Source organism: Rothia sp. 27098_8_27, assembly GCF_041432805.1.
Classification (GTDB): domain Bacteria; phylum Actinomycetota; class Actinomycetes; order Actinomycetales; family Micrococcaceae; genus Rothia; species Rothia mucilaginosa.
This window is the reverse complement of sequence record NZ_JAPWAJ010000001.1, coordinates 346,029-403,699: the sequence shown is the minus strand read 5'-3', so window position 1 is coordinate 403,699 and position 57,671 is coordinate 346,029. Positions and strand designations below refer to the sequence as shown.

The following is a 57,671-nucleotide window of genomic DNA, read 5'->3' as shown; positions in this document are numbered from 1 at the left end:
GTACTGCCCATCAGGAGGCGGTCGCCCGCGCCCGCGAAGCGCTCGCCGAACTGGCGCGCACCGACCCGGAGGTGCGGCTCACCGCCCTGGATGAGCCGTGGATTCCGTCGCTCGCCATGAACCGACCGTATGCGGCTCTGCGCGCGCAATCGCCCGAACCGCTGGCGCCTTGTGATTCTGGTCTGGAGAGCGGGGCGGCTGGTTTCTTCTGCACGGGTGCGGCGGGTCAGTTTTTGAGCGCCCACACCGGCGATGCTGACGCGGCGTTCCTGGTGAATACTGCCGCGTGGCGGAACGTGCTGGTGGAGCCTGCGCAGGAGTTCACGCGGGTGAGGGTGCAGGGTTCTCTGTTCTAAGCGGGTTCGCTGTTCTGATACCCCCGGCGCTCCGCCCTAGCCGGAGCCCTGCATCAAACCCCCGCACCCCCTGCGCCAAAACCCCAGTAACCCCGCCCCGTCCGGCATGAGCGAACGAGCCCGGCGGACCATTCAGCCGCTGGCGTGCGTGTACTAAAATGGTAAGCATGTCCAAACCCCTCATTCGTCTTCTCGGCCAGGGCGTACGCGCCGCGACTAAGCTTCGCGGCGGCGGTTCCGCCTTCCCCGGCCTTGTCATGGAAAAATTGCACCCCGACTTCGTCGCTGAAGAGCTCGCGAAGCTGCCCTACGGCGTGGTTGTTGTCTCCGGCACGAACGGTAAGACCACCACCACGAAGATGGCTGTGCAGCTGCTTGAAGCTCAGGGTCTGAAGGTTTTCACTAACCGCACCGGTTCGAACTTTGTGCGCGGTGTCGCTGCGGCACTGCTGGGCGAGATGACCCTCGGCGGCAAGCTTGACGCTGATATTGCTGTGCTTGAGTTGGACGAGGCGCACGCCGTGCACTTCGTGAAGGCCGTCAAGCCCGATTACGCTCTGCTGTTGAACGTTCTGCGTGACCAGCTGGACCGCTTCGGTGAGATTGACACGACCCGCCGCATGCTGGCGACCGTCGCCTCCGCAACGACCGGTACCGTGGTGCTCAACCGTGAGGATCCGCGTATCCGCTCCCTCGCTGAGAACGTGCAGCCTGGCGTGACCGTCAAGTATTACGGCCTGGATGAGTCCCTGCGCTCGTACTTCCCCTCGGATGATGAGATGCGCGGCGGCACCGTCGCGAAGGCGACCCTGCCCGACGCAGACGTCACCCTGACCGCGTTCTCCGGCACCTCCGCAACCTTCGACCTGGCGGGTGTGGAGCGAGTCGGCGAGATCAACCTCTACGGCATTTACAACATCTTCAACGCCGCTGGCGCTATGGCGCTGACCCGCGCCGTCATGGGCGAGAAGCTCAACGAAGATAAGCTCATCGCCGAGCTGGCGAAGATTACCCCCGCCTTCGGTCGCGGTGAGACCCTGAACGTGAACGGCCGCCCGCTGCAGCTGCTGCTGGTGAAGAACCCGAGCGGTTTCCGCCTGTCCCTGGCGAGTGCGAACGCTGACGACTACGCCACCATGATCACGATTAACGACCAGTACGCTGACGGTCGTGACGTGTCCTGGCTGTGGGATGTTGACTTCGACAGCTTGAAGAAGACCGGCGTGCAGATGGTTTCGGGTGTGCGTGCCTGGGATATGGCGCTGCGCCTGGAGCATGACGGCGTGAAGGTTGACAAGGTCAACGAGAACCTTGCCGATGCGCTCAAGGGCTTCATCGCCTCCAGCGGTAACGCGCCCATGCGTATTTTCTGCACCTACACCGCAATGCTGGCTCTGCGTGAAGAGCTCGCAAAGATCACTGACGTTGAGAGGGTTTCCTAATGACGGCAACTCACACTTTTGAGGGCACCCCCGCCTCCGGCCCCAATAACGGTAAGACTCTGCGTATTCTGCAGCTGTACCCGCTCGACATGAACATTTACGGCGACTGGGGTAACACTCTGGCATTGGCTCGTCGCGCGCAGGCGCACGGCTTTGACGTGCAGATTCTGGACCACAACCCCGGTCAGCCTTTCCCGGAAGATGTTGACATTATTCTGGGTGGCGGCGGCCAGGATTCGGGCCAGTCCGTAATTCAGGACGACCTGCACGCGAACGGTGACACCCTGCGCTCGCTGGCTGAGGACGGCGTGCCCATGCTCGTCATTTGTGGCCTGTACCAGCTGTTCGGCAAGGAATTCCGCACCCGTGAGGGTGAGGTGCTGAAGGGTATCGGCATTTTTGATGCGCACACGGTCGGCGGCGATGACCGACTGATCGGCAACATTGTTGAGGAGTCTGAGGAGTTCGGCACCGTGATTGGTTTTGAGAACCACTCGGGCCTGACCTACCTGGGTTCCGGCTGCACCCCGCTAGCTACCGTCACTAAGGGTGAGGGCAACAATGTGACCGATGCGTATGAGGGTGCGCGCGTGCACAACGTGATTGGCACCTACCTGCACGGTTCGCTGCTGCCGAAGAACCCGAAGATTTCGGACTACCTGATTGAGCAGGCGGCTCAGCGTAAGTTTGGCGAGTTCACGCCGAACACTATTGACGACTCGCTGGTGGAGAAGGCACGCGCTTCGGCTGCATCCCGCCCCCGCTAGCCTATTCCTGGCGGTGGCGTGCACTTTCTGAGGTGGTGTGCGCCTCCGCTACGGTATAGTTATGTGAGTACAGTACGGTGCGTGGGACGTTTCGCCGTGCCCGCACGGAGGTTTTGACTAAGGGAGATACGAATGTCCGGTCACTCTAAATGGGCGACTACTAAGCACAAGAAGGCTGCTATCGACGCTAAGCGCGCGAAGGCTTTCGCGAAGTTCATTAAGGCAATTGAAGTTGCAGCACGTATGGGCGGCGCTGATATTGCTGGTAACCCCGCTCTTGACCTGGCTGTGTCGAAGGCGAAGAAGAACTCCGTTCCTAACGACAACATTGACCGCGCAATCAAGCGTGGCGCTGGCCTGACCGGTGAGACCATTGACTACACCGAAATCATGTACGAAGCACGCGGCCCGCAGGGTACCGCTCTGTACATTGAGTGTCTGACCGATAACCGTAACCGCGCAGCGTCTGAGGTTCGCCTGGCTGTGACCCGTAACGGCGGCACCATGGCTGACCAGGGTTCGGTTGCGTTCCTGTTCGAGCGTAAGGGCGTTGCTGAGGTCACCAAGACTGACGGTCTGACCGAGGACGACGTTCTGATGGCTGTTCTGGATGCAGGTGCCGAAGAGGTTCTGGACGAGGGCGATATCTTCACCGTTGTGTCCGCAGCGACCGACCTGCCCGAGATCCGTAAGGCACTGGACGAGGCTGGCCTGGAGTACAACAACGACGACCCGGTCTTCCGCCCGACCATGCAGGTTGACCTGGACGCTGAGGGTGCTAAGAAGTTCATGAAGCTGGCAGACGCTATTGAAGAGCTCGACGACGTTCAGAACGTCTACTCGAACGCTAACGTTTCTGCTGAGGTCATGGCAGAGCTGGAAGCTGAGTAATCACAGCTGAGTAATCACTCGCATTCTGATATCTGATGCTTGAAGAAGCCGCTCCTTTAACCGAGCCGCCGTAGGGTGGCCGGTTGGGGGAGTGGCTTCTTAGCGTCTGGGCTGTATTGCCTGCGATACCGCATTTTGGGGATGCGCTGGGTACTTTTCGCGGGGCGCGCGGTGACTGTTCACGCGGTGATTGTTTACGCGGTGACCGTGCTCGTGGCACACCCCGGTGCCGGGTGCTAGGATTCTGAAGGGCTAGGATCTAGAGATTCTATAGGGAGTTTGTCGAAAGGGGAGATGATGGCTGCCGTTCAACCTGCCGCACGCGATAGCATGCGTGAGAACCGTACTGCCGCCGCTGTGGAGCGTGTGCCGGGTGCAACCCGCATCATGGGTGTTGACCCGGGTCTGACCCGCTGCGGCTTCTCCATGCTCGATATGACCGCCGACCGTAAGGCGCACTTCGTGAACGTGGGTGTTGCCGGCACGATCCCGGCAGAGTCTCTGGACCAGCGTATTCTCTGGATTTTCAACGCCGCCTCCCACTGGCTCGACACCTATAAGCCGGATGCCCTGGCGATTGAGCGTATCTTCGCTCAGGAGCAGGTGAACACGGTGATTGGTACGGCGCACGCTTCGGGCGCGGTGATTTCTGCGGCGGCAATGCGCGGCGTGCCGGTGTTCTTCCATACCCCCTCGGAGGTGAAGGCGGCGGTGACCGGTAGCGGCCGCGCCGATAAGGCGTCGGTGGGTCGTATGGTGACCCGTATTTTGGGGCTGGATTCCATGCCGAAGCCCGCCGATGCTGCCGATGCCCTGGCGATTGCGATCTGTCACGGCTGGCGTGGCGGCGGCATCGGTTCGGGTATCAACATGGCGGCCCAGACGCAGACTCACCAGGGTTCACGCCCGGCGCAGGCTCGCCGTGGCGGGTCGTTGACTCCGGCGCAGCGTGCCTGGATGGAGGCGGAGGCGCGCGCTCGCCGCTAGAGGTGCCGCCACTAGAGGGGGCCTTCGCGGGCCTGTGTGCCGTCTCCTGTTGGCTCGCATGTATTCGCTAAGAAGTTCGAATATATGCTTGATTTCAGAAGAAATATTCTAATATACTTGTAGTGTCTCCCCGTGAACTGGGGGAGTGCGTTCTGCGGGTGCCGGAGTTCCCGGTGCCCTCACACTGCCGCGAGCCTTATTCCTGGGCGCGGTGTTGAAAGGTGGAGAGAAATGATTGCATCCCTGACCGGTCGTGTGGCTCAGGTGGGCCTTGATCACGCGGTGATTAACGTGAACGGTTTCGGCATGCTTGTGTACGCTACTGCGCGTACTCTCTCCAAGCTGCGCACCGGTGAGGAAGCTACCGTGCTGACCACCATGATTGTGCGTGAAGAGTCGATGACTCTGTACGGTTTTTCGGAGCCTGCCGAGCGTGAAGTGTTCGATATGATGCTTTCGGTTTCCGGTATTGGTCCGCGTATTGCGCTGGCGGTGTTGAGCGTTCACACTGCCGCTGAGGTGGAGCGCGCCGTGGCGACCGGTGACGATAAGGCGTTCACGAAGGTTCCCGGTATTGGTCCGAAGGGTGCCCGCCGTATTGTGCTGGAGCTTGCCGGCAAGCTGATTCTCAGCGATGGCCAGACCGATGAGCTGCCGCTGAGCCAGGGCATTGTCTGGAAGCCGCAGGTGCTTGACGCTCTCACCTCCTTGGGCTGGAGCGAGAAGGACGCTTCCGCCGCTATTGACGCTTACGTGCAGCACAACCCTGCCGCAGAGACTGAGCCGGTGGGTGTGGCTCTGCGTGGTGTGCTCGCCTCCTTGGGTACTCAGAACACGGTGGGCCGCCACTAAGCGGCGCGCCCTGTTCGACGTATCCCACTCAAACTTTTGTGAAAGAAGAATTCTATGAGCCAGAATCCCTATGAGCCGCAGCCCGCGGCGTCCCTGGTTTCCGGCGGGTATTTTCCCGGTCAGGTGCCCGGCACTCAGGCATCTTCAGCTCCCGCCCAGCGCCTGGTGGCGATGGAAGAAGAGCCTGAAGAGAAGATGATTGAGGCGGCACTGCGCCCTAAGTCCCTGGACGACTTTGTGGGTCAGCGCCGTGTGCGTCAGCAGCTGTCCCTGGTGCTGGAGGCTTCAAAGATGCGTGGCCGTAGCGCCGACCATGTGCTGCTGTCGGGCCCTCCCGGTCTGGGTAAGACCACTCTCGCGATGATTATTGCGGCGGAGATGGAGGCGCCGCTGCGCATCACCTCGGGCCCGGCGATTCAGCATTCGGGTGATTTGGCGGCGATTCTGTCCTCGCTGACCCCCGGTGAGGTGTTGTTCCTGGATGAGATCCACCGTATGAGCCGCCCAGCTGAGGAAATGCTCTACATGGCGATGGAAGATTTCCGTGTGGACATTGTGGTCGGTAAGGGTGCGGGTGCGACCTCCATTCCGCTGGAGCTACCGCAGTTCACCCTCGTGGGTGCGACGACCCGTGCGGGCCTGCTACCCGGTCCTCTGCGTGACCGTTTTGGTTTTACCGGTCACCTGGAGTTCTACTCGGTGGAGGAGCTTGAGCTGGTGCTGCGCCGCAGCGCGGGCCTGATGGACATGCAGATTACCTCCGAGGGTTTCACCGAGATTGCCGGTCGTTCTCGTGGCACGCCCCGTATTGCGAACCGTCTGCTGCGTCGTGTGCGTGACTGGGCGCTGGTGAACGGCGTGGACCGCATTAACGCGACCGATGCCGCAACCGCGCTGGATATGTACGAGGTGGATTCGCGCGGCCTGGACCGTCTGGACCGCGCCGTGCTGGAGGCGCTGATTCACAAGTTCGGCGGCGGCCCGGTGGGTCTGTCCACCCTCGCCATTGCGGTGGGTGAAGAGACGGAGACCGTGGAGACGGTTGCCGAGCCGTACCTGGTGCGTGAGGGCCTGATTGGTCGTACCCCGCGCGGTCGTGTGGCTCTGCCCGCGGCGTGGGAGCACCTCGGCTTGGAAGCGCCGGAGATTCAGCTCTAGATCCGTATCAGCTTTAGGCCCGCACCAGCTGATAACACAGTAAGCCCGTGGGAGGTATCCGCCTCCTGCGGGCTTCTCTGTACGCCCGGTAGCTCTTCTGTAGGGACGGTAGCTCTTCTGCGGGCGCGGCAAGCTTTTCTACCGGTTCTGCAGGCGCTGTCGGGTTCCATTGGGCTCTTGCCGGGCTCTGCCGGTCTTTATCGGCGACATAAAATTACGCCGAGAGAGTCCAAAACTCAGGTTAACCTCACAAAAACGCTGGTTCGGGTCACTAAAGCTCATGCTCTCGCGTAGGATGGATACGTACTGTATCTACGATTCCACACCTTCTGGTACGCTCAACCCTCGCGGTGAGCGGCACGGGTGCGGATGTGAAAGTGAGACCATGGATCTTAACTTCCTCATCAACGTCATCATGACGATTGTCTTCTTTGCTGCAATTTTTTGGATTTTTACTTCCGCTAAGAAGAACCAGCAGAAGCAGCTTGAGGCGCTGCAGGCAATGCGACGTGCGCTCGTCCCCGGTGATCAGGTGATGACTGCTTCCGGCGTCTACGGCACCGTTGTCAGCACTGACTTTGAGAACAACAAGCTGCAGCTTCAGATTGCAGAGGGCGTTGTGATTACTGCGTCCATGAACGCGATCCTGAACCTTGTTGAGGATGAAGCCCCCGCAGCGCCCCTGACCGAGGACGCGTACAAGGCTACCGCATCCGAAGCTCCCGCTTCCGATACCTCTTCTGATACTGCTAAGTAATTCAGCGCGTATGAGCCCGGCGCCCAGTGAGCGGCGTCGGGTTTTCGCGTTACGGAATCTGTAGAACACTCAATACTATTCACACGAAGAAGGAACATTATGGCTAAGCGTTCACCGCTTGCAGCCGCGCGAGGGGCGCTCCTCTCGATGGTCCTGCTCATGGTTGTTATGGCTGCCGGTATTTTCGGCAGCACCTACTCGGGAGGTTCTTGGGCACCGAAGCTCGCCCTGGACCTTTCGGGTGGTACTCAGATGATTCTTTCTCCGAAGGTCAATGGCTCTTCGGATGAGAACGTCTCCCAGGAGCAGTTGAACCAGGCGGTTGAGATTATTCGTCAGCGCGTTGATGGTGCCGGCGTTTCGGAGGCAGAGGTTACCACCTCTTTCGGTTCGGGTAATAACGTGGTTGTTTCGGTTCCCGGAACGATTAGCGCTGAGACTCGTCAGCTGATTCAGGCGTCAGCAAATATGACGTTCCGCCCGGTGCTGCTTTCTGGTGCCGGTACTGCGGTGGCTGAGGATGCCCGCACTGCGGACGATAAGCTGCCCAAGCCGTCCGCGGAGCCGACTGATGGTTCGGACCGTAACTGGATTACTGCGGACCTGTACAAGCAGTATGAGGCGAAGGACTGCACCGCGGCACGTAATGAGGATGCCGATAGTGCTGACCCGACTAAGCCGATGGTGGCGTGTTCCACTGATGGTCAGGAGAAGTACATTCTGGGTCCTGTGGAGCTGAGCGGTAGCGATATTTCTACCGCAAGCCACTCGCAGGAGACGAGCGGTCAGGGCGTGACTACGGGCCGTTGGGCTGTGAACATTCAGTTCAACGATGCTGCTCGTGAGAAGTTCCAGAACATTACTTCTCGCCTGAACGCGATTCGTGCACAGAACGCAAATGATCCGCGTGCCCGCTTCGCGATTCTGCTGGACGGCAAGGTGCTGTCTTCCCCGGTGTCGCAGGCAGTGATTTCTGACGGTAAGCCGCAGATTACCGGTAACTTCACTGAGCAGGAGGCGAAGGCTCTCGCCGATCAGCTCAAGTACGGTGCCCTGCCGATTAGCTTCACGATTCAGTCGGAGCAGCAGATTTCTGCGACTCTGGGTTCGGAGCAGCTGCGTGTGGGTCTGCTGACCGGTCTGATTGGTCTGCTGCTGGTGTTCGTGTACTCGCTGTTCCAGTACCGTCTGCTGGGCTTTGTCACGATGATGTCGCTGATTGTTGCGGGCATCATTTCGTATGAGGCGATTGCGCTGCTGGGTTGGGCGTTGAACTACCGCCTGTCCCTGGCTGGTGTGGCGGGTCTGATTGTGGCGATTGGTGCTACGGCTGACTCGTTCATCGTCTACTTTGAGCGTATCCGTGATGAGATCCGTGCGGGCCGCACGATCCCGTCGGCGGTGAATCACGGTTGGCAGCGTGCATCCCGCACTATTTTGGCGTCGAAGGCTGTGAACCTGCTGGCTGCTGTGGTGCTGTACGTGGTGTCGGTTGGTTCGGTGAAGGGCTTCGCGTTCACTCTTGGTTTGACTGCGATTGCTGACCTTGTGGTCGTGTACCTGTTCACCCACCCGATGTTGACTCTGCTGGCGAATACCCGCTACTTCGGTGAGGGTCACCGCCACTCGGGCTTGTCGCCTGAGTCGCTGGGCGCTACGCCGCTGTACCGTGGTGCCGGTCGCCTCCGCAGCCCGGAGGAGAAGCAGCTGAGCATTGCTGAGCGTCGCCGTGCAGAGCGTGCTGCCGCTGAGGCTGACGAGTCTGCTTCTGATGAGAAGAAGGAGAGCTAAGCATGGCTACCGATGTGAAACCTAATGCTTTTGCCCGCTTCGGTAATGACCTGCATTCGGGTGCCCGCTCGTACCCCTTCGTGGGTAAGCGCCGCCTGTGGCTGGTGCTGGCTACTGTGCTGATGGCGGTTTCGGTTCTGATTCCGGCTGTTGGTGGCGGCTTCAACCTGGGTATTGATTTCCGTGGCGGTTCGGAGTTCGTGGTCTCGAAGACCGCGCACGTTGATACTGCTACGGGTGAGCGCATTATTCACGAGAAGGCGAAGGACGCTTCGGATGTTCGCGTAACCAATATTGCGCCGGGTACGATTCGTGCCCAGATGAGCAAGCTCAGCGATGATGAGACTCTGCAGGTGAAGGCGGCTCTGCAGGAGGGTTACGGCGTCTCTGAGAATGACGTGACCTCTTCGTTTGTGGGCCCGACCTGGGGTGCGGATGTGACCCGTCAGGCGTTCTGGGGTCTGGTTGCGTTTGTGGTGCTTGCGCTGATTGGTATGGCGTTCTACTTCCGTACCTGGAAGATGTCGTTGGCGTCTATTGCGGGTCTGTTCTTCACCGTGGTGGTGACGGTTGGCCTGTACGCAGCGTTCGGCTTCGAGATTACTCCGAGTGCGATTATTGGTTTCTTGACGATTCTGAGCTACTCGCTGTACGACTCGGTGGTGGTGTTCGATAAGATCCGCGAGAACACCGAGGATGTGCTGGAACGCCGCGACACGACCTTTGCCGAGCAGATTAACCTGGCGGTGAACCAGACCCTGGTCCGTTCGATTAACACCGCTATTGTGGGTGTTCTGCCGGTGGGCGCGATCCTGTTCATCGGCGCGTTCATCCTGGGTGCAGGTACTCTGCAGGACCTGTCCCTGTCGCTGTTCGTGGGTATTCTGGTGGGCATGTTCGGTACGCTGTTCGTATCTGCTCCGCTGTATGCTTCGCTGCGTTTGGGTGAGCCCCAGATTCGTGAGCACACCGCGAAGGTGGAGAGCGGCAACTTCAAGGACGCTGAGGATGCTGACGATGCTGAGGGTGATTCTTCGGAGGAGCCCGCCGAGGCTGCGAAGTCTGAGGAGTCTGCTGACAAGGCGACCGAGGACGAGAAGGCAGCCGAGAAGCCCGCTAAGAAGCCGGCACGTGCAACCATTGAGATTCACCGCGTGAACCTGAACGGTTAGCCAGCGTTCCGCCAGCGCTACTGGCGTTGCTAACGATAGGGGAGTCGATACCGAAAGGTGTCGGCTCCCCTTTAGCGTGCCCGTGCATCCACCCGGATATTCGCTCAGAAAACGCGCTCGGGTGTGTTAAAACGTCGCATAGTTTGGCGCGTTCCAGACCGCTGGGTAGGATAAGAAGTGAAGATACTGTGCGCTCGCGTTTGAGCCTGCTGATGGCTGGTTTGGCCGGTATAGCCCTCAATGATGAGGAACCTGAGTGTGCGGCTGATTATCTTGAGCCCGAAGGAGCCTGGAATGAGTGCAGAACCTGCCGTGAACGCTAACGCTGAGAATCCCGCAGGGACCGCCGAGAAGCCTGCGGTTCGGCCCGCTGGCCCGATTCCTCTGCCTGAAACTGATTCGTCTGATGCGAAGAGGAAGCGCGGCTCGCACCGTGTTATGGCTGCTAGCGGGCGTGTGCCTAACCGCCTCGTTTTTGGTGGCCGCAGCAGCACGATGGAAGCCTCCGACTCGCACGGCGGTACCATCCGTTTCTCCCCGATGATTGCGCCGGTCGTGCGTGCCGTGCGCCGCTACCACCCGGATGAGGACATTCAGGTGCTGCAGCGCGCCTACGAGGTGGCGAACCGCTGCCACGAGGGTCAGAAGCGTAAGAGTGGCGACCCGTACATCACCCACCCGGTCGCTGTGACCGCGATTCTTGCGGAGATGGGCGCGACCGGCCCCGTGCTCGCCGCCGGCCTGCTGCACGACACGGTGGAAGACACCGACTACACGATGGAGCAGCTCACCGAAGAGTTCGGTGAGGAGGTCGCCTACCTGGTCGACGGCGTGACCAAGCTGGACAAGATGACCTACGGCGAGAACGCCTCCATCGAGACGATTCGCAAGCTCGTGCTGTCCATGAGCAAGGACATCCGCGTGCTGCTCATCAAGCTTGCCGACCGCCTGCACAACGCCCGCACCTGGCGCTTTGTGCCGCAGGCCTCTGCCGCGAAGAAGGCAGAAGAAACCCTGAAAATTTATGCGCCGCTCGCGCACCGCCTGGGCCTGAACACGATCAAGTGGGAGCTGGAGGACCTGTCCTTCGCCGCCATGAGCCCGGAAATTTACGCCGAAATGGTGCGCATGGTCGGCGAACGCACCCCCGCGCTCGAAAAGTTCCTGAACGAGGCGCGCACCAAGATTACGGAGCGTCTGAAAGAGGTGGGCATCGACGCGACCGTGACGGGCCGCCCGAAGCACTACTACTCGATTCATCAGAAGATGAAGACGAAGGGCCGCAGCTTCGACGAGATTAACGACATCCTTGCCGTGCGCATCATGGTTGAGGAAGAAGCGGAATGCTACACCGTGCTCGGCCACGTGCTGTCCCTGTGGCCGTCGATGACTGGCCGTTTCAAGGACTACATTAAGAACCCAAAGAACAACAACTACCAGTCGCTGCACCTGACCGTGTACGGTCCGGGCAACCTGCCGCTTGAGATTCAGATCCGCACCTACAAGATGCACGAAGAGGCTGAGTATGGCGTGGCGGCGCACTGGCGCTACAAGGCGGCATCGCGCGGCGAGAAGGTCGCGGCTCGTGGCGGCGCGCCCGCGAAGGACCCGAAGGAGCCGGGCACCCAGACCTCGGCGATGATGAACGTCGGCATCCTGCAGTCCATTGCCGAGATTTCGAACTCCAACCCGGAGTCGGAGAAGTTCTACGAGTCGCTCGCTGACACCCTCGACACCGACGAAATCGTCGTACTCACCCCCAACGGTGAGGCGATCGCCCTGCCCAACGGCTCCACCCCCGTGGACTTCGCCTACGCCATCCACAGTGAGGTCGGCGACCGCACCGTTGGCGCGAAGGTCAACGGCCGCCTCGTGCCGCTGCACACTGTCCTGCCTACCGGCGCGACCGTGGAGATTATGACCACGAAGAACGAAGACGCCGGACCCAGCGAGGACTGGCTGAAGTTCGTTCGCTCCTCACGCGCTCGCACGAAGATCCGCCAGTACTTCGCGAAGGAACGCCGCCTGGAGGCGCTACTCGCCGGCCGCGAGATGCTCACCAAGAGCATGCGCAACAGTGAGCTGCCGCTACAGAAGATGATGAGCCCGGAGATTATGACTCAGGTGGCTCAGCTGCTGCATAAGAACGATGTGGCGTCGCTGTACCGTGCGATTGGTGAGCACGAGATTGCGCCGAAGCAGGTCATTGACACCCTGGTTGAGGTGCACCGCGGCGACGAGCCGGCACCCGAGGTTGAGGTCAGTGACTTTGATGAGACGCTGCTGAAGTCGACCCGCAAGGCGATTGGCGATAACGGTGTGATTGTGCCGGGTGCTGAGGGTGTGCTGACGAAGATTGCGCGTTGCTGCACCCCGGTCCCGCCGGATGACATTATCGGCATTGTGACCCGCTACAACGGCATTTCGGTGCACCGCCGTGACTGCCCGAACATGCGTAACGCTGACGAGGAGCCGCGCGTGACCACGGTTGAGTGGGCGTCTTCGCCGTCCGCTACGTACCGTGTGCAGATTCAGGTGGAGGCGTTGGACCGTAAGGGCCTGCTGAGCGACCTGATTCGTGCGATCTCTGAGTCGGGCGTGAACATCCTGGATGCGCGCGTGCACACTTCGGAGGATCGTACCGTGGTGGACCGCTTCGCCCTGGAGCTGGGTGACCGCTTCATGCTGGAGCACGTGCTGAACGTGGTCCGTAACGTGACGGGCGTGTACAAGGCGTACCGCCTGACCGGCGCGAAACCCTCGGAGGCGTAGGCTCTTTCATTCGCTGACTTACGCTGAGAAGCCACATGTGTTTCGAAAAGCCACTTCTTTGGTGGCTTCTCGAAACACATGTGGCTTCTCGCCGTTTGTAGGGGAGGGGCGGGGGCCTTTCGATAGGTTAGTGTCTTCGCCGTGGGTCTTTAACCCGCAGTGAAGACACTAACCTATCGAAACAACCAGTGGCTCGGCGATGACGAACCAGCGTACGCGTTTTTCTCCTCTTAGGCATAATGGGTGTAGCGGCAAGGGCTGCCGCCACATACACGAAAAGGTTTATGTATGGTCAATTCTTATACGTCCGGTTTCCTAAATTTCTTGAGTCACGAGCATAACCCTCTAAGGACGCACTCTTAGGGGGAAATCAACTAGCCGGGGAAGTAATCAGCTTGGTGGTAGTTAGAGCGTAGAGCGTGTAGACGGTAATAAGTATTCCCGTAATAGTTGCAAATTTATCGCAATAGCTGTGTTCTCGTGCTTATCTTGTCAGGGGTTCCATATATTTTGAGTGTATGGAGCAAGGGCATAGCTCCATGGGGTCTGTTATCTGAGCGAACCGAAGGAGAGATACTCATGGACCTGAGCGGTTACTACACCGGTGATGATTTTCGCGAGTTCTACGCAGGGCAGGACGCCTCAAATATTGACGATTTCTTCACTGAGAATGGTGAGTTTCTGATGGACCGGCTTCCTGAGCTGACGGAGCATGAGGCTTTGGCTCAGATTCGTTTTTGTGATTCTTGTGCGGCTTTGTGTCAGAGCGGTTACGCTTTGGATGAGGCTGAGGAGGCTCTCCGGGATATCTACACTCTGGCCGTTTGAACCCCGGGCTGTTTGAACCTGTTCTTTCTAGATTCAGAGCTGAGTCTAGCGTTTGTTTTTCTTTCTTTATGGGGCTGTAGGCTTCATATATTTTCTGTTTTCTATCCGTTTTTTCTATCCGCTTCTGGCGATCTGAAAGGTACTGTTGTGACGACCATTAACGATTATCAGGCTAAGTTTTATGCGCATGAGTTGCGCCGTAGCTATGCCGATAATGAGCTGGGTAAGCTGACGAGCCTGCTGTTTGATGCGCAGGTTGAGCCTAAGCCTCATCAGATTGATGCTGCTCTTTTTGCTTTGCAGTCTCCTCATATGAAGGGCGCTATTCTCGCTGATGAGGTTGGTCTGGGTAAGACCATTGAGGCTGGCATTGTGATTACTCAGTTTTGGTCTGAGCGTCGCCGCAATATTTTGATTGTGGCGCCGGCGTCGTTGCGTCAGCAGTGGAAGCAGGAGCTGTGGGATAAGTTCATGATTCCTGCGACTCTGGTTGATTCTAAGAATGCAAAGACTGTGATTGATGAGGCTCGTCAGGGTGAGCCGTCTGTCTTGGTCTGCTCGTACCAGTTCATGAAGAGCTTTGAGAAGCGTCTGGCTTCGTTGCCGTGGAATCTGATGGTGCTGGATGAAGCCCACTACCTGAGGAATTTCTACTTGCCGGGTAAGAAGCAGCCGAAGACTGCTTTGGCGGCTTCTAAGGTTGCTAAGTCAGCGCAGAAGGTTCTTCTGCTGACGGCTACTCCTTTGCACAATAAGCTGGAGGAGCTGTACGGCTTGGTGTCTGTGATTGATCCTGGGTTCTTTGATAGCTTGAAGGCGTTCCGTGCTCGCTACACTAACGTATCTGATGAGTTGTCTTACGAAGAGGCAATGGAAGATTTGCGTGAGCGTTTGAATATGCTGTTGAAGCGTCATCTGCGTCAGGACGTGAACCTGTACGTGCGTTACACGAACCGTGGTACTGAGACGTTTAAGTTTGAGCCGACGGAGCAGGAGAAGCAGCTGTATGAGATGGTGCAGTCGTTTGTTCATAACTCTACGTTTATGCGTATGTCGCCGGCGCGTAGTCTGATGACTATCCAGCTGTTTAAGCGTTTGGGTTCTTCGACGTTTGCGGCAGCGACGACTCTTGATTCTATGGCTAAGCGTTTGCAGAGTATTGCTTCGGCTGATGTTTTGACGGAGAAGGAGGTTGCTGCGGCTTCTCGTTCGTTTGCGGCTGTTGGGGCTGATGCTGATGGTGCAGAGGTTCTTGGTACCGACTCTGCCGGTACCGATTGCACCGCTACTGGTCCTACTAGCACCAGTTTTGTGTGTACTACGCCTGATGTGGATAGGGGCCCTTCGGATGACGAATGGCTGTTGAAGCTGTCGGATGATTCGGATAGCTTCTCGGACCGCGTTCTGACGGAGCATGAGATGGAGGAGCTTCGTAAGGAGTCCGCAGAATTGTCGCGTGTGGCGAAGTTTGCGGCGTCTATTAGGGAGAACGCGAAGGCCTACAAGTTGCTGGAGGCGTTGGAACGCGGCTTCGAGAGTATGCGTGCTATTGGTGCTCCGGAGAAGGCCATTATTTTTACGGAGTCGACCCGCACTCAGGATTACTTGAAGCAGGTTCTGACTACGGCTGGTTATGGTGATGAGCTGGTGCTGTTCAATGGTTCGAATGCCTCGAAGGAGCAGCGCAAGATTTACCGTGAGTGGCTGAAGGAGCATGAGGGTAGTGACCTTGTGACTGGTGTTCAGGCCGCTGATACGCGTAAGGCGCTGGTTGATAAGTTCCGTAATTCGGCTCGCATTATGATTGCGACGGAGGCTGCGGGTGAGGGTATTAACCTGCAGTTCTGTTCCCTGTTGGTGAATTATGATTTGCCGTGGAACCCGCAGCGTGTGGAGCAGCGTATTGGTCGTGTTCATCGTTATGGCCAGAAGCATGATGTTTTGGTGATTAACTTCTTGAACACTGAGAATGTGGCGGAATCGCGCGTGCTGTCTCTGTTGACTGATAAGTTCCAGATTTTCACGGGTGTTTTTGGCGCAAGTAATGAGATTCTTGGTGCTATCGCTTATGGTGCTGATTTTGATAGGAAGATTGGTGCTATTTTTGCGAATGCTAAGACGGCTGAGGAGATTGAGGAGGCATTCCGTGAGCTTGAGGAAGAGAATGCTGAACTGATCGCTGAGGGTATGCGTGAGACGAGCTCTAAGGTGTTTGAGAACCTGGACGCGAATGTTCAGGATAAGCTCAAGCATTACGATGAGGGTTCGCGTGAGCTGTTGGGTGTTTTTGAGCGTCTGCTGATGGAGTTGACGAAGCACGAGCTGGCTGACTTGGCTGATTTTGCGGATGATTCGCGTCGTTTTGTTTTGCGTGAAGTGCCTGCTCATGATGATGCTGAGAACGGCGATATTGTCCCTGGCACGTATGCGCTCAAGGAGGATTCGGATAATCACACTCGCCAGTATCGTTTTGATTCGCCGCTGGGTCGTTTTGTGGTGGATTCGGCGTTGAACCGTGAGACTCCGCAGCGTGAGCTGGTGTTCTCTGTGTCGGCTTCGGAGCGTCCTTCGAAGTACGCGCAGTCGTTGGTAGGTACTTCGGGTGAGTTGAGCCTGCGTGAGGCGACCTATACGGCATCGGTTGAGGGTCAGTTGGTGCAGGAGTCGTATCTGGTTGCTGGTGGTTTCACTGATTCGGGTGAGCCGCTGTCTGCTGATGATGTGAATGATTTGATGTCTTTGCGTTGCGTGAGTGAACACCCGATTGCGGGGTTGATGTTTGCGGATCGTATGGAATCTCAGATTCAGGAGCAGATGGAACGCCTGGCTACTGAGGTGAATGAGCGTAATGGCCGTTTCTTGGAGGATTTGTGGCAGATTCAGGATGCTCGTGCGCAGGATATTCGTGCGGAGGCTGAAGCGGAGAAGCTGGAGTTGCTGAGGAAGGAACGTCAGCTGGCTGTTGCATCTAGGCGTGAGGCTGACCTGTCGAAGCGTATGCAGATGCGTGTGGAGGCTCGAAAGCTGAATAAGCAGGTAAGTGAAGTGGAGCGTAGGATGCAGCAGAGGCTTGCCGATTTTGATGTGTACATGGAGGACACCCTGGATCGCATGAGGAAGTCTAAGGACGCGACGAGTTCGGTTCAGGACCTGTTCACGATTCGTTGGCGTGTTGAGCAGTAAGTAGGCTCTTTGCGGGTTGGAAGGCGGCTCGGTATAGGTGACCATGCCGGGCCGCCTTTTTGATGGTTTCGTTGGACAGTGTGGCGGTTATGTCGGAAACTAGAAGGGTACATTTTAGACGGTATGTCCCAAACCGAAATCTTTGTGTTGGCCTATCTTTGTAGTGTGCTGAATCGAAGAGTTTTAGGGCTCTGGCATGGGGATAGAGTTGTTCCTGTGACGGTCAGCTAGTCAATGTTGAGACTGGGCGGCAGCGAGTAGGTGCCGTGTTTTTATGGTTTGAGGCATATGTGATGGAAGGCTTATCAACGATGAGTGAAGTATCTGAATTCAGCAGTGTTCCGTTGTCTTCTCCGGATATGAGGGTGCGGTTGTGGGAACAGTTGCAGGTTTCGGCTCCGGAAGTTTTTGCCGATGGCAAGCTGAATGTGGAGGCTCTGCAGAACCTTCTGGGTGATGAGAATCTGGCGGGGGGGGGGGTGCTGAGAAGTTTGGCTTGACCTGGCCGGGTAAGCGTGAGGCGCAGCGTGTGGCGCAGTTGCCGACGTCTGCTGCTATTCATCCGCAGTTTTCGGATTCGGTGGATTGGGAATCGACCCGCAATGTGTTTATTGAGGGTGAGAACCTGGAGACTCTGAAGGCTTTGCGTGCGGCGTACCGTGGCAAGGTGAAGATGGTGTACATCGATCCGCCGTATAACACGGGTCATGATTTTGTGTATTCTGATCGTTTTGCGCAGACAGTGCGTGAGTACGAGTTTGAAACTGGTGCTCGTGATGCTGAGGGTGCGCTGAAGGCGGGTACGGCTTTTGAGAAGAACGCGGCGACTTCGGGTGCTTTCCACTCGAACTGGTTGAGCATGATGTACCCGCGCCTGGTATTGGCTCGTGAACTGCTTGCTGAGGATGGAGCAATTTTCGTTTCTATTGACAGTGGCGAGGTAGCACATCTTCGACAGGTTATCGATGAAATTTTTGGTGAATATAATTTCATTGGTGATTTCGTGTGGGCTGCTGGGCGTAAGAATGATTCAAAGTACATTTCACAGTCCCATGAGTACATTCTTTGCTATGCAAGGAATCTGTCTTATTTGAAGAGCAATAATATTGTTTGGAGGGTCAAGAAAAAGGGGCTTGAAGAAATCTATAAGAAGGTAGAGGTTCTTCAAAAGATGCACCCCGGAGATTTTGAAACCCAGACTAAGGAAATTCGTAAATGGTATAAGTCTCTTCCTGACGGAGATGAAGCTAAGCGCCATAAGCACTATAACTCGCTGGATGAAAATGGCATCTACTTTGGCGATAATATTTCGTGGCCTAATGGTGGAGGCCCCAAGTACGAAGTGCTCCACCCGGTAACGGGGAGGCCTGTAAAGGTGCCGTCTGGTGGTTGGAGGTTTCAGGAAAATGAATTCAAAAGGAAGCAAGAACAAGGAGGGATTTATTTCGGCCCGGATGAAACCACTGTTCCCAAGGTAAAAAGGTATCTAAAAGACACTGAGTTTGAAGCACTTTACAGTGTTATGTATCAGGACGGTCGAGCTGCAACTAAACGCCTTAAAGATTTAATGGGCGAAAAGGTATTCGACTACCCCAAGGACGAGACTGTTCTTGCAGATTTTATTCGCATGGTTACCTCTGGAAACGATTTGATTATTGATTTCTTTGCTGGTTCAGGATCCTTGGCTCATGCGGCAATGATTGTTAATGCTCAGGACGGCGAAAATAGGAGGACTATTTCTATTCAGATTCCTGAACGGGTGAAATCCACTAAGGGTTCTGAGGGCAATAAATTCTCGACAATTTCAGAGATTACTCGCGAACGCATTCGCCGTGCGGGCCAGCAGGTACGCGAAGAATACGCCGAGCAGATTGCCCAGCGCTCCGAGGACACCCCCCTCGATACCGGTTTCCGTGCCTTCACCCTGGGGGAGAGCTGCTTCAAGAGCTGGAAGATTGACAGCAGCATCGGCGCCGACAACCTGGACATGCTCTTCAACGAGCTAGGCGACAGCCTCAAGCCCGGCGCCGAAGCCCACCAGGTCCTCTTCGAGCTCCTGCTCAAAGCAGGCTACCGCCTGGACGAAACCATCGTCCCCTTCTCCTTCGGGTACAAGGAATTCTTCGCCATCGCGGCCGGCGTGCTGGCATTCACGCGCCCGCCCACCGAAGACGCTGCAACCATCCCCAGCCTCGAAGACTGGGAAAAGGCCATCAGCAAATTCCACGAAATCTACGGCTACGAACCCGTCCAGCTGCTCATGATTGAAGACGCGCTCTCCAACGAGAACAACTACGCCAACGTAGACAGCCTCAAACTGAACCTGGTGCAGCTCGCCAAGCAGCACGGCATCAACCGCGAAGACGTACTCTTCGCCTAGAAGCACCAGCGCACAGCTGAATAGGTTCCTCACGCGGACCCCGCAGAACAACCCGGCGGCGGTGAAAACACACCGCAAATCACCGCCGCCGAGGGTTCTCCCAAGAACCCGCAACCCCCGAACCACTTCAGCGACCACACTTATAGCGAACAAACTCCGAAAGACCCCTGCCCGAAAGAGTACTGTCATGCCTCACCCCGACCCTCAGGTCCCCACACCCAACCCCTTATACCGCGGCGCAGCAAGCCCCTCCACCAGCCCCACACCCCAGCGTAAAGGCTTCGTCTTCGACCCCTCACAGAAGCACCAGATGCGTGCCATTGACTCCACCGTGGCGCTCTTCGAAGGGCAGATGAAACACACCGGAACCAGCCGCAACATCATCCCCGCAGGTGCTGCCGCTGAAGAAGACTCCCTTTTCGCAGCACGCGCCGCCGGCGTCGTATACAACCAGCTCGACCTCGACCGTGAAGCCCTTTTCAACAACCTCATTAAGGTGCAGGAGAGCAACTACCTCGAGCATAGTGCGGAGCTCATAGTAGAAGATGGTATACCCCACTACGACATCGAAATGGAAACCGGCACCGGTAAAACCTACGTCTACCTGCGCAGCATCCTCGAACTTGCCAAGAACTACGGGTTCACCAAGTTCGTTATTGTCGTACCCTCCGTAGCGATTCGTGAAGGCGTCAAGACCAGCATCAACTCCATGCGCTCGCACTTTGAGAACCTATACCTGCAGCACGGCGTGTCCCTCCGCGAAACCTTCTACAGGGGCGACACCCCCGAAGCGGTCTACTCCTTCGCAACCGGTATCGGCGTCGAGGTTCTCATCACCACTATCAGCGCACTCAACACCACCAAAAAAGATGACCGTATCATCTATCGGGAACGCGATAGCCTCAACGGTCTGGCGCCCATCGACTACATTCGTGCTACCCGCCCCGTCGTCATCCTCGACGAACCGCAACGCATGAAAAGCAACAATAGTACCATCGCAATTTCAGAGCTTAACCCCCTTGCTGTCCTGCGTTACAGCGCTACCCACGATAAGGTCCGCAACCTCGTCTACCGCCTCGACCCGGTAGACGCCATGCAACAGAACCTTGTCAAGAAGATTTCCGTCGCTGAAGTCCTCATCGATGGCATGCCTACTACCCCTTACATTCGTTTTGCTTCTGTTGACGAGAAAAAGAGGCCCCTCAAAGCCATCCTAGAATTGGCCACAATAACTAAGCAGGGTGGCATCAAAAGCAAAGAAATTCCCTTCAAACAGGGTGAAGCTTTGGCGAATAAAGCCAAAAATGAGGCCTATGGTGACATTGCCATCAACCACATCAGTGTGGAGTACGGGGAAGAAAATGCCTTCATTGAACTGAGCGCCATCGAAGGTAAAAACCTGCTCCGTCCTGGCGAATCCCTCGGCGATGAAAACATGGACCAGGTGCACCGCGCCATGATTCGTGAAACCATTCGTCAGCATCTCAAGAAGGAATACATACTGCAGAAGGAAGGCGTTAAGGTTCTTTCGCTCTTCTTCATCTATAGCGTGCGCAGCTACCTGGGCGACGGAACCAATAACCTTGACGCCAACGGCGACTTCGCCCGCTGGTTCGATGAAATCTACGTTGAAGAAGTCGAACGCCTCGAGCAAATGACCGGAATCAGTAACTTCTGCTCGCACGACCCCCTGACTGCCCGCAGTGCTTACTTCGCACAGCTCAAAGCCAAGCGCGGCCAGACCCAGGGCGAATACGTGGACTCCACCGGTAAGAAGGAAGACGACGACGCCTACGAGCTCATCATGCAGGACAAAGAACGCTTGCTCAGCCACGAAGAACCCGTACGCTTCATCTTCAGCCACTCGGCACTCCGCGAAGGCTGGGACAACCCCAACATCTTCCAGATTTGCGTGCTCCGCACCATGAACACCGCGATGGAACGTCGCCAGACCATCGGCCGCGGCCTGCGCCTGCCCGTCAGCGTCAAGAACGGAACCCTCACGCGAATCTCTGACCCGAATCTCGCACGCCTGACCGTCATCGCCAATGAGTCCTACCGCGACTTCGCTGACTCCCTGCAGCGCGAATACCGCGAAGCCGGCGTGAGCATCGGACGTGTGCGCCGCACCGACTTTGCAGGCATCACAAACCACACCGACAGTGCAACCGAAGGCCAGACCCTCGGAGTTGCTCAGTCCGGTGAAATTTTTGATGCCCTCGTCAAGAACAGAATGCTCACGCAGGACGGCGAACCGACCAAGCAGTTCACCCCGAATCAGCTCGATTTCAGTCTCGGACTGCCCGAAGAATACGCACCCTACGAAGACGAAATCATCCAGATTCTCGTAAACAACCAGACCATCACCAAGTTCGTCGAAAACGAGAAGAAACGCGGCACCCGAAAGTTCAACCCGAACTTCCCCTACGAGCTCTTCAGCGAGCTCTGGGAACGCATCGCCGTTGACACCAGCTACCGTGTTCACCTTGACTCAAAGGATATTGCAGACATCGCAGTAACCCGCCTCAAGGAAGCCGCAAAATACATTCAGCCCCTGCAGATTCGTATCGCAGAATCAAACCTTGAGATACGACGCTCAGGCGTTAAAACCGGCATGGGCGAAGTAAAGGCAAGCCCCGCTTCGGTACACCTGGACCATCACTACCCCCTGCCGGACATCGTCGCGGAACTGCAGAAAGCAACCGACCTCTCCCGCAAGACCATCATCGACGTGCTCAAAGGATCCGAAACCTTGGACACGTTTATCAACAACCCGGGCGAGTACATTGTTGCTGCCCGCAAGATTCTGCAGAGCGTTGTTGAAGAGGTCGCTGTCTCGAGCGCCGTCTTCCGCCCGCGCATCGTTGACGACGAAACCTACATGGAGAAAACCGGATACGAACCGCGCTACAACGCTGCACTCGACCAGAACGAAAACAGCGACAACCTCTGGAAGAGCATCAGCGGGGGAGGCGAATACCTCACCGAAGGTGTGGCAATGCCCATCATCCCAACCGACGACATCTTCAACCAGCTGCGCGGCGACCTGAGCGACTACCCCCTGGACAAGCTCTACAAAGTGTCACAGCCCGAAAAGACGGACTACGACTACCTGGTGCTGGACTCAGACGTGGAACGCCAGTTCGCGCAGAAGCTTGAATCAAGCTCCGCCGTCAAGTTCTTCATGAAGCTCCCCTCGAACTTCAAGATCGACACCCCCAGTGGCAAGTACAACCCCGACTGGGCGTACGTTCTTGAAGATGAAGACGGAGAGAAGACCTTCTGCGTTGTGGAAACGAAGAGCACCCACAACGAGGCAGAACGTCGCGCCGGTGAGAACCAGAAGATTAAGGTTGGTGAGAACCACTACGGAGCAGTCAACCGCTTGATTCTTAGCGCAAAATACTCTTCTAACGGATCCAGCCTGAAAATCTTGCCGAAGGTTATCTACGGGGTGAAGACCCACAAGGATTCTCCTATTCCCCGGTAGCCGGTAATTATCCCGCCCAGGGGTAATCTGCTCAGAGGTAATCCGCCCAGAAGCCACATGTGTTTCGAAAAGCCACTTCTTTGGTGGCTTCTCGAAACACATGTGGCTTTTCGCCGTTCATGAGGGGAGGTGGCCCGTGCTTTACCCCCGGGTAAATCCCGCCCCGCTTATCGTGTCAGGGGTCCGCCCTACTCTGGTATCAGAAGCACCGAAGCCCACGCGCCGAGAGCACCGCAGCCTCCCAGCGCATCCCGAGAGAAAGGACCCCCACCATGGCACGTAGCCCCGAAGCCGAAGCCCGTTACAAGGCCTACCAGAAGAAGTACCACGCCGAACGCAACGCCCGCGCCCGCTACTCCTACGAGCGGCTCGAAAAGGCACACCGCGTCACCGTCAACGGCAAGGACCTCACCGCCGAACTCATGCAGCGCCGCGCCCCCGGTGTTACCGGCGAAACCCCCTGGGACAAGGACCTCACCGTCCACCCCTACAAGTGGCGCCGCCAGGGCATGCCCAAAGACCTCCCCAGCTACGTGAGCAACGCGTTCGGTGATGCAGCCCCTTACGAATCCTTCACCGACCCGCGCATGCTCTTTGACTGCACCCTCTTCGACAACATGACCGATGAGGAAATCGCCTACTTCAACGATGAGAAGCACTGGGTGATCGAGCGACCGGACACCGACATCACCCTCAAGAACGAACTGGAGGGTGAGCCCGGCGTGTACGGCTACCTCGTGCACGTGAACCGAGGACGCAAGGAGGTGAACAATCCTCCGGTGGGTCGCCCGCGCTACAAGCGCAAGGACGGCAAGGAACTCGTGTGGGACGACCCGCGCCTGGACGCGCCCTGGTGGCAGGAATGCGGCGATTACATCTACGTGTACCTGAATGAGAAGGAAGCTCGTGATTCCTTCAAGCAGCAGAAGATGCGCCTGAACGATTTGAACCAGGAGGTGCGCCTGTACCGCCTGACCAAGCCCATCAGCATCAGCGAGGCCCGAGCGTGGCTGAACTGCGACCACCCTCTGCGTGAAGAGAAGCACGGCGCTATCACCCTGGACGCCTTCGGAACCGGACAGTACGGCCGCCCCGGCGCGCTTCGCCTGCCGCAGCAGCCCGCCCCCGATGAGGACGAGCAGGACCGCATCGCCGAGGAAGAGTACTGGAACAGCCTCACCCCCGAAGAGCAACAGAAGACCCTGGACGACCTCGAATACTACCAGGCCCTGGAAGAGAAGCGCCGCCAGATCAACAAGGAACGCTGCGACGCCATGGAGCCGATGTACACGGAGCGTTTCAACATCGACACCTACATGGCATCGGAACTGGCGAAGGTCGAAGCAGAAGTAGAAGCCGACCCCAACGACGAAGAAGCCGCCGAATGGGCACAGACCCTGCGGGACGCAATCCCCAAGATGACCCTCGACGACAAGCTCAAGTACCTCGGCGAAAACATGTACTGGGAAGACCCCGACGGGTGCGAAGAACTGCTGCGCACCCTGAACATCATCACCCCGTACGAGACGCAGCTTCGCCTCGCATACGTACTGGACCCGAGCCAGTGGATGATCGAACACGCCGTCAACATCCACAAGGCAAAACTGAAGAACGGCACCGAAACCAAAAAGCTCAACTTCCGCCGCAAGGGCGGCCAGTACCACCTGAACGAAGAGCAGGAAGAATACGTTCGCAATATTCAGGTGAACGACTTCGCCTACGAAGGCGAACACCGCTCCAACGAACTCCTGCAGATGGTGTACGACAACGAATGGTACCCCTGCCTTGAGCCTGACCAGCACGAAGAAATCAACGGCTTCTCCTGGGACACCATCAACATGGAAGACTACCGCGCCGGCCGCCTGCTGACCTTCGGCGATGCTCTCCCGGATGGCGCCATCGCCCCTCCGCATGACCGTATCGAGTACCTGGCTGACCTGGTCAAGCGCGGCGAAATTGACGTGCCGACCTTCTGGAAGCGCGTTAAAACCAATTCGTACGTGGGCACCGTGGAAAAGTTCGGGCCTGACGGGGAACAGTCCTTCATCATCACGAAGAAGAACTGGCGCCAGTTCGTTAATTTTCGAGAAGAACGGCCGAACAGTGAGTCGGACTCCTTGTGGTACTGTCAGTTCCCCGAAGCACTTGGCAGTGATGACTATGAGGAGCACATGGAACGGAGCTACGTCTGGCGCACCGCAGACTGGGAAGCGTGGATCGACTCGCTGCCCGACGACTGGTTCGCGGTGAACACTGAGGCAGTTCGGGCCGCTCTCGACGAGTACGAGTATGGGGTCCTCGGAATCGACATTGTGATGGTCTGGGGCCGGGAGCTTAATCGCCGCCGCGGCAAGTAGCCCGCCAAGCTAAAACACCGGAGGGGCCGGCGTACCCGCGCAGTTGGATGCGCCGCCCCTCCCGCCCGCCGCCGTTCTGCCCGCCAAACTCGCCGCTGAGCGCGCGCTCGCCGGTGGGAGTACAGCCGTCGCATCGCGATTTATCGCGAAAAAAGCACCCCTGCCCGCTTAGCCTGTCAGGGGAGTAGCGTACAGTAAAACACATCACACACCCACACAATCGAATCCGATAAACAACCACACCCCAAGGAGTGAACATGCCGCACAACGCCGTATCACACATCCAGCAGCAGTACGCCGCACACCACCCGCGATGCAACACCTTCGCCCTGGACAAGCCCAAGAGCGCGGCCTACGGCTACACGGCCGCCTTCATCGCGTTCAACAACGCAGACGGCACGCCCACCAACGAGACGCTCACCCTCGACAGCATCCACGCCGCCGCAGAAGCCTGCCAGGTCATCGACATGGGCTTCGACTACACGCCCTACTACGACGGCGAGCCGGTCAACCCGCCCACCTGCCACCTCATCAGGGGCACCAACTTCGGCGAATCCAACAAGAAGTATGCGCTTTCCTCGCTCTACGGCACGGCGCGTATCTACCTGATTACCGCCGATGCACCCACCGTCAAAATCGACGGGTTCATGACGAAGCTGTCCATGTTCGTCAACAAGATGCGTAACAGCGAAACCTGGAACCGCGCCAAAGCATACATTCTGAGCACCTCACCGGCAGGGGAGGAGCTGCAGAGCTTCGCGTGCTCCTTCACCACCTTCGCCATGCCGCGCAAGTACATCGTGGACCACGAGAAGCCCTGGCGACCCGAGAAGGAAATCGTCGTCAACAACAGCCTGCAGATGGCATTCCGACCCGGCATTTTCTGGCCGAAGCAGTCCGCCGTGGACCCCTCGCGTCCGCTGACCGTGCGTGCCTCTGAAGGCCCCGCAACCTTCGACAGCCTCTCGGATCTTACCTGCGGCGGTGTTCCCGTTGAGAAGGCGGCGAAAGCCCTGGAAAAGCGGCAGAACATCAACACCTACATCTACCACTTCGCCTACCCGAAGAACCTGGGGGAGCAGCCGAACCTCGCCGTCATCAGCTACATGGTGGATGTGCTCGCCCTGCACCTGCGCGAACTGGACAAGCTGCAGCTGGCACCGAACGCACAGCCGCCGCTTGAGTGGACCATGGAGGACATGCTTTTCAGTTCGGCGTTCGTTGTTCAGGATCTTGCCGAGCAGAGTGGCGTTCCTGAGGGGTCGCACTTGCAGGTTCCTAGTGGCCAGCCGCGACAGCGTACACCGCAGGTCAGCCCGGAGCGTCCGGCACCTACCGCTCAGCCCGCACCTGCCGCTCAGCCCGCTCAGGAGGCGCGCCCGGCTCCCGCGCAACGCCCGGCGTCTGCTCAGCCGCAGCAGCCGAACCCGCGCCCCGCGTACTCTAACCCGCCGCGTCCCGCAGCGAACCAGGCGGCGGCAAATCAGGCGGAGTCCGCGTACCAGCAGACGCCTCAGCCGGCCCCTGAGTACCGCCCGAACCCGCAGGGATACCAGGCACAGGGATACCAGGACCAGGGCTACGCGGACGCCCCGTACCGCGCAGAATCCCAGTACCGACCCGATGCCCACTACCACTCTGATGCGCAATACCACCCGGGTGCTCAGCCTCGGGCAGGTGCGTACCAGGCGCAGGGTTATCAGGATCCGAACTATCAGGCACCCGGTTACCAGGCGCAGGGTTACCAGCCGAACCCGCAGCACCCGCAGGCGAACTACCCGTACCAGCCAGCGTCTCCCCAGTACCAGCAGAACCCGCAGCACCCGCAGGCGAACTACCCGTACCAGCCGACGCCTCCCCAGCACCAGCAGAACCCGGCGTATCAGCAGGATGCGCCGAGCCAGCAGCGTCCGGTTTTCCAGCCGACCCCCACGGGCACCCGCAACGCTGGAAACCAGAAGGGTTTCTGGGGTAAGGTCGCGTCATTCCTGAGGGGCGAGTAAAACCCGAAAGCAGCGTGGTAATCCGCCGTTATTCGCCCAGAAGCCACATGTGTTTCGAAAAGCCACTTCTTTGGTGGCTTCTCGAAACACATGTGGCTTTTCGCCGTTAATCGGGGAAGGGGTGGGGGAACTTTCGATAGGTTAGTGTCTTCACTACGGGCTAAAGACCCACGGCGAAGACACTAACCTATCGAAATAGTCAGTTACCCGCCGCCGGTGAAAATTCAGTAATGACTTAGCAAGTTCAGTCATGACTTGGCGTCTTTGGCAATGGTTAAAACCCCAGCCTGAAGTCACTAACCCATGGTCGAAGTCCGTAACCCATGACCGAATTTTCCGTCCGGTGTGTGGGAGGCGGTGCAACGCCGCACAGGAGGCAAGCCCGTCCGCACCTAATCTTCCGTGTGGCGGGGGAGTTTGGCAGGGGAGTCTGGCGGGGGAGCGCGCCTCCAGAAAACCCCTTGTCACCCAATATTTTTGTGTGTTTTCTCCGGCACGGGCGGTGCAGCCCCTTATCTTGTCAGGGGCGCCCCGTACCTTTGGTGGTAGAGAACAACGACGCGTTCTTGCCCACTCCGCCGAGCAACCAAAGGAGCCCCTCATGTACACGGTTGGTTACTACAATGACGAAGACTTCCGCGCTTTCTACTCCGGCCAGGACGCCGCCAACATTGACGACTTCTTCACTGACAACGGCGAATACCTCATGGCGTACCTGCCGGAGGTGACCGACCGCGAGTTCCGCGCCGGCCTCCGCTACGGTAACGGTTGCGACGCGCTCTGTCAGAGCGGATATGCCCTCGACGAGGCGGAAGAGGCACTTCGCGACATGTATGCGCTCGCCGTGTAGCCCGCCCGCCCACCTGTCACAGATGGGGATCCGGTCATGGGTTTACAGATTTGTGCCATAAGTTAGTGTCTTTGGTCGTAGTTAAAAGCTATGGTCGAAGACGCTAAGCCATGGCACAAATTCTGTAGGGCGCGGTGCCTCTGCGGGCGCAGAGATATTTGATGCATAAAGCGTTGATGTGTCCGAATAATGACGTTCAGATACTATTGCACTCAAAGCAATGCAAATAGACACAAAGATGCGGTAGGGTGGTAACTGTAGTGTTCCATAACGCATTGATGCGTTTGTTGGGCGCGCTACGGGGTTGTTTTCCTTCCGGCAGTCAGTTTGACCTGTGAAAAACGGCCCGACTAGTAACTAAACAACACACCATCACCGACGATAGGAGCGTACCTTCTATGGATTCGACCATTTTCAACCGCCGTACCCTGCTGGGTAGCGGTGCACTTGTGGGCCTTGGTGCCCTGCTTGCGGCGTGTGGCCAGCAGGCTAATAATGAGGCGGTAGCCAGCGCAACCGCGGCGCCGAGCGAGTCGGCTTCGGGTGCGGTATCCGAGTCGCCTTCGGCGAGTGCAACCCCGTCTACTGTCCGAGGCTACTCGGGCGGCTCTAAGGCCCCCGACGGCGAGTATCGTGAGGCCGACTGGCAGGGACCTGCACAGAATGTGCCCAAGCCTCCGGCACCGGAAGAGGGTTACCGCGAGAAGTCTATCTCTGGTTTGGAGAAGACAATTCGAGCCTGGTCGAATTGGCGTAATTACGCCGTCGAGACAGGAAATTTTACTGAAGTTCGACGTTACGTATCACAATCGCTGAAATCAGAAATAAATTTCTATGATGAAATGAGCAGCCTATATCAAAAAGGTGGTTGGATTATCGATGGACACAATGAATTTGTAGCAGATGGGGCACCCTATTCAGAAGATGGAACAACCTACATCTGGAGGGTCTACCGCAAGTGGAATTCCGTCATGTATGTTCAGCCGGACGGCAGCTGGGAGAGTCGAGAAAATCGCGAAGTAGATAACAACAAGTGGAATCTTTCTCTAATTTATGCAGACGGTAGCTGGCTTATCAACGGACTAAAGAAAGTCAGCAAGGAGCAATAATGCGAGGTCACAAGTTTGCGATTTTTCTAGCATCTTTACCACTATTTATATCCCAGACTGTGTCCTATGCAGGAGAAGCACCCTTCAATTCATATTCAGAGTGCGCAGCTACGAACCCAAACTCTGCCAGTGTCTGTGAACAGATATTTGTACCGAAGGATCAGACGGAGTCAGAGGATGTGGGCTTGAGAGACGATGGGCATGATACTTCCGGAGGTAGTACAAAACGCCAAGAGCAAGCTTCGATTGCACCCCAAGTCCATGAGTGGGAAAAGAGCCACAACCCCAATGGTTTTGATGTCTACTCCTCCAAAAATAACCCCGGTGTCCTTTACTGCGTAACCCCGGGAGGAAAAGTCGGTATCTATAAACACACCAACCTCAGCCCGGAAACTGATGCAGGATTCATGGACCGCGGTCATGCGTTAAGAAGCCCCACCAGTGCTAGTTGCATCCCCTCAGACATCAAGGCTGTTCAGGACACTAAATCCAAGGCAAACGACGGCCCCACCTGGGAACAAATGATGGCGCAAATCATTGAAGCAGCCCAGTCGCTAGAGCCAGGCAAGCCGACCCTGCACCAGTCCTACAACAACCCCGCAGGCACTGGCCGCGCAGAAGGCGACCCCAACGTCTACAAGGGCGACCAGATCAACTTCTACGTCGACGACGGAGGCCCCTACCGCCTCGAAGCAGACATGCTCGCAGGACACGTCGAAATTGAGCTCATGCCCTCCTCGTACGTCATCGAGTACGGCAATGGTGATACTGCCACTAATTACACGGCAGGCAAACCGGTTACCACCTACCCTCGTGAGCGTCCGCGTGAGACCGCTACCAGTTACGCCTACCAGCGTTCCGGTAACTTCCACGCCTATGCGACCGTGCACTATACGGCTCGTTTCCGTGTGGACGGCGGCCCCTGGCAAATGATGATGGTGACTCCGCAGGCGACCAGTGACCCGCTGCTGATTCGTGTCTGGTGGGTTGACGTGGGCCGCGTAGCCGGTGACTGCAGCTACGACGACACTCGCTGGGGCTGCAAGAACGACCCGACGATGGGTAAGAAGGATAACCCGAACCCGCGCCTACGCAAGGCCGATATCCGTACCGGTCAGCGTTGGCACCTGAACGACAATGGCGACGGGGACACGGAGTATTCGCTGCATCGCGACTGGCCCGATATGTAAACCAGTTCTGACCCGACATATAAATAACCGCTGCAGGCGGCCCCGAATGTTTGAACATTCAGGGCCGCCTGTTTTTGTGTGCCCAAAATTGTGCCATAGGTTAGTGTCTTCGCCGTGGGTCTTTAACCCGCAGTGAAGGCACTAACCTATCGAAAATCCATGAACCCGGTGCGCCCTCCATCTGCATCGGGTGGGGGCGCGAATATAACCCCCGCAGACATGCAGAAGCCACATGTGTTTCGAGAAGCCACGATAATGGTGGCTTTTCGAAACACATGTGGCTTCTCGGCGTTATTTAGACTGTCGGCTAGACCTTAGTTGCCGAAGCCCTGCAGGGTTGCTGCCCAGGCACGGCGCGCCTCCAGAGCTTCCTTAGCCTTGGCAATCTTCTTGGAGTCGCCGCCCTTCTCAGCTGCTGCGAGCTCTGCTTCCAGCTCGGCGAGGGAATCCTCAATCTGTGCGAGCAGGGAGTTCGCGCGTGCCGCCTTGGCGGGGTCGTTGCGCTTCCACTTTGCCTCTTCGGCGCCGTTGATTTCGTCCTGAATACGGCGCAGTTCGCCGTCGACGCGGCGCAGGTCGTTGCGGGGTACGCGGCCTGCCGCATCCCAACGGTCCAGGATCTTCTCGAAGGCTGCCTTTGCACCCTCAATGTCTTCGACGGGCAGGAGTGCGCGTGCTTCTTCGAGCAGCGCTTCCTTGACCTTGAGGTTTTCGGCGTAGACTGCGTCCTGCGCTGCTTCGGCTTCGTTGCGGGCGTTGAAGAACAAGTCCTGTGCCGCGCGGAAGCGTGCCCACAGCTTGTCGTCTTCGCGACGGTGGCCGCGGGGTACCTGCTTCCAGGCACGCATCAGGTCGCCGTATACGCGGGAAGTCTCAGACCAGTCAGTCGAGGTGGACAGCTCTTCCGCACGTGCAATCAGCTCTTCCTTGGCGCGCTTGATGCGTGCGTTGCGGTCGTCGAGCTGCGAGAAGTGTGCGCGGCGGTTGCGGTCGAAGGTGGTGCGGGCTGCGCGGAAACGCTTCCACAGCTCGTCCTCTACGCTCTTTGCCAGGTGAATTTCGCGCTGTGCCTTCTTCCACGCTTCGAACAGTTCGTTCATGCGGGAGTGGGAGTTCTTCCAGTGGATCTGGTCGGGGTCCTGGCCAGCAATCTGCTCGGCTTCCGCGACGATTTCTTCGCGGACGGCGAGGGCGCGTTCACGGTTTTCGGTGCGTGCCTGCTGCTGCTTTTCGCCGAGTTCAGCGATCTGCTCTGCGAGGGAGATGAGGCGCTTCTGCAGGCCGGAGTAGTCACCGACCATGTTGCGCACACCAATCTGTGCACCGATGGAGGTGATGCCCTTCTGCAGGTCTGCGGCGGGGGCGTTGTTGGCGAGGCGGGATTCGAGCAGGGCAACCTGCGCCTCGACGTTTTCAAACTTGCGGGCGAAGTAGCTGAGCGCTTCTTCTTCGGAGGCGCCGGGCAGCTGGCCTACGGCGTATTCTTCGCCGTCGACAATGACGAAGACGTGGCCGTCCTCGGAGACGCGGCCGTACTGGCGTGCCTTTTCGAGGTTTACAGTGTCGTCGGGTTTGGTAGTCACCGCTATAACTCTTTCACTCGGGGGTGCTGGGGGTGGGGCGCCTTTGCGCTGTTCCCCGTGGTGGGCACCCGTTTGGGTGTGCGTGTGCACCTCCTAAGCATAGCCTCTGTGGGGTGTGTGTGAGTAGTGTCTGGTCGTGTTGTGTTGTGGGCGAACCTGCCGGCTGCGGGTTTGCGCGGGTTTGTGTCGGGTGAGCTGGGGGAGTGGGTGCTGTGCTGGGGCGGGTGTTGGTATGATGGGTAGATATGCCCGGAGGTGTTCCGGGGTTTTGTTGTCGAGTTCTTTGTCAAGGAGTATCGCGTATGGCTCGCAAGGCTTCGCTGTCTGGTTTTCCCGAGTATCTTCCGGCTGAGCGGTTGGTTGAGAATCATGTTCTGGACACTTTGCGTGAGACTTTTGAGTTGCACGGTTTCTCCCCGATTGAGACTCGTTCGGTAGAGACTATTGAGCAGCTGCTGCGCAAGGGTGAGATTGACAAGGAAGTTTACGCAATTTCTCGCCTGCAGGAGGACGAGGCCGCTAAGGCTAAGGAAAAGCTGGCTCTGCACTTTGACCTGACTGTGCCGTTCGCCCGTTACGTGGTGGAGAACGCTGGCTACCTGAATTTCCCGTTCTCGCGTTACCAGATTCAGAAGGTCTGGCGTGGTGAGCGTCCGCAGGAGGGTCGTGCCCGCGAGTTCACTCAGGCTGATATTGACGTGGTTGGCGACGGTGAGCTGCCGTTCCGTTACGACGTGACCCTCGCGCTGGTTGTTGTTGATGCGCTGTCGAAGTTGCCGATTCCTGAGTTCAAGATGCGTGTGAATAACCGTAAGCTGGCTGAGGGCTTCTACCTGGGCTTGGGTTTGACTGATACTGCGGCTGTTCTGCGTTCTATTGACAAGCTGGAGAAGATCGGTGCTGAGCGTGTGGCTGAGGAGCTGCAGGCTGAGGCTGGTGCGAGCGCGGATGCTGCCGCTGCCGCCTTGGAGCTGGCGCAGATCCGCACTGAGGATGCTTCTTTTGTGGAGCAGGTGCGTGCGCTTGCGGCTAAGTATTCGGTGGAGCATGAGCTGCTGGATCAGGGTCTTGCTGAGCTGGCTGAGGTCATTGAGGAGGCGGCTCGCCGTGCGCCGGGTAAGGTGCTGGCTGACCTGTCGATTGCTCGCGGCCTGGACTACTACACCGGCACCGTGTATGAGACTGTTCTGGTTGGTCACGAGTCGCTGGGTTCGATTTGCTCGGGCGGCCGTTATGAGTCGCTGGCGTCGAACGGTAAGAAGACGTACCCGGGTGTTGGCCTGTCGATTGGTGTGACTCGTGTGGTGGCTCGTATCCTGTCGCAGGGTTTTGCGCAGGCGAGCCGTAAGGTGCCTTCGGCTGTGTTTGTTGCCCTGACGAATGATGAGGGCTGGTCCGCTGCGAATGATGTTGCGGATGCGCTGCGTGCCCGCGGTATTGCCTGCGAGGTGTCTGCGAATGCGGCGAAGTTCGGTAAGCAGATTAAGTACGCTGAGAAGCGCGGCATTCCGTTCGTGTGGTTCATTTCATCGGATGAGTCGGGTGCCCCGGTTCACGAGGTGAAGGACATCCGTTCGGGTGAGCAGGTTGCTGCTGATCCGGCTTCGTGGATGCCGCCGGCTGAGGATCTGCACGTTCAGATTGTGCGTGCTGAGGGCCTGTAAACATTAGGGGCCTGTCATCGTAGGGCCTGTAATGCCTACGGTGTTTGGCCGCGGTAATATCTGGCTACTGTAATAATTTGGTTGCTGTAGCCTGCATATGGATGTGTACCCGCCTGGTGGGGAGGATGTTGGCCTCCCTGCCGGGCGGGTCTTTTTGGTCGTCATCTTTTGTCGCGTGAATTTGTGCCATGGTTTAGCGACTTCTGTCGTAGTTAAAAACCATGGCAGAAGACACTAACCTATGGCACAAAATTTCTGGGATACACCCTAACCCTGTGGATAGTGAATATTTCCCTAAAAACAGCGAAGTTATCCACAGATTTCACGAACAGGCCCCACAACTTCGCAGCGACTGTCAGGATAAAGCCATGAATACCGAAAATATCCTGGAACCTCACACCATAGCCGAACAAGCTCCAACCACACGTGCCGCCGAGCTATATCCCCTCGTACTTACCCCTCGCATCCTCAACCCACGAGGTATTGGAGCCCGGCATATCCGTGCGATGGTAGCGGCAGGAACGTTGCAACGTATTCAGCGAGGAGCCTATATTTACACCCGCGATGCCCAGGCGCTTACCCCCGATGAGCGGCTCGCGGTACGGTGCATTGCCGCCCATCTCATGGGTCTTCAGGGGGTTTTCTCACACACATCAGCAGCTGCACTCTGGGGGCTAGATGTACTCAATGCGCCCTCAATCGTGCATGTGTACAGTACTGCCACTAGTCCGTCTGATAGAGGGCGCATCTGCAGGCACAGGCGAGGTTTTGACCCTAATGCGGTGACCGCAATACCCGGTACACCCGTCATGGCGACAACGGTGGCTCGAACGTTGCAGGATTGCGCTCGCACTATGCCATTTCGGGAGGCGGTGGTCCTCGCTGACTCCATCATGCGGCGGGGGCTAATGGAACCCCACGAAGTTATCGAGACTCTGCTGAACCTCACCGGGTACGGCGGTTCCTCCGGGCGCGCTCTGGCGCAGGCAGTGGATGCATCCAGCGAGTCGGCTGGTGAAAGCCTCACCCGGTGCCTACTCATGGAACACAGGCTACCCCTACCTGTAACGCAGTACCCGATTTTGTGCGAGGGCCGTAACTATCGGGTGGACTTCGCCTGGCCCGAGGCGCGGGTGATTCTCGAGTTCGACGGCGAACAGAAATATGTGGACCACCCCGGCAGGGACCGCTCCGAGGCAGCCCGCGACCGCGCACTGACCCGCACCGGGTGGACGGTCGTGCACCTAACCTGGGCTGATATTTTTCAGAAAGAGCGGGAAGTCATCACCCATCTTCGGGGACTGCTCATGCGATAAGACTAACGCTACAAATTTCGACCATAGGTTAGTGTCTTCTGCCATGGTTTTTAACTACGACAGAAGACACTAAACCATGGCACAAACCCGCATCCCGCCTCCGCGCCCCATTTTCTGGTGCCTGACTTGCCCCGACCCGCCATCGACCTGCCCGGAGGGGATACAATATATGAGGCGCACGCAGTGTGCGCATATCATCAACCGCGTGTACCCGGCTACTGTCTATAGTCGTGAGGTGCCCGCTATGAAAGGAATGTCTGTGCTTCGCACTCACACCAACGGCGAGCTGACCGCCGCAAATATTGGAGAGACTGTTACCCTGACCGGTTGGGTGGCTCGCCGCCGCGACCACGGTGGTGTCGCTTTCGTTGACCTGCGTGACCGTGAGGGTGTCACGCAGTGTGTTTTCCACAATGAGGCTGATTTTGAGCACCTGCGCAACGAGTATGTGCTGCGTGTGACCGGTCTGGTGACTAAGCGCCCGGAGGGTAACGAGAACCCGAACCTGGCGACTGGCGAGATTGAGGTTGAGGTGTCCGCCGTTGAGGTGCTGAACACTGCCGCTCCGCTGCCTTTCCAGATTGACGAGCACGTTGAGGTGGGTGAGGAGGCGCGCCTGCGCTACCGCTACCTGGACCTTCGCCGCCCGGAGCCGGCTCGCATCATGCGCCTGCGTTCGGACGCGAACCGTGCGGCACGCAACCTGCTGGCTGAGGACGGCTACATTGAGGTTGAGACCCCGACCCTGACCCGTTCGACCCCTGAGGGTGCGCGTGACTTCCTGGTGCCGGCTCGTCTGGCTCCGGGTTCTTGGTATGCTCTGCCGCAGTCCCCGCAGCTGTTCAAGCAGTTGCTGCAGGTGGGCGGTATTGAGAAGTACTACCAGATTGCTCGTTGCTACCGTGATGAGGATTTCCGTGCGGACCGTCAGCCTGAGTTCACTCAGCTGGACATTGAGGCGTCGTTCGTTGATCAGGAAGACATCATTGAGCTGGGCGAGCGCATCGTTGAGGCTGTGTGGAACCTGATTGATGTGAAGGTTCCCCGCCCGATTCAGCGCATGACCTACAAGGATGCGATGGAGAAGTACGGTTCGGACAAGCCTGACCTGCGTTTTGGTCTGGAGCTGACTGAGCTGACCGAGTACTTCAAGGACACCACTTTCCGCGTGTTCAAGGCTCCTTACGTGGGTGCTGTTGTGATGCCCGGTGGTGCTTCTCAGCCTCGCCGTACCCTGGACGCTTGGCAGGAGTGGGCGAAGCAGCGTGGCGCTAAGGGCCTGGCGTACGTCCTCATTCAGGAGGATGGCGAGCTGACCGGTCCGGTTGCTAAGAACATTACCGACGCTGAGCGTGCTGGCCTGGCTGAGGCTACCGGCGCGAAGCCCGGCGACTGCATCTTCTTCGCTGCTGGTGAGGCTAAGGCTTCCCGCGCGCTGCTGGGTGCTGCTCGTGTTGAGATTGGTCACCGTACCGGCCTGATTAAGGACGGCGAGTGGTCCTTCGTGTGGGTTGTTGACGCTCCCATGTTTGAGTCTTCTGCTGAGGCTACTGAGTCCGGTGACGTGGCTCTGGGTCACTCCGCGTGGACTGCTGTGCACCACGCGTTCACCTCCCCGAAGCCTGAGTTCATGGATACTTTCGACACTGACCCGGGTTCGGCTCTGGCGTACGCTTACGACATTGTCTGCAACGGTAACGAGATTGGTGGCGGTTCGATCCGTATTCACCGCCGTGACGTGCAGGAACGCGTGTTCGCTGTGATGGGCATTGGTGAGGAAGAGGCTCAGGAGAAGTTCGGCTTCCTGCTGGATGCGTTCAAGTACGGCGCACCGCCCATGGGTGGTATTGCGTTCGGTTGGGACCGTATTGTGTCTCTGCTGGCTGGCGTTGATTCGATCCGCGAGGTTATTGCGTTCCCGAAGACCGGTAATGGTTTTGATCCGCTGACTGCGGCTCCTGCACCGATTACTCCGGAGCAGCGTAAGGAAGCCGGCGTTGATTTCAAGCCGAAGAAGAAGGACGAGGAGTAATTCTCTAGTCTTTGGTCGTGCGCCCCGTAGGGGGTGCGGGCCTGTGCGGCGTGAACCCGGTGGGCGTTGAGTTGTGCCGGGGTTGCCGTTGAGGGTGGGCTGTGTATTCTGCTGGTGCAGGGTCGCAGCCCACCTTTTGTATCAACTGGTGTGCGTGCCGATTTGTGTACTAACCAAAGGGGGAGGGGAGCATGCGTATTCTGATTGCCGGCCCGAGCGGTAGCGGTAAGACGACGTTCGCGGCGCGGTTGGGGCGCCTCCTGGACATTCCGCACACGGAGATGGATTCGTTGCATTGGGGTCCGAACTGGACTCCGCGCCCTAGTTTTGAGGCGGATGTTCAGACACTCATTGAGCAGCCTGCGTGGATTACGGAGTGGCAGTATCCGCAGGTGCGCGGCCGTCTGCTGGAGCGTGCGGATGTGGTGATTTACCTGCGCTATAGCCGTGCGGTGGTCATGTGGCGTGTGGTTCGCCGGACGGTGCGCCGTGCGGTGACGGGTCAGAGGCTGTGGGCTGATAATGTGGAGCCGCCGCTGAAGAATATTCTGCGCGACCCGGACAACATGATTCGGTACACGTGGAGGAGCTACCCGCACGTCGGGGAGTTGCTGGCGGAGGCTCGCGGGCAGCATCTACAGAAGCGTTTTATTGAGTTTCGTACCCCGCGGGCGGCGAACCAGTTTTTGCGTGCCGTGCAGCTGCGCGGCGTGCTCTGAGGCTGTTGCTTCTAGAACTGCGGCTCCCCTAAACCAGCCGCGTCTAAACCAGCCGCCGAGAGTGGTGTCGAAAGAGATGTTTGAGCCCGGCGAGGGCCGGCTCCATGATGAAAGGTGAACGATGCGAGTAGTTATTCAGCGCGTGACCCGCGCGGCGGTGCGCGTGGCGGGTGAGACGGTCGGCGCGATTGACCAGCCCGGCTACCTGGTGCTGGTCGGTATTACGCACGGTGACGGTGCGGCGCAGATTGCGAAGCTTGCCGATAAGACCGCGAACCTGCGCCTGCTGGAGGGGGAGAAGTCCCTGCTCGATGAGGGCGCACCCGTGCTGGCGGTTAGCCAGTTCACCCTCTACGGGGATGCGAAGAAGGGCCGCCGCCCCTCCTGGTCTGCCGCGGCCCCGGGCCCGGTGAGCGAGCCGCTGTTCAACGACTACGTTCAGGCGCTGCGCGGCCACGGCCTGCACGTTGAGACCGGCGTGTTCGGTGCGGACATGCAGGTGGAGCTGGTCAATGACGGCCCGGTGACCCTGATTCTCGATAGTGAGACCCTCTAGGCCGGCGCTTTCGATAGGTTAGTGGATTGTCCCGGGGTTTAAAGCCTTGCCCCGGGGTTTAAAACCCACGGCGAAGACACTAACCTATCGAAAACCCGTGTGGTGTCACGCCGCGAGCTAAATCCGCAGCTGTATACCCACACCCCGTACCCGCCTCCAGATTGTGAAACGATAGAGTAAGACTATGGCTGATTCCCTCTTTGATCTTGAGTTGCCCGATGACGGGGACCGCGTGAGCCTGATTGGTGCGCCCGCTGAGGAGCCCGCCTCCTCGCGTGCCTCTGCGTCGCGTGCGCGCTCTGCCCGTTCGGCGTCTCGTGCGCCGTTGGCGGTGCGTATGCGTCCGCGCACGATTGATGAGGTCCTCGGCCAGGAGCATCTGCTGACTCCGGGTGCGCCTCTGCGCGTGTTGGCGGGGGAGAACGCCGGCCCGGCTGGCCCGTCCTCGGTGATTTTGTACGGCCCTCCGGGTACGGGTAAGACCACTCTGGCGCATGTGATTGCGCGCGCGCCGGGTCGTAAGTTCGTGGAGCTTTCGGCGATTACTGCGGGCGTGAAGGATGTGCGCGCGGTCATGGATCAGGCGCTGCTCGACCGCGACATGTACGGCACGACCACCGTGCTCTTCCTCGACGAGATTCACCGTTTCACGAAGGCTCAGCAGGATGCGCTCCTGCCCGGTGTGGAGAACCGCTGGGTGATTCTGGTGGCGGCTACGACGGAGAACCCGTCGTTCAGCATTATTTCGCCGCTGCTCTCGCGCTCGCTGCTGTTGCGGGTTCATTCGTTGGAGCAGTCCGATATTGAGCAGCTGATTGACCGTGCGTTGGCTGACCCGCGCGGTTTTGATGGTGCGGCGGTTATTGATGCGGATGCGCGCGCCCACCTCGCGGCGGTTTCCGGAGGCGACGCCCGCCGCTCCCTGACCTCCCTGGAGGCGGCGGCTGCGATTGCCTTTAGCGAGGCCGAAGCTGCGGGAAATGCCCCCGCAGAAACCGGTGCCGAAGAGGCCGAACCTGCCGCGCCCGTGCGCATCACCCTGGCGCACGCTACGGAGGCGGTGGACCGCGCCGCGATCCGTTACGACCGTTCGGGCGATCAGCATTATGACGTGGTGAGTGCGTTCATTAAGTCCATGCGCGGCTCTGACGCGGACGCCGCGGTGCACTACTTGGCGCGCATGTTGGAGGGCGGCGAAGATCCGCGTTTCGTGGCGCGTCGCATCATGATTTTGGCGAGTGAGGATATTGGTTTGGCTGATCCGCAGGCGTTGCAGGTGGCGACAGCTGCGGCGCAGTCGGTGGCGCTGGTGGGCATGCCGGAGGCGCGTATTATCCTCTCGCAGGCGGTGATTTATTGTGCGCTCGCACCGAAGTCGAACGCGGCGTATAACGCGATTAACCGTGCGATTGCGGATGTGCGTGCGGGTGCTTCGGGTCAGGTTCCGGTGCATTTGCGTGATGGTCATTATGCGGGGGCTAAGCAGTTTGGTCACGGCGTGGGGTATGTGTATGCGCATGATGAGCCGGGGCATGTGGCGGCGCAGCAGTACCTGCCGGATACTCTGCGCGGTACGGTCTACTACGAGCCCACGCAGCACGGTTTTGAGCGTACGTTGACGGAGCGTCGTGAGCGTATTCGCCGTATTTTGGATGCGGCTCCGGTGCAGGATACGGCCCGTTAGCTTACGTGGCTCCCATCGAGCCGTCTACTACTTTGAGTGCTGACCACCGGGGGAGTGGTGCGCCTCGGCAGGAAAGCAACCGTATAGAGCAAGCAACCGTATAGGGCTGAGCGCATACAGAAAGCGGTGCGTAGTACCTCGGTAGTACTGCGCACCGCGTCAGAGTTTTGAGTTGTGATAGACGTCTTGACTATCGGCCTTCCCGGAAGGGCGGACGCCAAGCTTGTTATGGTTTCTAGTCTAGGCGATATGGGGGTCTGATTCAAGCTATTCCCATAAAGACACAGGTTAAAAATAACGAAATGATTACAATCCCACATCTCGGCGCCGCAATTTTTCGGAGAATTCGCATCTAAATAGCGCTGACGGGTGCAAATATTTTCTGTGGGGGTCGTGTGGGTAAGTATTAAAAACCCACACGCACAGTGATTTGAACCAAAGATTTCCCAAAAGGCTGGTAAAGCCCGGGTGCATCCGGTAAGCTTGACGGGTCTGGCAATTACTATGCCCGCATTCGTGCGAGCGTCAGTAATGTAGCTGCGGGGTACTCTGCCCCGAGCTCTCCGCCCCACCGCCGTACAGCAACGACCGAACCGGTCGCGTACGGATCCCGGCGGGGTCAACCGAGGAGGCCAGTATTCAACAGACTGAGGCCCCACCCGTGAGGGTGCAGGAGCCTCACATATGAAAGGTAGATTGTGGCTAAGCACAACCGCACCCGCCGTACCGTGCGTCAGTCCCGTGCCCTGGGCATTGCACTGACCCCGAAGGCAGAAAAGTACCTCGAGCGTCGTCCTTACGGCCCCGGCCAGCACGGCCGTGCCCGCAAGAAGGCTGACTCCAACTACGCTACCCAGCTGAAGGAAAAGCAGCGTCTGCGCGCTCAGTACAACATCCGCGAGGCACAGATGCGCCGCGCATACCTCGAGGCAAAGCGTACCGAGGGCCAGACCGGTAAGAACATGGTCGAGCTGCTCGAGACCCGCCTCGACGCTCTGGTTCTGCGTGCAGGCTTCGCCCGCACCATTGCACAGGCACGTCAGATGGTTGTTCACCGTCACATCATGGTTGACGGCGTTCGCGTGGACCGCCCCTCGTTCCACGTCAAGCCCGGCCAGCTGATCCACGTTCACCCCAAGGCTGAGAAGACCACCCCCTTCCAGGCTGCGGCTGCAGGTGAGAACCAGGCAGTTCTGCCCGAGGTTCCCGCATACCTGAACGTTGAGATCGAGAAGCTGCACGCAAAGCTTGAGCGCAAGCCCAAGCGCGAAGAGATCCCCGTGATCTGCGACGAGCAGCTGGTCGTTGAGTACTACTCGCGTCTGGCATAATCTCGATTTTTCGAGAAGCAACCCGTCCTGCACCGTTCGGTGGGGGCGGGTTGTTCCCGTTTAACTCGCGGGTTTTCGGGGTATATACACTACAGGGCTGTGGCGCTGCGGAACCTGTGAATCTTCCGTCGCTGGGAGTTTCATGAGAGTTTAGGGGGCGCTTGAAGGATTTTTCGACTAAAATAGGGGATTGAACTGTGTATACAGTCCTGAACTGTATGCACAATCCGGCTGTACGCCACGGTGGCGTCCAGCTTTGTACGACTATTGATAAGCATCATGCATTGAGCGGAATGGGGTTATAGATGACCGGCGGAGATATTGCGGGCCTGATTGCAGCAGGAGTTTTTGCGATTCTGGTGGCTCTTCTTGCGCTACCCATTATTCGCCTGACCAAGGTGTTTGATGAGCTTATCGTGACGATTCGTTCGCTGAACCAGAGCACCGGCCCCCTCATCGAAGAGGTGACCCGCACTGTGGTGACCACCAATGAGCAGCTGGAGAAGGTTGACGACATCACCTCGAACGTTTCGGATGCGTCCGCGAACGTTTCTGCGCTGTCCTCGCTGGTGACCTCGACTGTGGGTCAGCCGCTGATTAAGGTTGCGTCCTTCTCGTACGGTGTGCGTCAGGCGTTCCGCGGCGGTAAGTCCGGCGATGCGCACGGCACCGCTGGTAACACCGGCAACACCCACGCTGGCGGCCAGTACGGTTCGGCACAGTCCTCTTACTCTGCAGGCGGTGAGAACTAATGGGTCTGCTTCGTTCAGCTCTTCTGCTCGGCGCCGGCGCGGCGGTTGGTTACTTCGCTTCCAGGCGTGCCGCCTCCGAACCTGCTCAGCGTACCCCCGGCAGCGCCCTGCTCATGCGTGAGCACGGTGAGCTTGCCCTCAACCCGGAGTCTCAGATGGGAAAGTTCTTCGATTCGCCGATTGGCAAGCCCCTGCAGCCGTATGCGTTGCGTGCTGTTGAGTTCGCCGCCCGCGTGCGTGAGGGCATGCAGGAGAAGGAGATGGAGCTCAACGCTAAGGTGGAGCGCCAGAAGCAGGATCTGCGTCCTGGCTCCCTGGATACGTGGGACCGCCAGATGAGCTCGGCTGAGATTGAGTCCACGAACCGCCGCCTGGCTGAGCGTGAACTCATTGAGGTGGAGGCTGAGATTGCCTCCTTGGAAGAGGCGCAGAAGCGAGCGCGTGAGCAGCGTATTGCGCGTGACCGTCAGCTCGGTGACGGCTTCTTCAACTAGGTTTTTAAAGGTGGTGCTTTTGTCCGTTAACCACGGTACGAGACTGGCTCGATTAGCCATTTTGCTCTCGGGCAGGCACCATAGGTCAGTAGACTAATTTAGAATTTCGCACAGATTACTCTAAGGAACGAGATGCTCTCACAGGAGATTTCCAAGCGCTGGATCGATTTCTTCGCTTCCCGCGGCCATACTGTGGTGCCTTCGGCATCGCTGATTTCGAACGAGCCCGGCGCTATGTTCACCATCGCCGGTATGGTGCCGTTCATTCCCTACTTCCTGGGCCGTGAGACCCCTCCGTTCTCCCGCGCGACCAGCGTGCAGAAGTGCATCCGCACCCTGGACATTGAAGAGGTCGGTAAGACTGCGCGTCACGGTACCTTCTTCCAGATGGCTGGTAACTTCTCCTTCGGTGATTACTTCAAGGAGCAGGCGATTCCGTTTGCTTACGAGCTGCTGACCACCCCTCAGGATAAGGGCGGTTTCGGCCTGGATCCGGAGCGCCTGTGGGTCACCATTTATGAGGGTGACGATGAGGCCTTCGACATTTGGCACAACAAGGTGGGCTTCCCGGCTGAGCGTATTCAGCGTATGGGCATGAAGGAAAACTACTGGTCCACCGGTCAGCCCGGCCCCGCAGGCCCCGACTCGGAGATCTTCTACGACCGTGGCCCCGCCTACGGTAAGGAAGGCGGCCCGGCGGCTGACGATGACCGTTACATTGAGATTTGGAACCTCGTGTTCATGCAGTACCAGCGTGGCGAGGGCATCGGTAAGGATGACTTCGAGATTCTGGGTGATCTGCCGAAGAAGAACATCGATACCGGTCTGGGCGTTGAGCGTCTTGCCATGCTGCTGCAGGGTGTTGAGAACTTCTACGAGACCGACCAGGTTCGCCCCGTTCTGGACGCTGCTTCTAAGCTGTCCGGTAAGAAGTACCACGGCTCTGAGTCTGCTGAGGACGAGGGCTACGAGGATGACGTGCGTATGCGCGTGGTGGCTGACCACATCCGCTCTTCGCTGATGTTGATTGCTGACGGCGTGACCCCCTCCAACGAAGGTCGCGGCTACATTCTGCGCCGTCTGATGCGCCGTGCGATTCGCGCGATGCGTCTGCTGGGCGTAACTGAGCCCTGCCTGCCCGTGCTGTTCCCGGCTTCGAGTGATGCGATGAAGGGTGCGTTCCCGTACGTTGCTGACGACTTCGAGCGTATTTCCCGTATTGCGTACGCTGAGGAGAAGGCGTTCCTGCACACCATTGAGACCGGTACTGAGCGTCTGGAAGAGGCTGTTGCTGCCGCTAAGAAGGACGGCTCCAACGCTGTTTCTGGTGCTGAGGCGTTTGCTCTGCACGACACCTACGGCTTCCCGATTGACCTGACCCTGGAGATGGCTGCTGAGGCTGGCGTGAAGGTGGATGAGAAGTCCTTCCGCGAGCTGATGGCTGAGCAGCGTCACCGTGCGCAGGCTGACGCTAAGGCGAAGAAGGGCGCGTTTGCTGACCTGTCCGAGCTGCGTAAGCTCGTGGATGAGCGTGGCTCCATCTTCACCGGTTACACCGAGCTGCGTACTGAGACTAAGCTGCGTGCAATCCTGGTGGACGGCGTTTCCGTGCCCGCCGCTAAGGCTGGCGACAAGATTGAGGTTGTCCTGGACGAGACCCCGTTCTACGCGGAGGCTGGTGGCCAGGCAGCTGATACCGGTGTTATTACCGGCAACGGTTTCATCATTGACGTTCAGGACGTTCAGCAGCCCGTGAAGGGTCTGAGCGTTCACCGCGCCGTTGTGCGTGAGGGTGAGGTTCACACCGGTGCCGATGTTGTGGCACAGGTTGATGTTCAGCGCCGCCGCGACGGTGAGAAGGCACACTCCGGTACCCACATCATTCACGCTGCCCTGCACCAGGTGCTCGGCAACGAGGCTACCCAGCGTGGCTCTTTCAACAAGGAAGGCTACCTGCGCTTCGACTTCGCGTGGGGCGAGGGCCTGTCTGAGTCCGCTAAGCGTGAGGTTGAAGAGGTTGCTAACCTCGCTATCCGCGATAACCACGAGGTGATTACTCGTGAGATGCCGATTGCTGAGGCTAAGGCTCTGGGCGCTATGAGCCTCTTCGGCGAGAAGTACGGCGACGTGGTGCGTGTTGTTGAAATCGGCGGCGAGTTCTCCCGCGAGCTGTGCGGTGGTACCCACGTTGGTTCGTCCGCTGAGATTGGTTCGCTGTCGCTGCTGACCGAGAGCTCCGTGGGCTCCGGCAACCGCCGCGTCGAGGCCCTGGTGGGTCTGGACTCCTTCAACCACCTGGCAGCTGAGCGTACCCTGGTGAACCAGCTGACCGGCCTGATGAAGGTTCAGTCTTCCGCTGATCTGCCGGAGAAGATTAACCAGACTCTCGCTAAGCTGAAGGCTGCTGAGAAGGAACTGGCTCAGCTGCGCCGCGAGAAGCTGCAGGCTGAGGCTGGCAAGCTGCTGGAGAACGCACAGACCATCGGTTCTGTTCGCGTTCTGGCGCATGACGCTGGCGAACTGGACGCTAACGGCGTTCGTGAGCTGGCTCTGGATCTGCGTTCGCGCTTCGGCTCCGAGGCTGCGGTTGTCGCTGTGGTGGGTGTGGCTAATGGCCGCCCCGTCGTCCTGGTGGCAACCAACGAGGGTGCTCGCGAGGCTGGCGTGAAGGCTGGCGCTCTGGTCCGCGTCGCTGCCGGTGTTCTCGGCGGCGGTGGCGGCGGTAAGGACGACGTCGCTCAGGGTGGTGGCCAGGATGCATCCAAGATTGGTGCTGCACTGGACGCTGTCCGCGACGCTATCGCACAGGCTCAGGCCTAAACATGGCAGAATTCCAGCGCGGAGTGCGGATGGGTGTCGATGTGGGTAACGCCCGCGTCGGCACCGCCCTCAGCGACCCCGACGGTATTCTCGCCACCCCGCTCAAGACGCTGCGCCGCGACGCGAAGAAGAACTCTGACCGCCGTGTTTTGCGTAAGCTGATTGAGGTGAACGAGGTGGTGGAGGTTTTCGTCGGGCTTCCGAAGACCATGCGTGGTGGGGATTCTCCCTCCACGGAGATGGCTCGGGAATACGCTCAGGCTCTGCGCTCCGAGCTGGATGCCGAAGAGAAAACACACATTAACATTTGGCTGGTGGATGAGCGACTCACCACCGTGAGCGCTCACCGTGCACTGCACGAGGCTGGGGTTTCCAGCCGAGATTTCAAGACTATGGTTGACCAGGTGGCGGCTGTGAACATTTTGCAGTACAGCCTGGATGCCCTCAAGGCGGGGCAGTCCGTAGCCGGGTACAAGGTGAGCGATCCGGCCCACGAAGAAAACCGACCGTCCGAGTCAGAAGGGACCACGGTCGGTGCCGTCAACGAAACGGAGAACCTTCAGTGACCGAACAGAATAAACATCCCGAAGAGAGCGGGCTCGACCTCTTTAGGCCGACAGCCGAGGATGAACGTAAGGGCATCACCGGCATCACGATGGAACAGGAAATCGTGTCGGTGGCTACGTTGCGTGCGCGTAAGCGCCGCCGCCGCGCCATCATGCTGAGCGCTATTTCCTTGTTTGTGGTGGCTCTGGTCATCATTTCGGGTGCCTTGATTACTCGCTATGACCCGTTCAAGACTCGTGACTACTCGGGTGGCGGCAATGGTACGACCGTGACCTTCACGATTCGTTCCGGCCAGTCCACCGCGCAGGTGGCGCAGGAGCTTGAGGCGGCGGGCATCATTGCTGATGCTGATAAGTTCGTTGAGGTGTACACCAAGGAGAGCAAGGGCAAGTACCTGCAGCCTGGCACCTACGAACTGCAGCAGCACATGAGCAGCTCGAGCGCGATTACGACCATTATCGAGGCGAACAGCAACGTACTGTACCTGGCGATTCCGCAGGGTAAGCGCGTGAGCGAGACCATCGATCTGATTGTTTCTGGCTCCGATGGCGCGTTCACCCGCAAGCAGGTTGAGGACGCGGTCAGCAACTACACCCAGTACGGTGTGCCGAGCAACTTCCCCTCGATTGAGGGTTGGCTGCACCCGGGTGAGTACCGCTTCCCGAAGGGCACCGACATCAAGAAGGTCATTCAGACCATGGTTGATAAGACCAAGGCTGACCTGAAGGAAGCCGGCGTGAGCGGCGATCAGAAGATCTTTGAGGTTCTGACCATCGCCTCCATCGTGGAGCTTGAGGCTCAGCCGAAGGACTACGTGGCGGTTGCAGGCATCATTGAGAATCGTCTGAACAACCCCGATGGTGAGACTTCGGGTCTGATCCAGTCGGATGCGACCGTGACCTACGGTCTGGGTGTCCGCTCGTACCACCTGACTGAAGAGCAGAAGGCCGATAAGAGCAATAAGTACAACACTTATGCGAATAAGGGTCTTCCGAAGGGTCCGATTGGTTCCCCGCAGCTGGCTTCGATTAAGGCTGCTGCGGCTCCTGAGAAGAACCCGTACTACTACTGGGTGACTGTGGACCTGGATTCCGGTGAGACTAAGTACTCCCGCACGTATGCTGAGCACCAGCGTTACGTTGAAGAGTACAACCAGTGGTGTTCTAAGCACCCGAACCGCTGTAGCTAAGTTGTAGCTCATTGGTTTAGCTGGTAGCTACGATTTGGTAGCTTCGGCGTGAAGGTTCCTTGCTGAGGCGGGTACCGCCTCCACGAGAGTGGGGGAGGTGCCCGCCTTTGCTGTACCCGAATATTGGTTTGTCCCTTAAAATGGGTAGAGTGCGCCCATGAACGCGGGTTCGTGGCGTGCGTGTCCGCAAGCCCGCAAGCCCCGAGCGTTGAGTGTTGAGAGCGTTCCCCAGCGTTGAGAGCGAGAGAGTATCGATGAAGACTGAACCGTACCGTGAGGCCCCGTATCTTCGCCGCGCCTACGTGCTGGGGCACCCTATTGCGCATTCGCTGTCGCCTGCGCTGCATCGTGCCGCGTATGACTTTTTGGGTGAGCAGAATTTGGGTTATAAGCGCCGCGATACTCTGCCTGATGATTTGCCGGCGATTATGCGCGGGGTGCGCCACCCGGACGGTACGGAGGACGCCCCGTATATTGCGGGCCTGTCGGTGACGATGCCGTTGAAGACCGCCGTCATCAAGTATTGCGATGAGCTGAGTGAGACTGCCCGAGTGACCGGTGCGGTGAACACGGTGTATCCGCGCGGTGAGAAGGTGCTGGGCGATAACACGGATGTGATCGGCATCGTAAACGCGCTGCGCCACGCCGGTTTGGAGCCGGAACCGCTTAAGGATTCTGCCGCGATTGTGGGCGGGGGAGCGACCGCTATTTCCGCCCTGACCGCACTGCATCAGCTGGGGTATTCCCGTGTGAGCGTGTACGCCCGTTCGCTGCATAAGCTCGGTAGCGTGCAGGAGGCAGCGGACCGCCTGGGCGTTCAGCTGGAGCAGGTTTCCCTTGCTGATTTGCCGCAGAACCTTGCGGAGCGCGGTCATCACCCGGTGGTGTCTACTCTTCCTGCCCATGCGGCGGATGAGTGGGCGAGCCAGCTGAGCGGGCTGAAAGGTGCCTCCGCAACGCACCAGCCGGTACTGCTCGATGTTGCGTATAACCCGTGGCCTTCGGTGCTGGCGAGTGCCTGGGAGGCGAACGGTGGCACGGTGGTTTCTGGCCTGGAGATGCTGCTGTATCAGGCGGTGGAGCAGGTGCTGCTGTTCACCGGCCGTGAACTGCAGCCCGCCGAACTGCTGGGTCTAATCAATGCGATGTGCGCGGCGGTTGATCTTGCGCCTCGTGCTTCCGTTTCGTGAAAAAAGCGTGCTTTCACTCGCTCAGTAAACAGGCATTTTATACACTATTTATACACGTGAAGAATTATTATTCCTTCCTCCTGCGCTGCGGTGCGGGTGCGATGAAAAGAGGTTAACCTATGGCTCTGCGTTGGCTCACTGCCGGAGAATCCCACGGCGAGGCGCTCGTCGGCATTATTGAGGGCGTACCCGCCGGTGTGGAACTCACCAGCGACATGGTGCGTGACGCCCTGGCTCGTCGCCGCCTTGGCTACGGCCGCGGTGCCCGCATGAAGTTCGAGGAGGACCGCGTGCGCATCCTGGGCGGTGTGCGTCACGGCCTGACTCAGGGCGGCCCGGTCGCGATTGAGATTGCGAACACCGAGTGGCCCAAGTGGACTGACGTGATGAGCTCTGACCCGGTGGATCCGAAGCTGATTGAGAACCGTGCGCGTAATGCTGCGCTGACCCGTCCGCGCCCCGGTCACGCCGATTTTGCGGGTATGCAGAAGTACAACTTCTCTGAGGCTCGCCCGGTGCTGGAGCGCGCCTCCGCGCGTGAAACTGCGACCCGCGTGGCTCTTGGCGTGGTTGCCGCCCAGATTTTGAAGGCTCTGGGTGTTGAGCTGGTTTCTCACACCGTGGCTGTGGGTGGCGTGCACGCTCCCGAGGGCGCCCCGGTGCCTTCGCCCCGCAACGTTGACCAGCTGGACGCTGACCCGCTGCGCTGCTTCGACAAGGCAACCTCCGACGCGATGGTTCAGCGCGTGGACGAGGCTCACAAAGACGGCGAGACTCTCGGCGGCGTGGTTGAGGTGCTTGCGTACGGTATGCCTCCCGGACTGGGTTCGTACGTGCACTGGGACCGCCGCCTGGACGCGCGCCTTGCCGCAGCGTTGATGGGTATTCAGGCTATTAAGGGCGTTGAGGTTGGCGACGGTTTCGCGACCGCTGACCGCCCGGGCACTGCCGCTCACGACGAGATTTCCATTGGTGAGCACGGCGTTACCCGCGATACCAACCGTGCAGGTGGTATTGAGGGCGGCATGAGCATTGGCGACCTGCTGCGTGTGCGCGCGGCAATGAAGCCCATTGCGACCGTGCCGAAGGCTCTGAAGACCATTGACACTTCCACCGGTGAAGAGGCTCGCGCCCACCACCAGCGTTCGGACGTGTGTGCCGTTCCCGCCGCCGGCGTGGTGGCGGAGGCTATGGTCGCCCTGGTGCTCGCTGAGGCTGCACTGGAGAAGTTTGGCGGCGACTCGATTGGTGAGACTCGCCGCAACATGGATTCCTACCTGGACGCCATTCCGGCGTCTCTGGCGTGGGAGTCTAACGTGGCTGGTTGGGACGCGTAGTGCCCCTTCCGGCGGAGTCTGAGGGCCGCGGCGCTAAGGGTCGCGGTTCCGGGGAGGTTTCTGTGGAGCAGGGTGTTCGCCCGGTCGCTTCGAGCCCCCTTGCGCGTATTGCTGCGGCAACGCAGCGTGCGCGAGGGGGCGCTTCGCCGCGCCCGGAATCCGGCGCAGAATCCGGTGTATCTGAACCCGGTGTACCTGCTGCGGCTGAGCAGAGTGTTGAGGCTGCGGGCGCTGGGGCTGTTGAGGTTGCTGGCGCTGGGGTTCGTGAGACTGTTGCGCGTGAGGCTACCGCCTCGGTTTCTTCTGCGTCAGTTTCTTCTGCGCGCCCGGCTTCTCGCGTGCCCACCCCCGCTGACCTGATGCGTTCTGGCGCCCGCCCCCTGCCCGCCGCCGCTACGGCGAGCACGCAGGGTGTGCGCCTGTACGCCTCCTCGGTGTCTGAGGACGCCGACCCGGCGCTCGGCCTGGACGAGGACCTGCGCCTGAAGCTGCTCAGCGCCCTGCAGGGCATGGGCACCGCTGAAGAGAAACCCCGCAAGGAACCCGCGAAGGCGGAAGCGCCCAAGCCGGCGCCTCCGAAGCAGGCTCAGCCTGCAGAAGCGGCGGGGGAGAGCGCTACCGCTTCTGCTCCCGTGCAGAAGGCTGAACCCAAGCCTGTACCGGTCACGCCCGCAGCCCCCGTAGGTGTGCCCGAAACCTCCGTAGCTGTGCCCGCGGCTGAACCCGCCAAGCCGGTCCGTCCGACTCCGGCGCTGTTCGGCAAGGTTCAGGTTGCCGCGCCCGCAGTACCCGCTGCGCCCCCCGCGGAAGAAGAGAACCAGGCAGGGGAGAAGCCCTTCGACGCTTCCGAACTGCCCGCAACCCCCGCTGAATCTGTGGCACCCGCAGAGCTCACCGCACCCGCAGAGTTCACCGTCCCCGCAGAGGCGCTCGCAGAAGACGAGTCCGCCTGCGGCGCTCGCATCCACCCGCAGCAGGTGCGTGAAATGCACGAGAACTTCGCGGAACGCTCCCGCCCCATCGTGCTCATTGGTCCCATGGCGGCAGGTAAGACCTACATTGGTACGCACCTGGCGCGTTTCTACGGCTACGAGTTCCTCGACGCCGACCAGCTCATTGTTGAACGCTACGGCGAAGTCTCCGAAATCTTCGAGATTTTCGGTGAGGCGTACTTCCGCGAGCTCGAACGCAAAACCATCGAAGAGGTCCTCACCTCGCCCGTGTACCGCAACACTGTGTTCTCCCTGGGCGGTGGCGCGCCCATGACCGACTCGGTCGCGGAGCTGCTCAAGGACGAATGCGTAGTGTACATCCTCGTTGATGCTGACACCGTCACCCCGCGCATTACCGGCAACAAGACCCGCCCGCTGCTGCAGCCGAACCCGGTCGAGCGGTGGACCGAAATTTTTGAGCGACGCCGCAGCCGATACGAAGAGCTGGCACACTTCACCCTGGACGCACGAGGCGGCCGCCCCATCACCGAGATGACCGCTGAAATCCAGGCGTACGTGACCGCAACCCGCGCCTCCCGCGCGCAGCGCCCCCAAGCATAACCCCTCACCTGTGAAAGGACACATGATGAGCACTCAGCCCACCCCCACTTTCGGTGCCTCCGGCGCGGAAGATATCACCCGCATCCCGGTGACCGGCAGCTCCCCGCGTGAGAACTATGAGGTTCTCATCGGCCACAACCTGCTCGGTAAAATCCCCGAAATTCTGGGCAACCGCGCCAAGAAGGTGCTCGTGATTCACCCACGTGCCCTGCGTTCCACGGGCGAGCTGGTTATGGAGGACCTGCGCGCGATGGGTTACGAGTCGTTCAGCGCCGAGATTCCCGATGCCGAGGAGGCCAAGCACTACCAGGTGGCGGCGTTCTGCTGGCAGGTGCTCGGTCAGAACGACTTCACCCGCACCGACGCGATCATCTCCGTGGGCGGCGGCGCTATTACCGACGTTGCCGGATTCGTCGCGGCAACCTGGCTGCGCGGCGTGCGCGTTATTCACATTCCGACCACCCTGCTCGGCATGGTGGACGCTGCCGTCGGCGGTAAGACCGGCATCAACACCGCCGAGGGTAAGAACCTGGTCGGCGCGTTCTGGCCGCCCGCCGCGGTGCTCTGCGAAATCGGCACCCTGCGCACCCTGCCCGAGCATGAGCTGCTGACCGGCATGGGTGAGGTCGTCAAGTGCGGCTTTATCGCAGACCCCGAAATTCTCGACCTGATTGAGGCGAACCCGAACGCCGTACGCGACTCGCAGTCCGCCGTGATGCGTGAACTCATTGAACGCAGCGTGCGCGTGAAGGCGGAGGTCGTCTCCGAGGACCTGCGCGAATCCGGCCGCCGCGAAATCCTAAACTACGGCCACACCCTCGCCCACGCCATCGAACGCAACGAACGCTACCAGTGGCGTCACGGCGCGGCAGTGTCCGTCGGCATGGTCTACGCCGCCGAACTGGCGCTGGCAACCGGCCACGCCGATGAAGAACTCGTGGCACGCACCCGCCGCATCCTCGAATCCCTGGGCCTGCCCACCTCCTACAAAGCAGACGCATGGCCCCAGCTGCTCGAAGCAATGCGCCGCGACAAGAAGGCACGCGGCAACCTGCTGCGCTTCATCATTCTTGACGGTTTGGCTCGCCCGCGCGTCTACGAGGTGCCGGACGACTCGATCCTGTACATGACCTACCAGGAGATTACCGAGTAGGTGACGGGTCCCGTACATTTACCGGATGCACCCGCCACGCGGCTGCCAGCATATGCACACCAGCATGCGGCAGCCGGGTGGGGTGCCACAGAAAAACTGTGGCGTCCCTGCTAGGCAAATTCGTGCGCATCCTGTAGAATGTACGGGACATATTTTTGCTCATTGAAAACTTAGCGCCTCGCCGGGTACCACTACGGCGTGAGCGTCGATGACACGAAGGAGAGCCCCATGGCATCCACTACCGATATTAAGAACGGCGCCGTCCTGAAGATTGACGGCAACCTCTGGTCCGTCGTAGAGTTCCAGCACGTTAAGCCCGGTAAGGGTGGCGCGTTCGTCCGCACCAAGCTGCGCAACGTTACCTCCGGCAAGGTCGTCGACCGTACCTTCAACGCTGGCGCTAAGATCGAAACCGCAACCGTTGACCGCTCCGACTACCAGTACCTGTACCAGGACGGCGACGACTACGTCTTCATGGACATGAAGACCTACGACCAGATCAACGTTCCCGCAACCGTTGTCGGCGACGCAGCAAACTACATGCTCGAGTCCCAGACCGCAACCATCGCAATGCACGAGGGTAGCCCCCTGTACATCGAACTGCCCGCATCCGTGGTCCTCGAAATCACCTACACCGAGCCCGGCCTGCAGGGTGACCGCTCCACCGGCGGCACCAAGCCCGCAACCGTTGAGACCGGCTACGAGATCCAGGTTCCCCTGTTCCTGGAGACCGGCACCAAGGTCAAGGTTGACACCCGCACCGGTGAGTACCTCGGTCGCGTGAACGACTAATGAATTCGCGTACTAAAGCCCGATTGCGCGCCCTCGAAGTGCTCTTCGAGGCGGATCAGCGCAACGAAGATTATATTGAGGTACTCCGCCGCCGCCGACTGTACACGGTAGCGCAGATTTCTGCTTACTCTGAGGAAATTATCCGTGGCGTCCGCGACCACGACGAAGAGATTCGCGAGTTTGTGGAGACTTACGCCCGTGATTGGTCCTTCGAGCGTATGCCCGCCGTGGACCGTGCCGTGCTGCGTATTGGCACTTGGGAGCTTCTGTACAATGACGAAGTTCCGGATGCTGTCGCAATTTCTGAGGCTGTCGGTCTGGCGCGTGTGCTGTCCACGAATGAATCTCCGAAGTTCGTGAACGGTCTGCTGGATAAGCTCCGTCAGGTGAAGCCGACCCTGCTCGCGTAAGACGTCCCGCCGCGGCCTGCCCGCCAGCCTGTAGCTGGTTGGTTTGCTGCCGTTGAGGATGCGCCCGCAGGGGAGCGTACGTGAAACCCCCGCCGTACTGTAGTTCGCTACAGGACGGCGGGGGTTTTTCTGTGTCTAGGTTGCGTTTGGTTGGTGCAGTTCTGCGTGGGGTTCCGTATTGGGTGCGGATGCGCTTGCTGGGTTTGTTAGCAACAGTTGAGGCTTCACCGGAGCCCGTGGGCGGGGGAGTGCCCCCTCTGCGGCGCTGAGCGCCTTGAGGACGGAGCCCCCGCCCTGCGTGCCCGGTATGCGCCTCTATGCATACCTCAGATATGCCCTTGTCTGCACCTATATGAACGGAACATTGCCAAAATGGACAAATAGCGAGCCGGGGTGTGTGCTCCGTGGATATATGTTAGGGTAATGGCATCAACCGATAACATTCCGCTGAATTCCACACGTTGTTGCGTGGATAATTCTGCGGTTTACACAACCACACACCAGAAAAGAACTAACAATGATGTTCAACCGTACTTCTATTGCCGCGCTCTCTGCGGCAATGATGCTGACCCTGTCTGCTTGTTCCGGCGGCGCGCAGGTCAGCGCAGAACCGAGTGCTTCCACTTCCGCGAGCACTGAGTCGGCAAGCGCTGAGGCTTCCGCAACTCCCACTCCTTCGCCCACTCCGACGGGTTATGAGCCCGTGCTGATTCGTGCGAACGTTGATTTGGATAACCCGTCGAAGGAAGCAGCAGATGCGACCCTCAAGGCTGCATACGATGCGTTGGAACAGTACCGACTCATTTGGAATGCATGGATGCATGGGAGCATGGAGCACACGAGCGATGAAGAGCTGCTCCGATACGTGCATAAAAACTTCCTGGAAGACACAAAGGAGGAAGTGGAGAATATTCAAAAGTTCACAGAAGAAAACCACGGTCCTATCAAGGGCGAAATTGCCTTCAATAACATCGATCCAGTCACCTATGGAACCATGAACGACGATGGTTCTGTCTCATACAACACCGGCGCAACCATCACGTTCTGTGAAGACTGGAGCAACGTTCGCTCTGCTGAGGGTAAGAAATTTAAGGACCCGCAGCTAACGCGACGGGTCTTTGTTGTTCGCCGTTCTGAAGATAATGCGTTTGTTGTTATCAAGTCTGAGACCCTTCATAACGGTTGCGGAGACGAAGCAGACGCTACGAGCGAGGCGACCGCAGTAGCTCAAAGCGAGTAGCTGATGTGTCCTGTACAATGTGCTTCGGCTGCTTTTGGGCAAGGTGCCCACTAGCGGAATGAGTACAGAAAACCCGGCTAACTTGTAGTTTGCTACAGGTTAGCCGGGTTTTTATGTATCCGGGGAGTGCCAGAATGGGGAGAGCCCCACCGTTCGTAGTGCACGGTGGGGCTCTCCCCTTTATCTCATTAGCTCTCTCGCAAGCCAGGTTAGGCGTTGTCCTCCAGCACCTCGAAGCGGGGGAGCGTACCCACCAGCTTCTGAGTCTCCAGCGAGACAGTCACCAGGCGCTTGATCAGGTCCACGATGTACCGCGGGTTGTTGACGGCACGGCAGTAATCGTTCGGGTCATTCGTAATGAGCGACTTCTTATCAGTCGTCACCTGGTAACGGTCGATAACCCATCCCAGAGCGGACTTACCGTTCACCTGGTACTCGTGGGCTTCCTCGGGGATACCTTTGAGAGTTAGGCGACTGTTGTATTTGATGAAGGTTTTGTCTTCCTCGGGGTTGAACTGCAGCTCCTGCACCCGGTAGAACTCGAAGCGCTCCTCGAAATCCTCGGGAACGGGGGAGGAGACCACCTCATCGAGCGGGTAAGGCTCCACGCTCTCGTAGCCCAGGTGCAGTTCAGCCAGGGCGCGACCAACACGCGAGTACTCCCAGAAACCCTTTACCAGCGGGATGCGCGGAAGTACCTTATTCAAATCCGCCGCGTACTTCTCACGGTACTCCGGGTGGTGCAACAGCGCGTAGATGTAGTAGAAGATATCCTCCTTCACGATACTCTCGTCACCATAGGTGCTGTGGTATGCCGCCAGGGTGGCGTCGGTCATGTTCTCCTTGCGGGTGTAACCATCCACGACCTCGCCTCCGCCGAAGTTAAGATTGAAACCTCCATCATCGGCCATGACTGGTTCGTAAGTGTACAGCGCCACCCACTGAGCTTTTGAAATTAATTCATAGTCAGGAAGGATGCTGACCGTCAGTACACTAAACTCTAAAGTTGAACCGCCTCCAGTAAAACCAAATACCAAGTTATTGTGTTTTGGTGTGGGGAAAAATTTTGAGAAAACGCCTGGGCGCTCAATGAGATTTTTCTCAGAGTACAGATATTGTTTGCAGAATGGGCGGTACATTGACTCCCGTACGCTTTCAGGTACAAAGGGGATAGCCTTGCGTCCTTTCCGGCGAGTTTTTAACTTATCGCTCCAGCTAATCTTTGTTTCATCTTTACTGTAAATTTCAGTCTCAAGTTGCTCGTGATAAAAACTAAGCATACGACTTACATTGGACTCTACAACTTCAGAAGAGAAATTGTAGACCCAAGGGTCGCGGTTAGTCTTCATTCCATTAGAGTAATTCTCAAAGACTGCAGGCGTATTTGCTTTACCCTTATAATCTTTATCTGCGATAGGCTGATAAGTTTGATAGCGCTGTTCATCACGTTGATTAATCCAGTCGGCAGCCTCGTTGGGAACGATGACCTCCCACTCGGTATTCGCGATAGAACCTTCCTGAGAGATAATGTTGAGCTTCTCCTCACGGCTCAGGTAATCGCCAATATCGCGGTAGTGCAGCACGGCCTCACCCGTGTGCGAGGGGTCCTTCACAAGTACGCAGATAGCAATAGATGTGCGGGAACCCGAACCAAAAATTTTACCGCCCTCGCGTTGCGATTTTTCGCCTGAGGTGTACTGATGACCGCGCAGGTTATAGACGTAGATTTTTGAAAATTCATCCACAAAGCACTTGCGCAGGCCATCTGCAGTATTGCCATCAATGAATGAACCGTTTGATACGAAAGCAATTACTCCGCTATCCTGCACTCTGTCAGATGCCCATCGAATTGCGCGAACGTAAGAATCATAGAGGCTCTTCTTCTGACCAGAGGAAGAACGTGCAGCATAAGTACTTTTAATGCGATTATCCAGGTGCGTGTACTTCTTAGTCGAATCATTCTCCTCGTAAGCCTCCTTGTCTCCAATCGAGTATGGAGGGTTCATCACAATCACCCGAATATCCTGCTGAAGCTCACGCTCCGCACGTTCGCTATTGGCGCGGAACGCAGGGTTATCCAGCTGATGTGCAGACTCGGAGAGCTGGAAAGTGTCGGTCAGGACCATGCCGTTAAACGGCACATACTCCGTCCCCAGACCGTGCTCCTTCGCCACCTCACCGTACACTGTCTCAATGTTAATTGCCGCAATGTAGTACGAGAGCAGCACAATCTCATTCGCGAACAGCTCACGGGTGTACTTACGCTCCAGGTCCTCCGGGCGAATCAGACCCAGCTGCAGCAGGCGGGTGATGAATGTACCCGTGCCCACGAAGGGCTCAATAATGCTCACGCCCTCATCAGACAGTGACTTGTCGAAGGACTCCCGCATAGCCACATCCGCAGAGCGGAGGATATAGTCCACCACCGGAACAGGGGTGAAGACAATACCCAGACGCTTTGCAACCTGGGGAAAAGCATTCTGGAAGAACTTATCGTAAAGATCCTTAATTACGTGCTGCTTCGCCTCCGCGTTATCAAGGCCCTTCACACGGCGCTGAACCGACTCGTAGAACGCCGACAGCGACTCACGCTCCTTTTCAAATGCCGCGTTCGCGTTCAGGTGGTCCACCACGTTCTGCATGGCAAGCGAAATCGGGTTCAGCTCGGTAAAGCGGTGCCCAGCAAACATAGCGTCAAAGACAGGCTTCGTAATCAGGTGCTGTGCCAGCATCTCAATAGCCTGGTCCTCATCAATCGTGGGGTTCAAGGTCTGCTGCAGACCCTCTACAAACTGAGCAAAGATGGTGCGTAGCTCGCTTTCGGGGCTCGCCTTATCCAGCAGGCCACGAATCATCTTGATATGGCGGTCTGCGATGGTCGCAATATCCTGCGCCCAGTCACCCCAATACTCGCGGGTACCCACCTTATCCACAATCTTGGCGTATACGCCGTC

The 57,671-nt window shown here is 58.4% G+C and carries 42 protein-coding genes (2 of these 42 cut by a window edge); 40 read left to right on the top strand and 2 right to left on the bottom strand.

Annotated elements, in window-relative coordinates; genetic code table 11:
* The 21 genes from O3675_RS01515 to O3675_RS01415 form a co-directional block, all read left to right on the top strand.
* A protein-coding gene (locus O3675_RS01515) for a hypothetical protein (protein ID WP_371570494.1) crosses the window boundary here: on the top strand, positions 1 to 356 show its 3' portion. Its footprint begins 844 nt before the window's first position; the window shows 356 of its 1,200 coding nt (coding positions 845-1,200); its start codon lies beyond the left edge, outside the window; the stop codon is at positions 354 to 356.
* Between the two features lie 158 nt (positions 357 to 514).
* Entirely contained in the window at positions 515 to 1,798 is a 1,284-nt protein-coding gene (locus tag O3675_RS01510; RefSeq protein WP_371570491.1) for a MurT ligase domain-containing protein, read from the top strand.
* Entirely contained in the window at positions 1,798 to 2,565 is a 768-nt protein-coding gene (locus O3675_RS01505) for a type 1 glutamine amidotransferase (RefSeq protein ID WP_294605098.1), read from the top strand. The genes O3675_RS01510 and O3675_RS01505 overlap by 1 nt, the downstream gene beginning before the upstream one ends.
* 132 nt (positions 2,566 to 2,697) lie before the next feature.
* Positions 2,698 to 3,456: a YebC/PmpR family DNA-binding transcriptional regulator gene (locus O3675_RS01500; protein ID WP_005505854.1), complete on the top strand. Its 759-nt coding sequence runs from the start codon at positions 2,698 to 2,700 to the stop codon at positions 3,454 to 3,456.
* Positions 3,457 to 3,786: 330 nt separating this feature from the next.
* On the top strand, positions 3,787 to 4,443 hold the full coding sequence (ruvC, locus tag O3675_RS01495; protein ID WP_049362705.1) for a crossover junction endodeoxyribonuclease RuvC: 657 nt from the start codon (positions 3,787 to 3,789) through the stop codon (positions 4,441 to 4,443).
* A gap of 231 nt (positions 4,444 to 4,674) precedes the next feature.
* A complete protein-coding gene (ruvA, locus tag O3675_RS01490; RefSeq protein WP_005505871.1) occupies positions 4,675 to 5,295 on the top strand; it encodes a Holliday junction branch migration protein RuvA in 621 nt (206 codons plus the stop codon).
* A gap of 171 nt (positions 5,296 to 5,466) precedes the next feature.
* Complete coding sequence (ruvB, locus tag O3675_RS01485; protein WP_172855776.1) at positions 5,467 to 6,453, top strand: Holliday junction branch migration DNA helicase RuvB; 987 nt, start codon at positions 5,467 to 5,469, stop codon at positions 6,451 to 6,453.
* A 385-nt stretch (positions 6,454 to 6,838) separates the two neighbouring features.
* On the top strand, positions 6,839 to 7,210 hold the full coding sequence (yajC, locus tag O3675_RS01480; protein WP_371570487.1) for a preprotein translocase subunit YajC: 372 nt from the start codon (positions 6,839 to 6,841) through the stop codon (positions 7,208 to 7,210).
* 99 nt (positions 7,211 to 7,309) lie between these two features.
* Positions 7,310 to 9,001, top strand: coding sequence for a protein translocase subunit SecD (secD, locus tag O3675_RS01475; RefSeq protein WP_304270103.1), 1,692 nt, complete (start codon positions 7,310 to 7,312; stop codon positions 8,999 to 9,001).
* Positions 9,002 to 9,003: 2 nt separating this feature from the next.
* Positions 9,004 to 10,173: a protein translocase subunit SecF gene (gene secF / locus O3675_RS01470; protein ID WP_371570485.1), complete on the top strand. Its 1,170-nt coding sequence runs from the start codon at positions 9,004 to 9,006 to the stop codon at positions 10,171 to 10,173.
* A 294-nt stretch (positions 10,174 to 10,467) separates the two neighbouring features.
* Positions 10,468 to 12,945: a bifunctional (p)ppGpp synthetase/guanosine-3',5'-bis(diphosphate) 3'-pyrophosphohydrolase gene (locus O3675_RS01465; RefSeq protein WP_371570483.1), complete on the top strand. Its 2,478-nt coding sequence runs from the start codon at positions 10,468 to 10,470 to the stop codon at positions 12,943 to 12,945.
* Positions 12,946 to 13,524: 579 nt separating this feature from the next.
* On the top strand, positions 13,525 to 13,773 hold the full coding sequence (locus O3675_RS01460) for a hypothetical protein (RefSeq protein WP_371570481.1): 249 nt from the start codon (positions 13,525 to 13,527) through the stop codon (positions 13,771 to 13,773).
* A 147-nt stretch (positions 13,774 to 13,920) separates the two neighbouring features.
* Entirely contained in the window at positions 13,921 to 16,956 is a 3,036-nt protein-coding gene (locus tag O3675_RS01455; RefSeq protein WP_371570479.1) for an SNF2-related protein, read from the top strand.
* A 311-nt stretch (positions 16,957 to 17,267) separates the two neighbouring features.
* Entirely contained in the window at positions 17,268 to 17,456 is a 189-nt protein-coding gene (locus tag O3675_RS01450; RefSeq protein WP_371570477.1) for a hypothetical protein, read from the top strand.
* A complete protein-coding gene (locus O3675_RS01445) occupies positions 17,453 to 19,336 on the top strand; it encodes a site-specific DNA-methyltransferase (RefSeq protein WP_371570474.1) in 1,884 nt (627 codons plus the stop codon). The genes O3675_RS01450 and O3675_RS01445 overlap by 4 nt, the downstream gene beginning before the upstream one ends.
* A gap of 187 nt (positions 19,337 to 19,523) precedes the next feature.
* Complete coding sequence (locus O3675_RS01440) at positions 19,524 to 22,826, top strand: DEAD/DEAH box helicase family protein (protein WP_371570471.1); 3,303 nt, start codon at positions 19,524 to 19,526, stop codon at positions 22,824 to 22,826.
* A gap of 272 nt (positions 22,827 to 23,098) precedes the next feature.
* Complete coding sequence (locus O3675_RS01435; protein ID WP_371570469.1) at positions 23,099 to 25,183, top strand: hypothetical protein; 2,085 nt, start codon at positions 23,099 to 23,101, stop codon at positions 25,181 to 25,183.
* Between the two features lie 257 nt (positions 25,184 to 25,440).
* Positions 25,441 to 27,186: a histidine kinase gene (locus O3675_RS01430; RefSeq protein WP_371570467.1), complete on the top strand. Its 1,746-nt coding sequence runs from the start codon at positions 25,441 to 25,443 to the stop codon at positions 27,184 to 27,186.
* Between the two features lie 601 nt (positions 27,187 to 27,787).
* Positions 27,788 to 28,036, top strand: a complete 249-nt coding sequence (locus tag O3675_RS01425) for a hypothetical protein (RefSeq protein ID WP_371570466.1) — start codon at positions 27,788 to 27,790, stop codon at positions 28,034 to 28,036.
* Positions 28,037 to 28,434: 398 nt separating this feature from the next.
* Positions 28,435 to 29,145, top strand: a complete 711-nt coding sequence (locus O3675_RS01420) for a DUF6318 family protein (protein ID WP_371570464.1) — start codon at positions 28,435 to 28,437, stop codon at positions 29,143 to 29,145.
* 407 nt (positions 29,146 to 29,552) lie between these two features.
* Positions 29,553 to 30,335 carry a hypothetical protein gene (locus tag O3675_RS01415; RefSeq protein WP_371570462.1) on the top strand — a complete coding sequence of 261 codons (783 nt, stop codon included), beginning with the start codon at positions 29,553 to 29,555 and terminating at the stop codon, positions 30,333 to 30,335.
* Between the two features lie 314 nt (positions 30,336 to 30,649).
* Here O3675_RS01415 and O3675_RS01410 read toward each other — a convergent pair whose 3' ends face one another.
* Complete coding sequence (locus O3675_RS01410; protein WP_294628946.1) at positions 30,650 to 31,918, bottom strand: DUF349 domain-containing protein; 1,269 nt, start codon at positions 31,916 to 31,918, stop codon at positions 30,650 to 30,652.
* Between the two features lie 302 nt (positions 31,919 to 32,220).
* On the opposite strand from O3675_RS01410, the gene hisS reads away from it, so the two are divergent.
* From hisS to O3675_RS01315, 19 genes are all read left to right on the top strand, one after another.
* Positions 32,221 to 33,582 (top strand): histidine--tRNA ligase, encoded by a 1,362-nt coding sequence (hisS, locus tag O3675_RS01405; RefSeq protein WP_371570460.1) that lies wholly within the window; start codon positions 32,221 to 32,223, stop codon positions 33,580 to 33,582.
* Between the two features lie 908 nt (positions 33,583 to 34,490).
* Positions 34,491 to 34,898, top strand: coding sequence for an endonuclease domain-containing protein (locus O3675_RS01400; RefSeq protein WP_371570457.1), 408 nt, complete (start codon positions 34,491 to 34,493; stop codon positions 34,896 to 34,898).
* Positions 34,899 to 35,157: 259 nt separating this feature from the next.
* Positions 35,158 to 36,930 (top strand): aspartate--tRNA ligase, encoded by a 1,773-nt coding sequence (aspS, locus tag O3675_RS01395; RefSeq protein ID WP_044150411.1) that lies wholly within the window; start codon positions 35,158 to 35,160, stop codon positions 36,928 to 36,930.
* Between the two features lie 191 nt (positions 36,931 to 37,121).
* Positions 37,122 to 37,649, top strand: coding sequence for an adenylate kinase (locus O3675_RS01390; protein WP_049356861.1), 528 nt, complete (start codon positions 37,122 to 37,124; stop codon positions 37,647 to 37,649).
* Between the two features lie 121 nt (positions 37,650 to 37,770).
* Positions 37,771 to 38,205, top strand: a complete 435-nt coding sequence (gene dtd, locus O3675_RS01385; protein ID WP_303940704.1) for a D-aminoacyl-tRNA deacylase — start codon at positions 37,771 to 37,773, stop codon at positions 38,203 to 38,205.
* A gap of 184 nt (positions 38,206 to 38,389) precedes the next feature.
* The gene (locus O3675_RS01380; RefSeq protein ID WP_371570454.1) at positions 38,390 to 39,889 is read left to right on the top strand and encodes a replication-associated recombination protein A; all 1,500 of its coding nucleotides are present in this window, start codon (positions 38,390 to 38,392) and stop codon (positions 39,887 to 39,889) included.
* 698 nt (positions 39,890 to 40,587) lie between these two features.
* Complete coding sequence (gene rpsD / locus O3675_RS01375) at positions 40,588 to 41,220, top strand: 30S ribosomal protein S4 (RefSeq protein WP_005508739.1); 633 nt, start codon at positions 40,588 to 40,590, stop codon at positions 41,218 to 41,220.
* A 305-nt stretch (positions 41,221 to 41,525) separates the two neighbouring features.
* A complete protein-coding gene (locus O3675_RS01370; RefSeq protein WP_005505916.1) occupies positions 41,526 to 41,972 on the top strand; it encodes a DUF948 domain-containing protein in 447 nt (148 codons plus the stop codon).
* Positions 41,972 to 42,466: a hypothetical protein gene (locus tag O3675_RS01365; RefSeq protein ID WP_005508736.1), complete on the top strand. Its 495-nt coding sequence runs from the start codon at positions 41,972 to 41,974 to the stop codon at positions 42,464 to 42,466. The genes O3675_RS01370 and O3675_RS01365 overlap by 1 nt, the downstream gene beginning before the upstream one ends.
* Positions 42,467 to 42,598: 132 nt before the next feature.
* A complete protein-coding gene (alaS, locus tag O3675_RS01360; RefSeq protein WP_371570451.1) occupies positions 42,599 to 45,286 on the top strand; it encodes an alanine--tRNA ligase in 2,688 nt (895 codons plus the stop codon).
* 2 nt (positions 45,287 to 45,288) lie between these two features.
* Complete coding sequence (gene ruvX / locus O3675_RS01355) at positions 45,289 to 45,852, top strand: Holliday junction resolvase RuvX (RefSeq protein ID WP_012903482.1); 564 nt, start codon at positions 45,289 to 45,291, stop codon at positions 45,850 to 45,852.
* Positions 45,849 to 47,042 (top strand): endolytic transglycosylase MltG, encoded by a 1,194-nt coding sequence (mltG, locus tag O3675_RS01350; protein WP_371570448.1) that lies wholly within the window; start codon positions 45,849 to 45,851, stop codon positions 47,040 to 47,042. Before ruvX ends, mltG begins: the two co-directional genes overlap by 4 nt.
* A 254-nt stretch (positions 47,043 to 47,296) precedes the next feature.
* Complete coding sequence (locus O3675_RS01345) at positions 47,297 to 48,232, top strand: shikimate dehydrogenase (RefSeq protein ID WP_371570446.1); 936 nt, start codon at positions 47,297 to 47,299, stop codon at positions 48,230 to 48,232.
* A 119-nt stretch (positions 48,233 to 48,351) separates the two neighbouring features.
* Complete coding sequence (gene aroC / locus O3675_RS01340) at positions 48,352 to 49,569, top strand: chorismate synthase (protein WP_315550817.1); 1,218 nt, start codon at positions 48,352 to 48,354, stop codon at positions 49,567 to 49,569.
* Positions 49,569 to 51,122 carry a shikimate kinase gene (locus O3675_RS01335; RefSeq protein WP_371570443.1) on the top strand — a complete coding sequence of 518 codons (1,554 nt, stop codon included), beginning with the start codon at positions 49,569 to 49,571 and terminating at the stop codon, positions 51,120 to 51,122. The genes aroC and O3675_RS01335 overlap by 1 nt, the downstream gene beginning before the upstream one ends.
* Positions 51,123 to 51,147: 25 nt before the next feature.
* Positions 51,148 to 52,275 carry a 3-dehydroquinate synthase gene (gene aroB / locus O3675_RS01330; protein ID WP_044150414.1) on the top strand — a complete coding sequence of 376 codons (1,128 nt, stop codon included), beginning with the start codon at positions 51,148 to 51,150 and terminating at the stop codon, positions 52,273 to 52,275.
* A 228-nt stretch (positions 52,276 to 52,503) separates the two neighbouring features.
* Positions 52,504 to 53,067: an elongation factor P gene (efp, locus tag O3675_RS01325; protein ID WP_005505932.1), complete on the top strand. Its 564-nt coding sequence runs from the start codon at positions 52,504 to 52,506 to the stop codon at positions 53,065 to 53,067.
* Positions 53,067 to 53,477 carry a transcription antitermination factor NusB gene (nusB, locus tag O3675_RS01320; RefSeq protein WP_005505934.1) on the top strand — a complete coding sequence of 137 codons (411 nt, stop codon included), beginning with the start codon at positions 53,067 to 53,069 and terminating at the stop codon, positions 53,475 to 53,477. Before efp ends, nusB begins: the two co-directional genes overlap by 1 nt.
* A gap of 517 nt (positions 53,478 to 53,994) precedes the next feature.
* Positions 53,995 to 54,717 carry a methyl coenzyme M reductase subunit gamma gene (locus O3675_RS01315; protein ID WP_371570440.1) on the top strand — a complete coding sequence of 241 codons (723 nt, stop codon included), beginning with the start codon at positions 53,995 to 53,997 and terminating at the stop codon, positions 54,715 to 54,717.
* Positions 54,718 to 54,926: 209 nt separating this feature from the next.
* Here the strand turns inward: O3675_RS01315 and O3675_RS01310 are convergent, their stop codons facing one another.
* Positions 54,927 to 57,671: the 3' portion of a DEAD/DEAH box helicase gene (locus tag O3675_RS01310; RefSeq protein WP_371570437.1), read on the bottom strand. The gene runs 2,157 nt beyond the window's last position; only the last 2,745 of its 4,902 coding nucleotides appear in the window; its start codon lies beyond the right edge, outside the window; its stop codon occupies positions 54,927 to 54,929.

Coding starts and splice junctions, on each gene's coding strand:
- secF (WP_371570485.1), top strand. CDS start 9,004: ATGGCTACCGATGTGAAACCTAATGCTTTTGCCCGCTTCGGTAATGAC.
- O3675_RS01505 (WP_294605098.1), top strand. CDS start 1,798: ATGACGGCAACTCACACTTTTGAGGGCACCCCCGCCTCCGGCCCCAAT.
- secD (WP_304270103.1), top strand. CDS start 7,310: ATGGCTAAGCGTTCACCGCTTGCAGCCGCGCGAGGGGCGCTCCTCTCG.
- O3675_RS01315 (WP_371570440.1), top strand. CDS start 53,995: ATGATGTTCAACCGTACTTCTATTGCCGCGCTCTCTGCGGCAATGATG.
- O3675_RS01400 (WP_371570457.1), top strand. CDS start 34,491: ATGGAACCCCACGAAGTTATCGAGACTCTGCTGAACCTCACCGGGTAC.
- ruvC (WP_049362705.1), top strand. CDS start 3,787: ATGCGTGAGAACCGTACTGCCGCCGCTGTGGAGCGTGTGCCGGGTGCA.
- O3675_RS01460 (WP_371570481.1), top strand. CDS start 13,525: ATGGACCTGAGCGGTTACTACACCGGTGATGATTTTCGCGAGTTCTAC.
- O3675_RS01415 (WP_371570462.1), top strand. CDS start 29,553: ATGGACCGCGGTCATGCGTTAAGAAGCCCCACCAGTGCTAGTTGCATC.
- O3675_RS01345 (WP_371570446.1), top strand. CDS start 47,297: ATGAAGACTGAACCGTACCGTGAGGCCCCGTATCTTCGCCGCGCCTAC.
- ruvA (WP_005505871.1), top strand. CDS start 4,675: ATGATTGCATCCCTGACCGGTCGTGTGGCTCAGGTGGGCCTTGATCAC.
- O3675_RS01425 (WP_371570466.1), top strand. CDS start 27,788: ATGTACACGGTTGGTTACTACAATGACGAAGACTTCCGCGCTTTCTAC.
- aroB (WP_044150414.1), top strand. CDS start 51,148: ATGAGCACTCAGCCCACCCCCACTTTCGGTGCCTCCGGCGCGGAAGAT.
- O3675_RS01435 (WP_371570469.1), top strand. CDS start 23,099: ATGGCACGTAGCCCCGAAGCCGAAGCCCGTTACAAGGCCTACCAGAAG.
- O3675_RS01430 (WP_371570467.1), top strand. CDS start 25,441: ATGCCGCACAACGCCGTATCACACATCCAGCAGCAGTACGCCGCACAC.
- O3675_RS01500 (WP_005505854.1), top strand. CDS start 2,698: ATGTCCGGTCACTCTAAATGGGCGACTACTAAGCACAAGAAGGCTGCT.
- O3675_RS01370 (WP_005505916.1), top strand. CDS start 41,526: ATGACCGGCGGAGATATTGCGGGCCTGATTGCAGCAGGAGTTTTTGCG.
- O3675_RS01450 (WP_371570477.1), top strand. CDS start 17,268: ATGAGTGAAGTATCTGAATTCAGCAGTGTTCCGTTGTCTTCTCCGGAT.
- aroC (WP_315550817.1), top strand. CDS start 48,352: ATGGCTCTGCGTTGGCTCACTGCCGGAGAATCCCACGGCGAGGCGCTC.
- dtd (WP_303940704.1), top strand. CDS start 37,771: ATGCGAGTAGTTATTCAGCGCGTGACCCGCGCGGCGGTGCGCGTGGCG.
- O3675_RS01365 (WP_005508736.1), top strand. CDS start 41,972: ATGGGTCTGCTTCGTTCAGCTCTTCTGCTCGGCGCCGGCGCGGCGGTT.
- O3675_RS01420 (WP_371570464.1), top strand. CDS start 28,435: ATGGATTCGACCATTTTCAACCGCCGTACCCTGCTGGGTAGCGGTGCA.
- hisS (WP_371570460.1), top strand. CDS start 32,221: ATGGCTCGCAAGGCTTCGCTGTCTGGTTTTCCCGAGTATCTTCCGGCT.
- efp (WP_005505932.1), top strand. CDS start 52,504: ATGGCATCCACTACCGATATTAAGAACGGCGCCGTCCTGAAGATTGAC.
- nusB (WP_005505934.1), top strand. CDS start 53,067: ATGAATTCGCGTACTAAAGCCCGATTGCGCGCCCTCGAAGTGCTCTTC.
- ruvB (WP_172855776.1), top strand. CDS start 5,467: ATGGAAGAAGAGCCTGAAGAGAAGATGATTGAGGCGGCACTGCGCCCT.
- O3675_RS01380 (WP_371570454.1), top strand. CDS start 38,390: ATGGCTGATTCCCTCTTTGATCTTGAGTTGCCCGATGACGGGGACCGC.
- O3675_RS01510 (WP_371570491.1), top strand. CDS start 515: ATGGTAAGCATGTCCAAACCCCTCATTCGTCTTCTCGGCCAGGGCGTA.
- ruvX (WP_012903482.1), top strand. CDS start 45,289: ATGGCAGAATTCCAGCGCGGAGTGCGGATGGGTGTCGATGTGGGTAAC.
- O3675_RS01440 (WP_371570471.1), top strand. CDS start 19,524: ATGCCTCACCCCGACCCTCAGGTCCCCACACCCAACCCCTTATACCGC.
- O3675_RS01465 (WP_371570483.1), top strand. CDS start 10,468: ATGAGTGCAGAACCTGCCGTGAACGCTAACGCTGAGAATCCCGCAGGG.
- alaS (WP_371570451.1), top strand. CDS start 42,599: ATGCTCTCACAGGAGATTTCCAAGCGCTGGATCGATTTCTTCGCTTCC.
- yajC (WP_371570487.1), top strand. CDS start 6,839: ATGGATCTTAACTTCCTCATCAACGTCATCATGACGATTGTCTTCTTT.
- O3675_RS01390 (WP_049356861.1), top strand. CDS start 37,122: ATGCGTATTCTGATTGCCGGCCCGAGCGGTAGCGGTAAGACGACGTTC.